Below are 57,408 nucleotides of genomic sequence, written 5' to 3' on the forward strand. Positions count from 1 at the left end.
GGCGACCTGGGTGGTGCCGCCGAAGCCGGTCACCTGGCAGAACAGCTGGTAGAGCGGCACCGAGGCATAGGCGGCGCCGACCATGACGGCGACGAAGGCGAGGCAACCCGCCGCCACCAGGCCGTGCCGGCGGGAAGTGGCGGTGCTCCCGGCGGGAGCGCGGTCCGGACGGGGGGGCTCGCTGGCGCTCATCCTCGCCTCACAGCGGCCGGATCAGCACGGCGGGGCCGAGCTTCACGATGGTGACGACATAGAACAGCACGCACAGCGCGCCCAGCACCACCGCGATGGCGACGGAACGCGAGCGACGGCGCCGCCGCTGCTCCTCGCTCAGCACCACCCCGTCCACCGGCGCCTCGCCGGGCTCGCGCCGGCCCTCAGTGTCCGGCAGCGCATCGCGCCGGCTGCCGTCCGGCGGCGTGCCGTCTCGCTCCGTCATGGTCAGGCTCCCTTGCGCCATCGGCTCAGCCCCCCAGCCCGGAGAGCCAGGACGGCAGATGCAGCGCCTCGACGAGCAGCACCGCGAAGAGCGTGAACAGATAGAGGATGGAGAAGCCGAACAGCTGCTTGCAGGCCTTGATGGCGACCGCGCCCTCGCGGAGGCGGTAGACCTTCACGGCGAGCGCCAGCATCATCGCCCCGGCGACGCCGGAGGCCACGCCATAGGCGAGGCCGGCCATGCCGAGGAAATACGGCGACATCGCCAGCGGCACCAGCAGCAGCGTGTAGAGCAGGATCTGCCGGCGCGTCTCGTCCGGGCCGGAGACCACCGGCAGCATCGGCACGCCGGCACGGGCATAGTCGTCGGCCTTGTAGAGCGACAGCGCCCAGAAATGCGGCGGCGTCCAGAAGAAGATGATCAGGAACAGCAGCACGCTCTCGAGGCCGATGGCCCCCGAGGCGGCGGCCCAGCCCACCATCGGCGGGAAGGCGCCGGCGGCGCCGCCGATCACGATGTTCTGCGGCGTCGAGCGCTTCAGCCACATCGTGTAGATCACCACGTAGAAGAAGATGGTGAAGGCCAGCAGCGCCGCCGCCAGTTCGTTGACCAGCAGGCCGAGCACCAGCACCGAGCCGACCGACAGCGTCATGCCGAAGGCCAGCGCCTCGCCTGGGGTGACGCGGCCGGCGGGGATCGGCCGGCGCTTGGTGCGGCTCATCACCGCGTCGATATCGGCGTCCCACCACATGTTGAGCGCACCGGAGGCGCCGGCGCCGATGGCGATGCACAGCAGCGCGGTGAAGGCGATCACCGGATGCACCTCGCCCGGCGCCCGCAATATGCCGACCAGCGCCGTGAACACCACGAGCGACATCACCCGCGGCTTCAACAGCGCGAGATAATCGGACACCGAGGCATAGGACGGTCCGTCGAGCGGGCGTTCCTCGGCGGTGATGGCATAATCGCGCGATGCGACGTCGGTCATTTCGTCACTCCAGCGCCGCGCGTGGCGGCGCCTGCGGCTTCACTGCGCCGCCACGCGGGCGGCGCTTCCTGCGCGTTTCGGACGGCGCTCCACGGGGCGGGCGCCGTCCGGATCAGTATCCGCTCACTTGATGCGCGGCAAAACGTCAAAGTGATGGAAGGGCGGCGGCGAGGGCAGCGTCCATTCCAGCGTCGTCGCGCCTTCGCCCCACGGATTGGCGCCGGCCGGCACCTTGGCGGCGAACATGCGGTAGATGCCATACAGGAACACCAGCACCGCGAAGCCCGAAATGTAGGAGCCGATCGAGGAGACGAAGTTCCAGCCGGCGAAGGCGTCGGGATAGTCGGCATAGCGGCGCGGCATGCCGGCGAGACCGAGGAAGTGCTGCGGGAAGAAAACCAGGTTCACGCCGACGAAGGTCAGCCAGAAATGCAGCTTGCCGATGGTCTCCGAGTACATGTAGCCGAACATTTTCGGCGCCCAGTAGTACCAGCCGGCGAAGATGGCGAACACCGCGCCCAGCGACAGCACGTAGTGGAAATGGGCCACCACGTAATAGGTGTCGTGCAGCGAACGGTCGACGCCGGCATTGGAGAGCACCACGCCGGTGACGCCGCCGACGGTGAACAGGAAGATGAAGCCGAAGGCCCACAGCATCGGGGTGCGGAACGACAGCGAGCCGCCCCACATGGTGGCGATCCAGGAGAAGATCTTCACCCCCGTCGGCACCGCGATGATCATCGTCGCCGCCACGAAATAGGCCTGTGTCGAGGAGGACAGGCCCACCGTATACATATGGTGCGCCCACACCACGAAGCCGACGACGCCGATCGCCACCATCGCGTAGGCCATGCCGAGATAGCCGAAGACCGGCTTCTTCGAGAAGGTCGCCACGATATGCGAGATGATGCCGAAGCCCGGCAGGATCAGGATGTACACTTCGGGGTGGCCGAAGAACCAGAACAGGTGCTGGAACAGGATCGGGTCGCCGCCGCCGGCCGGGTCGAAGAAGGTGGTGCCGAAATTGCGGTCGGTCAGCAGCATGGTGATGGCGCCGGCCAGCACCGGCAGCGACAGCAGCAGCAGGAAGGCGGTGACCAGCTGCGACCAGGCGAACAGCGGCATCTTGTGCAGCGTCATGCCCGGGGCGCGCATGTTGAGGATGGTGGTGATCAGGTTGATCGCGCCCAGCACCGAGGAGGCGCCGGCGATGTGCAGCGACAGGATCAGCAGGTCCATCGCCGGGCCGGGATGACCGAGCTTGGAGGAGAGCGGCGGGTAGATGGTCCAGCCGCCGCCGAAGCCGGTGGAGCCGGCGGCGCCCTCGACGAACAGCGACAGGATCGCCAGCGCGAAGGCCGGGGGCAGCAGCCAGAAGGCGACGTTGTTGATGCGCGGGAAGGCGGTGTCGGGCGCGCCGATCATCAGCGGCACGAAATAGTTGCCGTAGCCGCCGATCATCGCCGGCATCACCATGAAGAAGATCATGATGAGGCCGTGGCCGGTGGTGAACACGTTGAAGGTCTGCGGATCGGAGAAGATCTGCATCCCCGGCTCCTGCAGCTCCATGCGGATGCCGATGGAGAGGGCGCCGCCCACGATCCCCGCCACGATGGCGAAGATCAGGTACATCAGGCCGATGTCCTTGTTGTTGGTCGAATAGACCCAGCGCTTCCAACCCGTCGGGTCGCCCCCGTGCGCGTGACCGGCTGCATACGTCGCCATAGATCCGTCCCTCACTCGCGCGCTTGCACGCGCTTCTTAAATCCCTCAACCCGACTTGCCGGAGCCCGACTTGCCAGCACCCGGCCCGCCAGGGCCCGGCTTGCGGACCCGGCGTCCGCCACCGGTCAGCGGGCCGCCGGCAGCTGCGCGTTCTCGTTGGCGGCGACGCGGGCCGGAGCCTCGCCCGCCGCGAATTTCTGCTTGGCCTCTTCGATCCAGGTGGCGAAGTCCGCCTCGCTCACCACCCGGATGGCGAGCGGCATGAAGGCGTGGTCCTTGCCGCAGAGCTCGGAGCACTGGCCATAATACACCCCTTCCTTGGTCGCCTGGAACCAGCTCTCGTTCAGGCGGCCCGGCAGGGCGTCGATCTTCACGCCGAAGGACGGCACCGCGAAGGAGTGGATCACGTCGGAGGAAGTGACCTGGATGCGCACGATCTTGTTCACCGGCACCACCACCTCGTTGTCCACCGCGAGCAGGCGCGGCTGGCCGGGCTGGAGGTCGGCCTCCTGCACCATCATGCTGTCGAAGCCGAAGGGGCCGTTGTCGGGATATTCATAGGACCAGTACCACTGGTGGCCGGTCACCTTCACCGTCAGCTCCGCCTTGGGCAGGTCGAGCTGCAGGAACAGCAGGCGGAAGGAGGGAATGGCGATCGCCACCAGGATCAGCACCGGCACCACCGTCCACAGCACCTCGATGAGGGTGTTGTGGGTGGTGCGCGAGGGCACCGGGTTGGCCTTCTCGTTGAACTTGAACGCCACCACCGCCATCAGCACCGCCACCAGCAGCACCACCGCGACGATGATGACGAGCAGGAAGAAGTGGAAGGAGTGGATGCTCTCCATCACCGGGCTCGCCGCGCCCTGCAGATTGATCTGCCAGGGCGAGGGCTGGCCGGTGCCGGCGAAGGCCGTGCCGGCGAGACCCAGTACGCCGGCGGCGGCGCCGACGAAGCCCGCGCCGGCGCGCATGGCGGGGTTGATCCAGTTATGGCTGGTCCAATTACCGATCGTCCGCCCATTCATCGCGATCGTCACTCCCCTCGACGTCCAGTCCTTCCCGGCGACGGCTCCCGCAAGGCAGGGCCCGCCGGTCACATTTGATCTTCATCAAACACAAAATAACCCACCGGGCAACGAAACAACCGCCTCTACCTCTGCGACAAGACGTCGGGTACCTGGAACGGTTCTACCCCCGGCGCGAGGCCGCCACAGGCCGCTGCAAGCAACGTGAACGCGGGAATTCGGGCAAGAGACGGGGAAGCCGGCGCCGCATTCTTGACATCGCGCGGGAGCGCTGTAACCCCCTTTCCCGAGCGGGGGTCCGATCGGGACCCGGGGAGGGTGGCCATCGTCGTCACGGCGATTCGCCCTTTTTTCACCGCTCGTTATTATCGTCGCTCCGGGTTTCGCCCGAACGACCAATCCTGATGGGAGACAAGGCCCATGCGCGGCTTCCCGGCCCTCCACCCTGCCATACTGGCGGTGCTCGTCCTTGTCGGCTTCGCCGGCGGCGCGGCGCATGCCCAGGGCGTCGTGCGCTCGGTGCACGGCGAATGGCAGATCCGCTGCGACACGCCGCCCGGCGCCCAGTCCGAGCAGTGCGTGCTGCTGCAGAGCGTGCAGGCCGACGACCGGCCGAATGTCGGCCTCACCGTCATCGTGCTGAAGACCGCCGACGGGCAAAGCCGCCTGCTGCGCGTGCTCGCCCCCCTCGGCGTGCTGCTGCCCTCCGGCCTCGGGCTGAAGATCGACAGCACCGATGTCGGCCGCGCCGGCTTCGTGCGCTGCGTGCCGAATGGCTGCGTCGCCGAAGTGGTGCTGGACGACAAGCTGACCCAGCAGCTGCGCACCGGCCAGAACGCCACCTTCATCGTGTTCCAGACCCCGGAAGAGGGAATCGGCATCCCGCTCAGCCTCAAGGGGTTCGGCGAGGGATACGACGCCCTGCCGTGACGGGGGCGCAGATGGCTCCCGCGGGATCGACTTCCGGGCTCGCCCCTCCCCGTCTCGTCATCTTCGACATGGACGACGTGCTGCTGCATTACGATGTGGCGGCGCGCCAGCAGGCGATCGCCGAACTGGCGGGGCTCAGCCTCGACGATGTCGCGCGGCTGATCTGGGAGGACGGCATCGAGGACGCGGCCGATGCCGGCCGCCTCGATGCCGACGCCTATCTCGCCGCCATCTCGGCGGCGCTGCGCGTGCCGTTCGGCCGGCCGGAATGGGCGCGCACCCGCGGCCTCGCCATGACGCTGTTCCCGGATTCGGTGGCGCTGGCGCTGCGGGTGAGCCGGCGCACCCCCATCGCGCTGCTCACCAATAACGGGCACATCATGAAGGAGCATTTCGACCTTCTGGTGCCCGGCCTGCGCGCGGTGTTCGGCCCGGCCATGCATGTCGCCGCCGAGTTCAATACCAAGAAGCCGGATCCGGCGATCTACCGCCGCCTCGCCGCGCTCTATGGCGCCGCGCCGCATGAGACGGTGATGATCGACGACAAGCAGGTGAACATAGACGGCGCCCGCGCCGCCGGCCTTCACGCGCATCGCTTCACCGATGCCGCCGGGCTGGAAGGGTTTCTCGCCGGTCTTGCTCTTATATAGAGTGCGTCCCTCGCGAGGAGCGCACCATGCCCGAACTGCCGGAAGTCGAAACCGTCCGCCGTGGCCTTGCCCCGGTGATGGAGGGCGCGCGGCTCGTCGAGGCGGTGGCGCACCGGCCCGATCTGCGCTGGCCGCTGCCGGAGCGCTTCGCCGAGCGGCTGACCGGCCGCCGCGTCGCCGGGCTGGGGCGACGGGCGAAATATCTCGTCGCCGACCTCGAAGCCGAGAACGGCCATCCCGCCGAGGTGCTGGTCATGCATCTCGGCATGTCCGGCTCCTTCCGCATCGAGGCGCCGGCGACCGCCCCCCAGCTTCCCGGCGCCTTCGCCCTCCCCCGCTCCAAGGCGGCAGCCCATGATCATGTCGAATTCGGCTTCGAAGGCGGCACACGCATCGTCTATAACGACCCCCGACGCTTCGGGGCGATGCTGCTGGTGCCGCGCGCCGGGCTGGAGGAGCACCCGCTGTTCCGCTCGCTCGGCCCCGAGCCGCTCGGCAACGCCTTCGACGCCGCGGCGCTGGCGGCCGCCTGCGCCGGCCGCCGCTCGCCGATCAAGGCGGTGCTGCTCGACCAGAGCGTGGTGGCGGGGCTGGGCAACATCTATGTCTGCGAGGCGCTGCACCGGGCGGGAATCGCCCCGGACCGGCCGGCGGCCGGCCTCGTCGGTCCCATCGTCCACCCGGAAGGCGGAATCGATCCCATCATACACCCCACTGCACTGATCGAACGCCTGGTGGCGACCATCCGCGAGGTGCTGGAAGAGGCCATCCACGCCGGTGGCTCGACCCTGCGCGATCACGCGCAAGTCGATGGAACGCTTGGCTATTTCCAGCATTCCTTCCGCGCCTATGGCCGCGCGGGCGAAGCTTGCCTCACCCCCGGCTGCGGCGGCGAGATCGAGCGGCTGGTGCAGTCCGGCCGCTCCACTTTCCACTGCAGGACGTGTCAGAAATAAGGACGCCGTATCAATGGGTTACGAGAATATTCTGGTCCATGTCGACGGGCGCATCGGCGTCGTCACCCTCAACCGCCCCAAGGCGCTCAACGCCCTCAACTCGGCACTCATCGCCGAGCTTAACCGGGCGCTCGACGGCTTCGAGACCGATGACGGCATCAGCACCATCATCCTCACCGGCTCGGACCGTGCCTTTGCCGCCGGCGCAGATATCAAGGAAATGCAAGGACTTAGCTTCCCAGGCACCTATACCGGCGACTTCATCACCTCGTGGGAGAGGCTGTCGCGCTTCCGCAAGCCGGTAATCGCTGCTGTAGCAGGATATGCGCTCGGCGGCGGCTGCGAGCTCGCCATGATGTGCGACATCCTGCTCGCCGCCGACAATGCCCGTTTCGGCCAGCCGGAGATCCAGCTCGGCATCATCCCCGGCGCTGGCGGTTCGCAGCGTCTCACCCGCGCGGTCGGCAAGGCGAAATCGATGGAAATGTGCCTGACAGGACGGACACTTAGCGCCAGCGAAGCCGATATGTACGGCCTGGTTTCCCGCGTCGTCCCGCTGGCCGATTTGATGACCGAGGCGATGAAGGTGGCCGACACCATCGCCAATCTCTCGCTGCCGTCGGTGATGATGGCGAAGGAAAGCGTCAACCGCTCGTTTGAAACCACCCTCGGCGAAGGCATCCGCTTCGAGCGGCGGCTGTTCCAGTCGCTGTTCGCCAGCGACGATCAGAAGGAAGGCATGGCCGCCTTCGTCGAGAAACGCAGCCCGAACTTTAACAACAGGTGAACGCTCCCGGCCGCTATTGACGCCGCGGCGCCTGCCTACTATAAGCCCGCCACTCACGCGGGGCTCCCAACCGGAGCGCCCGCTTCCCTTTTGTCACATGACATTCCTGCTGGTACAGCTTTTGCTGTGCTGGCAACGATCGAAGAGGACGGCCGATGGCCAATACGCCCTCCGCCAAGAAGGCGGCTCGCAAGATTGCGCGTCGTACCGAGGTCAATGCGAGCCGTCGCTCGCGTATGCGCACCTTCGTCCGCAAGGTCGAGGAAGCTTTGGCGGCTGGTGACAGCGCTGCGGCTACCGTTGCCCTCAAGGCGGCCGAGCCGGAAATCATGCGCGCGGCGCAGAAGGGTGTCCTCCACAAGAGCACCGCTTCGCGCAAGGTGTCGCGCCTGACCCTGCGTCTTGCCAAGCTCAGCGCCTGATCACATCGACCGCAAATTGCGACTAAAATAGATGAAAAGCCCGGCTTCATGCCGGGCTTTTTGCATTGCGGCGACCTCCAACTTCCCCGGGGTCCGCCAGCATCGGAAAACCGTCGGCTGGAGGCGTCACATGAACGACACAGAGGCTGCCGGCCGAGCTCCGGCGTCGCATTCCAGCCTTGACTCCGACACGGCCCTAACGCAGCGACAATCCTGTCGCGAGATCCGGAAACCGTTAACGAGCGCACAAATATTCTGATGATAAATCAATAACTTGAATGGCACGCCCCGGACACACCATCGAATCGACCACCCCGAAGCAGTCCGATCGCGGACGATTAAAAAAAACCTGTTTCGGCCCGATTCGCGCCGGTTTCCTGAATCTTCCAGAGGAGTCAGAGATTTGCCGACTAGCAGTTCGGCGTTGCTGGCGCCAAGGCGCCGAATCGGCCGGCGGCAAGCCCGCCGAAGCCGCCAAGAGCGTTGCGCGACGGGGAGGCCCTGTGTATGTTCTCTTCATCCGGCGAGGCCGGATATCTCAGCGAAAAGTTGAGTTTTCGAACTACTCATTGCACGTGAGGAGGAGTGTCGCATGTTGTTTTCAGCATCCACCACCTCCACGTATATAGAGTACGCCGGGAATGACGGAGACCAATGTCAAACGACTTTAACTCTCCGTCGGAACTCTAGTAGCGTTCGTATATAGCGTCACCTGAAACCAATAAACGTCAACAGGGACGGCAATGCACTTGCCGCGAAGGGGCTCTTATGTTCACGCGAATGGGCGCGCTTGATATGACGCGCACAGGATCCGCCGGCCGCAGCTGCGGGCTTCGGGGAATATTCACCGACCGCGATCTGCCGAACGATATCCAGGCATCCTGTTCATCCGCGTTGCCCCCCTGTTCCGGGCCTCCGGCCTGATCCGGTGACGCCGCCGCCCTGACGGCCGCGCATTCCCGATTTGCCATCGTCACCGCCGCGTTTGTCGCGCGCCGCGTATTGCTTGACGCATGCGTGACGTGCCGCCGGCCGGTGCTTCCAATAAACCGCCCAAAAAGCAGCGGAGACTCCATGTTCAAGTCCAGCATCGTCGAGACGACCGTTTCCGATTCCGTCACCGTGCCGCCCCGCGGCAACGGGGACGCAGATGGGTTCGATGGAGATCCCCGCAACTTCTGGGACCGCGTGCGCCGCCGTCTGCGCGCCGAGATCGGGGAAGAGGTCTATCTTAGCTGGTTCGCACGGGTGGAGCTCGACGGCATCTTCGGTGAAACCGTGCGCCTTTCCGTGCCGACACGCTTCCTCAAGAACTGGATCCAGCAGCATTACATAGATCGCCTCAATGCGTTGTGGAACGAGGAGATCGCCGGTTCGCGCGTCGAGCTTTCGGTACGCACCGCGGTACTGCGCAGCCCCGGCCATGTGCCGGTGATCACCCGCGCCGAATCTTCCACGCAGCCGCGTCAGCTCGCCGAGATCAAGACGGTCACCTCCGCCCCCGCCGCCCCGGCTTCCACGCCCGATCTCGGCTCCGGGTCGCCGCTCGACGCCCGGCTCACCTTTGGCACCTATCGACTGGGCAGCTCCAACCGGCTTGCCCACGCCGCAGCGTTGAAAGTGGCGCAGGCGCCCGCCGGCGGCCCGGCGGTGTTCAATCCGCTTTATCTCCACGCCGCCGTTGGCCTCGGCAAGACGCATCTGCTGCAGGCGATCGTCGCCGCCGGCGCCGAGCGCGGCCGCCGCGTTGTCTATCTCACCGCCGAACGTTTCATGTATGGCTTCATCGCCGCGCTCAAGAGCCAATCCGCCCTCGCCTTCAAGGAGCAGGTGCGCGAGATCGACACCCTGGTGATCGACGACCTGCAATTCCTGCAGGGCAAGAGCGTGCAGCAGGAATTCTGTCACACCCTCAATTCCCTGATGGATTCCGGTCGGCAGATCGTCATTGCCGCCGACCGCCCGCCGTCGGAACTCGATGCGCTGGAAGAACGGGTGCGCTCGCGCCTCGCTGGTGGGCTGGTGGTGGAGATCGACGCGCTCGACGAGGATCTGCGGCTGGAAATCCTGGCGAGCCGCGTTGCCGCGCTCGCCCAGCAGCATCCTGGCTTCAGCGTGCCGCAGGACGTGCTGCAGTTCATCGCCCGCAATTGCGGCCAGAACGGCCGCGATCTCGACGGCGCGCTGAACCGGCTGCTCGCGCATAACCAGCTGACATCCCGTGCCATCACGCTGGAAATGGCCGAAGAAGCGGTGCGGGACCTCGTGCGCTCCTCCGAGCCCAAGCGGGTTCGCGTCGATGACATTCTGCGTATCGTCGCCAAGCACTACAACGTCACCCGGGCCGACATCCTCTCGCAGCGCCGCACCGCCAATGTGGTAAAGCCGCGCCAGATCGCGATGTATCTGGCCAAGATGCTCACCCTGCGATCGCTTCCCGAGATCGGCCGGCGCTTCGGCGGCCGCGACCACACGACCGTTCTCCATGCCGTGCGCAAGATCGAGGGGCTGGTAGGCAGCGACAGCGCGCTCGCCAGCGAGGTCGAGACGCTCAAGCGGCTGGTCAGCGAGTAGCCAAGTCAGCAGGGTCGTCGCCTGGCGGCCTTTTATCCCCACGAAATCGCCGCACTGCGGCATAGTGGGCTTGTATTGCTAAGGGTCTGGCGGCAATGTCGTCAGCCCGGCGGCGCGCCCGCGCCGCTCGCCGGGGCGCGATGTGAGGCAGCGCCCGCTTCATTCCGCGCCCTGGGAAGTCCCTCCCCTTTCCGAAAGCCACGGGTGTCGCGGCCATGAAGGTCACCGTCGAGCGGGCCGAGCTCCTCAAGTCTCTCGCCCATGTCCACCGGGTCGTCGAGCGGCGCAATACCATCCCGATCCTGGCGAACGTGCTGATGCGCACCGATGCGCGCGGCCTCGCCCTGCGCGCCACCGATCTCGACATCGAGGTGGTGGAGACAATCCCGGCCGAGGTCGGGCAGGAAGGCGCCACCACGGTGCCGGCCCACACCATCTACGAGATCGTGCGCAAGCTGCCCGAAGGGGCGCAGGTGCAGATCGAGACCTCGGGCGACCGCGGCACGCTCACCGTGCGCGCCGGCCGTTCGCGCTTCCAGCTGCAGACGCTGCCGGAAGCCGAGTTTCCGGACCTTGCCGCCGGCGAGATGAGCCATCGCTTCACCCTGCCGGCCGGCGAGCTGCGCCGCCTCGTCGACAAGACGCAGTTCGCCATCTCGACCGAAGAGACCCGCTACTATCTCAACGGCATCTATTTCCACGTCGCCGATGCCGGCGGACCGGTGCTGCGCGCGGTGGCCACCGATGGACACCGGCTTGCCCAGGCGCAGACCGAGGCCCCCGCAGGAGCAGCCGGCATGCCCGGCGTCATCGTGCCGCGCAAGGCGGTCGCCGAGATCCAGCGTCTCGCCGAGAATGGCGAGGCCGAGGTCACCGTCGAGCTCTCCACTGCCAAGATCCGCGTCTCGCTCGACCGCGTGGTGCTGACCTCGAAGCTGATCGACGGCACCTTCCCCGACTACGGTCGCGTCATTCCGCTCAACAACGACAAGACGCTGGTGGTGGAGAAGGCCGATTTTGCCGCCGCGGTCGACCGCGTCTCGACGGTGGCGAGCGAGCGCGGGAGGGCGGTGAAGCTCTCCATCGCCGATGGCAAGCTCACTCTCTCGGTCACCAATCCGGACTCCGGCAGCGCGACCGAGGAGATCGAGGTCGAATACGCCGCCGAGGCGATCGATATCGGCTTCAACAGCCGCTATCTCCTCGACATTACCGGCCAGATCGAGGGCACGACGGCGGAGCTGAAATTCGCCGATCCCGGTTCGCCGACGCTGGTGCAGGACCCCGAGCGGCGCGGTGCGCTTTATGTACTGATGCCGATGCGCGTGTGAGCCCGCCCGCCACACGCATCACCCGCCTGCGGCTGACGCAGTTCCGCAGTTATGAAGCCGCGGAACTGCGGTCCGAGGCAGACACGGTGGTGCTGCTTGGCCTCAACGGTGCCGGCAAGACCAACGTTCTCGAAGCCATTTCGCTGCTGACTCCCGGCCGTGGCCTGCGCCGCGCCGCACTCGACCAGCTTCCTTATCGCCACGACGGCGTGAAAGCGGATGGCTGGGCGGTGTCGGCGGTGCTCGCCGGCACTTATGGCGACGTGACGCTTGGTACCGGACAGGAACCCGACCCGACGGGCGAGGCACGTGCTCGCCGCTGCCGCATCGATGGCGAGCCGGTCGGCTCGGCGGCGGCCTTTGCCGATTTCGTGCGGGTGATCTGGCTGACGCCGGAGATGGATGGCCTGTTCTCCGGCCCGCCCGCCGAACGGCGGCGCTTCCTGGACCGGCTGGTGCTGGCGGTAGATGCCGAGCATGGAGCACGGGTGAACGCGCTGGAGCGGGCGCTGCGCGCGCGCAATCGCCTTCTGGAAGATACTCGCACCGATCCGCGCTATCTCGACGCCGTCGAACAGGAACTCGCGGCTCTCTCGGTCGCGGTGGCGGCCGCGCGGCTGGAAACGGTACGCCGGCTCGCCTCCGGCATCACTGCCGGACGCGATGACGGATCGGCGTTTCCCTGGGCGACGCTAGCTCTCGACGGCGCGATCGAGCGCGAACTCGCCTATCTGCCGGCGACGCAGGTAGAGGACGGCTACCGCGCCGTGCTGCGGGAAGCCCGCCCGCGCGACCGTGCCGCCGGACGGACGCTCGAGGGAGCGCATCTGTCCGACCTCATGGTCGGTCATGGCCCGAAAGCCATGCCGGCGGCGCAGGGCTCCACCGGCGAACAGAAGGCGCTGTTGATCGGCCTTATTCTCGCACATGCTCGCCTAGTGGCGGAGATGGCCGGCATGAGCCCAGTCATGCTGCTCGACGATGTCGTCGCCTATCTCGATCCGTCCCGCCGGGAAGCGCTTTTCGCGACGCTGCACGCGCTCGGCGGGCAGGTGTGGATGACCGGCGCCGACCCTGCCGCCTTCGCCGCACTGCCCCGGGACGCCGAGCGGTTTTCAGTCAGCCCCGGCCGGATCGCGTCCATTCCGGACTAATCAACTCAACACATTGAGTTGATTTAACTATTTTATCCCTTGACCTTTCGCGCGCCCGCGCGCACGAAGAGGCGATGGATTTGCTGGGATTGTTCGTCTTTGCCGCAGCGCTTGCGTTGGCTGCCGCCTCGCCGGGGCCGAGCGTGATTGCGCTGGTGGCGCGAACATTGGCGCATGGCCGCCAGGGCACGATCCCTCTCGTGGCCGGCATCATCCTCGGCGACATGGTGTGGCTGGCGGCTGCCGCGTTGGGGCTGGCGGCATTGGCGGCCACGCTCGGCTCGCTGTTTGTCGTCGTGCGACTGGCGGCGGCAATCTATCTCATATTTCTTGCCTGGAAGCTGTGGACGGCTCCTGCTCACGCCATTGCCGCCACCATGCCCAAGCCAAACGGCTCGCCTGCCGGACTGTTCCTCACCGGGCTCGGCATGACGTTGGGCAATCCCAAGGCGATGGCCTTCTATCTCGCCCTACTGCCGACAATCATCGACCTCAACCACCTGACGATGCTCGCCTTCGTTGAGATGTGCGCGATTATCGTGATGGTGCTGGCATTGGTCTTCGGGCTCTATGTCGGCCTTGCGCAACGGGCACGCGGCATGATCGGGAGTCGCCGGACGATCCGCCTGATCAATCGCGCCTGCGGCACGGCAATGGCCGGCGCGGCAGTGATGGTGGCCACGAAATAGGCGCGTGATTGCGCTACAAAGAACCTGAACGATCTCAACGATTCGAAGAGTTGATAACCATGTCCGACACCGATTCCGCTCCGTCTCCCGAAGAGTACGGCGCGCAGTCCATCCAGGTCCTCAAGGGGCTGGACGCGGTACGCAAGCGGCCGGGCATGTATATCGGCGATACCGACGACGGGTCGGGCCTCCACCATATGGTTTACGAGGTGGTGGACAACGCCATCGACGAAGCACTAGCTGGCTACGCAACAGAAGTTACCGTCACCTTGAACGCCGAAGGCTCGGTAACGGTGACGGATAACGGACGTGGCATCCCGACGGATATTCATCCCGAAGAAGGCGTTTCGGCGGCTGAAGTCATCATGACCCAGCTGCATGCCGGCGGGAAGTTCAACCAGAATTCCTACAAGGTTTCCGGCGGCTTGCACGGTGTCGGCGTCTCGGTGGTGAACGCGCTCTCGACCACTCTCGATTTGACCATATGGCGCAATGGGTTGGAACACCATATGCGCTTCCGTCATGGCGATGCCGAGGCGCCGCTGGCGGTGAAAGGTCCGGCGCCGACCGGCAAGCGCGGCACTATGGTGACCTTCGTTCCGAGCCCGGGAACCTTCACCCACATTGAATTCGACTATGCGACGCTTGAACATCGCTTGCGTGAGCTGGCGTTCCTGAATTCCGGCGTCCGCATCGTCTTGACCGACGCCCGCCACCCTGAAATCAAGCGCGAAGAGATGATGTATGAGGGCGGCGTCGAAGCCTTCGTGCAGTATCTCGATCGCTCCAAGCAGGCTCTTCTGCCGAAGCCGGTGGTGATCCGCGCCGAGAAAGACGGGATTACCGTCGAATGCGCGTTGTCGTGGAACGACAGCTATCATGAAAACGTGCTGTGCTTCACCAACAACATCCCGCAGCGCGACCGCGGCACGCATTTTACCGGGTTTGCGGCGGCACTGACCCGGCAGATCATCGGCTATTCCGAGCGCTCGGGCATCGCCAAGAAGGAAAAGGTCGATCCGACCGGCGAGGATTGCCGCGAGGGCCTCACCGCCGTGCTGTCGGTGAAGGTGCCGGACCCGAAATTCTCCTCGCAGACCAAGGACAAGCTGGTGTCGTCCGAGGTACGGCCAGTGGTCGAGACGCTGGTCAACGACGCGCTGAACAACTGGCTGGAAGAGCATCCCGCCGAGGCGAAGTCGGTGGTCGGCAAGGTGGTGGAAGCGGCGGCGGCGCGCGAGGCGGCACGCAAGGCGCGCGAGCTGACGCGCCGCAAGAACCCGCTCGACGTCGCGTCCCTTCCAGGTAAACTCGCCGATTGCCAGGAGCGCGACCCGGCAAAGTCCGAGCTGTTCATCGTCGAGGGCGACTCGGCAGGCGGCTCGGCCAAGATGGGGCGCAACAGAGCCTTCCAGGCTATTCTTCCGCTTCGTGGCAAGATCCTGAATGTCGAGCGCGCGCGCTTCGACAAGATGCTTTCGTCCGACCAGGTCGGCACGCTGATTACCGCACTCGGCACCGGCATCGGCCGCGACGACTTCAATGCCGACAAGCTGCGCTATCACAAGATCATCATCATGACGGACGCGGATGTCGACGGCTCGCATATCCGCACGCTGCTGCTGACCTTCTTCTTCCGTCAGATGCCGGAATTGCTGGATCGCGGACACATCTATATCGCCCAGCCACCGCTCTACAAAGTGACGCGCGGCAAGTCCGAGCAGTACCTGAAGGACGAGCGGTCACTGGAAGATTACCTTGTTTCCCAAGGGCTTGATGACGCCAGCCTCTCCATGGCCAGTGGCGAGGTCCGCGCCGGCGCCGACCTGCTCTCGGTGGTGGAGAGCGCCCGCGCCTTCCGCACCACGCTGCAGGGACTGCATCCGCGCTACAACCGTGCGGTGGTGGAGCAGGCGGCACTTGCCGGCGCGCTGGTGTCCGGCCTGCTGACCGACGAGGAGCCGGCAGCGAAAGTGGCGGTCGATGTCGCGCAACGCCTTGATAACATTGCCGAAGATATCGAACGCGGCTGGGTTGGCACGGCCGACGGCGCCGGGTTCCACTTCCAGCGCACGGTGCGTGGGGTGAAGGAGGTCGTCAATCTCGATGCGACCTTCCTCGGCTCGGCCGAAGCCCGCCGGCTCGACCAACTCGTTGCCAATCTCCGCGAGGTGCATGCGCAAGCGGCGACACTGAAGCGCCGGGGCACCGAGACGCTGGTGCACGGCCCGATGGACCTGTTCGACGCCGTCACCGATGCCGGCCGGAAAGGCGTGTCGCTGCAACGCTATAAGGGCCTTGGCGAGATGAATGCCGAACAGCTTTGGGAGACGACGCTCGACGTCAATGCCCGCTCGCTGCTGCAGGTGAAGGTGAAGGAAGTCGCCGATGCCGACGACCTGTTCAATCGGCTGATGGGCGATGTGGTGGAACCGCGCCGCGAGTTCATCCAAGATAACGCGCTGCGCGCCAGCGTAGACACCTAGCGTTCGCGAGCCATCGAAAAGACGTCGCGGATCACCAGACGAGAGACCCAAGTCATTCTGGCGGCACGCACCGGCGGGAGCAGTATTTTCTGCGGTTCAACCAAGATGATCGGCCATCGCCGCCATGACGCCAGCGGTATGGTGCGGTGTACGATCAGGCTGATTTTGTCCCGATGCGACCGGTGCGGTTGAATCCGGCGCGACCGGCTTCGTTCTCCGGCGGGTCTGGCTCGTTGCTGTCAGCGCCAGCGTAAGGCAGGCACGCGTCGCGGCTATTTCCTGCGGGGCGCTGCTCGCTACGGCGAGCCCACCGGCACTCCCCCGCGACACCCTGCCGGCAGCGTCGGCGGTAGTTACCCCGCGCCGCCGTCTTACCCGGATGGCACCGCGCGGGCGTCGCGCTCGCATCCGCGGCGACGGCGTCTAGAGCGGAATCCCATCAGGTTGCGTCGTAGCCGGCGGCGCTGAAGTAGTTGGCGCACTCGGCGGGCGGGAAGAGGTCGAGGATGCGGCTATGGCGTCCCAGAGTCCGTTGACGGTTCGTTCGGCGGCCTTTCTCAGCAGCGCCTTAAGCTTGGCGAAGGCGTTCTCGATTGGGTTGAAGTCGGGGCTGTAGGGCGGGAGGTAGCGCAACTCGGCGCCGACCGCCTCAATCATCTCGCGCACACGCGGCCCTTTGTGGCTGGACAGGTTGTCCATGACGACGACATCGCCGAGCCGCAGTTCCGGGACCAGCAGCTTGGCGACATAGGTCTCGAAGGCATCCCGGTTGATCGGCCCGTCCAGCACCCACGGTGCGATGAAGCCGCGAAGGGTCAGCGCGCCGACGAAGGTCGTGGTCTTCCAGTGCCCGTGCGGCACGCCCACCCGAAGCCGCTCGCCGCGCCGGCAGCGCCCGTGGCGGCGGGCCATATTGGTCGAGGCCCAGGTTTCGTCGATGAAGACCAGTCGGTCGGGATCGAGGTCGAGTTGTCCCTCGAACCATTGCTCGCGCCTTGTCAGGACGTCGGGGCGATCCTGTTCGGTCGCGTGCGCGGTCTTTTTTTGCGCGTGATGGCGTGGCGCGCGAAGAAGCGCTGGATCGTGCCGTAGCCGAAGACGAGACCCTGCTTCGCCAGGCTGGCGCGCACCTCCTCGATGGTGGCGTCTCGGCCGGGCCCAAGCGCCGCCATCACGGCCTCACGATGAGCCTCGATCCGATCCGAACGCCGGTCCCCGCCGAGCCGCCCGGGGCGCGGGTCACCCTGTTCGCGATCCCGCTTGCGCCAACGGCTGACGCTGGCGGCGCTCACGCCAAAACGCTCGGCCGCCTCCCGGTGCGGCGCACCGGCGGCAACAGCTCCAAGAACCCGAACCCGAAGATCGACCGATAGGGCTCTCGACATGCCGGCCGGCCTCCCTCCGGCAGACACTCTGAAGCACTTCGCCCCTGATTTGGGAATCCCTCTCGATTCATTCAGGTCGGGTTCCGCTCTAGCAATGCTAGCGCCTCTGCGAGAGACGGCCTCGGCTTGAGGTGCCGGCATTTCCCCGCTTACGCTGTTTCCATGGCGACGTGCCGCCCGCCCTGCATGCCATCGGCTACCGCGATTGTGAGGAGCGGGACGGTCGCCTTTCGCGGTGCTGGCGACTTAACCTGCGCTCAGGTTCCGCTGCGACAGGAGACACCTCATGTTTCGCCCGTCCACGCTTCGTGCACCCTCGCCTCGCTCGCCGCTTGCGCTCGCCGCGATCCTTGCGGTCGCGCTCGGCGCTGCCGCCGCCCCTGCCCTCGCCCATCACGGCTGGTCCTGGGCGGAGGGCGAGAAGATGACACTGACCGGCACCATCCGCGCCATCTCCATGGCACCGCCGCATCCGACATTACAGGTCGCGGCGCAGGACGGAACCGTCTGGCGGGTCGATCTCGGCAATCCGAGGCAGACCGAGAACTCCGGCTTCACCGCCGACACCGCCAAGCCGGGCGACGCGATCACCGTGCTCGGCAACCGTTCGCGCGACGCGTCGCAGGCGCATATGAAGGCGGTGCGCATCACTATCGCCGGCAAGAATTACGACATGTATCCCGAGCGCATCGGCGACGGCTGAAGCGGCGGGCACACGTGGAATTCCTCGTCGCGCTGGGAGGCTGGCCGGGAGCACGCTGGCTGCAGGGCTCGGCCACCGCCTATCTGCTGGTCAATGCCGGCCATATCCTCGGGATCGGGTTGATCCTCGGTGCCGTGCTGCCGCTCGACGCGCGGCTGCTCGGCCTCGCAGCCACCGTGCCGATGCCGATGCTGGTGCCGTTCCTGTCGCGCACCGCCGCCCTCGGCGTGGCGCTCGCCCTGCTGACCGGCCTGTGGCTGTTCACCGTGCGGCCGGCGGAATATCTCGCCAATACCGCCTTCCTGGTCAAAATCGGCCTGCTGGCGCTCGCGCTGGCCAATGTCGGCTGGCAACATGCGAGCGGCGGTTATCGCCGCGTGCTGGCCGGACTGGAGCCGACCACGGCAGTGAGGCTGCGGGCCTTCGCCTCGATGCTGCTGTGGCTCGGGACCTTGCTGGCCGGCCGCTGGATCGGGTTTCTCTAGCGCCGGCCCGATGCGCCATGCGACGGACTGCTCCGGCAGCCTTCCGGCTGCCGGGTGCTCCGCTACGGAGCGTGCAGGAGACGCGACGGCGGGGGCCTGCCCGGATGCGTCTCCATTCCGCTACGTAAGATAACGGAAAGAGAATTTCGCATCTTCGCCCCCGGCTACGATATCGGCCGGCGGTTCACCTTCTCCAACGATGCCGGCGCGGCCGGTGTCGACGTGCGGCCGGAGGTCTCGACGGGCTGGGCGTTCCTGCTCAGCCTGCTGCTGCCGATCTACGCCATAACCGGCTACGACGCCTCCGCCCACACCTCGGAGGAGACGCCCGACGCGACGCGCGCGGTGCCGCGCGGCATGCTGATGTCGCTCGTGTGGTCCGGGGTGCTCGGCAGTGCGATGCCGCGCGCCACCATCTTCCTGTTCTTCTCCTTCGGGCGGTGTGGCTGGCTTTCGAGCAGCGGCGCTTCAAGGGGCCGCCAATCGGCGAAGGACACGCCCGCCGGCAGGCGGCGATCCGCGCCGCCGAAAAGGCGGTCGGCGAGGCCGGCTGAGCGCTGCCCACCGCGAGGCAAGGGAATCGCGACCGCCCCGGCCAGCGATTTTCGCCGGTGCGGCAGGTGATTTTGGGCCTGCACGGCAGGCATTAGCGGGTTAGATTGCCGCCGGATCGGCCCCTCGCCGGTCCGGCTTCAACCGCGCGCTGTTTGCGCCAATCCGCGTGACCCGATGACGTCGTTCCCGACCCGACCGCTTCCCCCTGCCCGCTCCGGTGCCCGCCTCCTCGTCGACGCGCTCCTCGGCCATGGCGTCATCCGCGCCTTCGGCGTGCCGGGCGAAAGCTATCTCGACGTGCTCGACGCCATGTCCGACACCGAGATCGACTTCGTGGTGTGCCGCCACGAGGGCGGCGCGGCGATGATGGCGGAGGCCTCGGCCAAGCTGACCGGGCGGCCGGGCATCTGCTTCGTCACCCGCGGGCCGGGTGCCACCAATGCCAGCGCCGGCGTGCACGTCGCCCAGCAGGATTCGACGCCGATGATCCTGTTTGTCGGCCAGATCGGCCGGGCGATGCGCGGGCGCGAGGCGTTCCAGGAAGTCGACTACCGCGCGGTGTTCGGCACGCTGGCCAAATGGGCGGTGGAGATCGACGACGCCGCTCGCATTCCCGAGATCCTCGCCCGCGCCTTCCGGGTGGCGACGCAGGGCCGGCCCGGCCCGGTGGTGATCGCGCTGCCGGAGGACATGCTGGCCGACATTGTCGATGTACCGGACGCCCCCGCTTTCGAGCCGGCCGAGACCTGGCCCGGCCTCACCGACATGATGCGGCTGCAAAAGCTGCTGTGGAACGCCGAGCGGCCGCTGCTGATGCTCGGCGGCAGCCGCTGGAACGAGAAGGCGGTGGCGGCGGTGAAGCGCTTCGCCGAGCGCTTCGACCTGCCGGTCTGCGTCAGCTTCCGCCGCCAGATGCTGTTTCCCGCCGACCATGCCTGCTATGCCGGCGATGTCGGGCTCGGCATCAACCCGAAGCTGGTCAAGCGGCTGAAGGCGGCCGACCTCGTCATCCTCGCCGGCGGCCGGCTCGGCGAGGTGCCGTCGCAGGGCTATTCGCTGTTCGGTATCCCCGATCCCGGCGTCGATATCGTGCATGTCCATGCCGACCCGGACGAGATCGGCCGGGTGTTCCAGCCCGCTCTCGCCATCAATGCCTCACCGCAGGCCTTCGCGGCGGCACTGGAGGGCGTGCAGCCGCCGCAGACGCTTCGCTGGAGCGACTGGCGGCAGGAAGCGCGGGCCGACTACCGCGCCTGGAGCGACCAGCCGCCAGCCAATCCCGGCCCGGTGCAGATGGCGACGCTGGTGCACTGGCTCAGGTCGCTGCCGGCCGACACCGCGATCTGCAACGGCGCCGGCAATTTCGCTACCTGGGTGCATCGCTTCCACCATTTCCGCGCCTATGGCAGCCAGTTGGCGCCGACCTCCGGCTCGATGGGCTATGGCTTCCCAGCGGCGATCGCCGCCCGGCGGGTGCATCCCGAGCGACTGGCGGTGGCGGTGTGCGGCGACGGCGACTTCCTGATGACCGGGCAGGAGCTCGCCACCGCCGTGCAGCACAAGATCCCGGTGCTGGTGGTGGTGATCGACAACGGCATGTACGGCACCATCCGCATGCACCAGGAGCGCGAATTCCCGACGCGGGTGTTCGGCACCTCGCTGGTGAACCCGGACTTTGCCGCCTATGCGCACGCCTTCGGCGCGTTCGGCGCGCGGGTGGAGCGCGACGAGGACTTCGTGCCGGCGCTCGACGCCGCGCTTGCCTCGGGCAAGCCGGCGGTGGTGCATGTGCGGCTCGACCCGGAGGCGATCACCCCGACGACGACGCTCAGCGCGCTTCGCGAGAAATCGCTCGGCGACCGTTCGGTGAGTTGAAGCCGTTCTCCCCGCGCCAAGGTCCCGCAGAAGTCGGATGACTTTTGCGCCGGCAATCGATTCCAGCGTTGTGAAATCAGAGCCCGTTCGTGCCGATCCGGCGATTCTGCCGGACCGGCGGGCTCCAGTCCGGTGATGCCATGTCCCGCCTTCGCCTTCTCGGCCTCGTATTGCCGCTCCTCGCCCTCGGATCGGCGTCGGCGCGGGCTGAGCCGGTCTGGTACGGCGCCCAGCAGGGCGAGACCGTGCATCTGGTGCTCGGCGAGCCGGCGACCGGCAAGCGGGTGCTCGACATCGCCTGCCTGCCGGGCAGCGGCACGCTCACGGTGCGCTCATTGATCGGCTCGAACGGGCTGCTGCCCGGCGAGGCCGCCGAGGTGATGCTGGAGAATAATCGCGCCCGCGTCGCCTTCCCCGGCAAGGCGGTGGCCAATGAGGAAAGCGGCGGCATCGATGTCGAGGGGCACGGCCCGCTCGCCGGGCTGGCCGCCATCGTGAAGACCAACCGCCCCTTCGTGATGGCGGTGAAGGGCGCCCGCTTCATCATGAGCCAGGCCGGCATGGCCGAGCCCTATGCGGCGCTGCTCGCCGCCTGCGGCAAGAGCTGACCGCGAACGCGCCTAGAGCAATTTCCGCAAAAGTGCGCCGCGGTTTTGCGGAAAGAATTGCGTAGAAACAAAGAGCTAGAGCTTTTCCGCTGAACCGGATTTCACCGAAAACGCTCTAGCGGCAGGTGAGACGCCCATCGACATTGGCGATGTCGCGGCCGGTGCACCAGCTGGCCGCAGTGGTGGCGTCGACCCAGCGGCCCTTCATGTCCTGACAGGTCGCCTTGAGCCAGCCGGCCGACATGCGCACATCGCGGCAGGTGCCCATATAGGAGCCCTGCGGCGGTCGCTCGCTGCCGAAGCTCGACGCGCCAGCCTTGCAGACGAGGCGGCCATCCTCGTTGGAGATGTCGTTGCCCGGCGCGCACCAGGAGATCGCCATATTGGCCTCGACCCAGCGGCCCGAACGATCGCGGCACGAGGCGCGCAGCCAGCCGGCAACGTTGCGAATGTCCTGACAGGACTGCTGGTAGCTGCCGGGCGGCACCGACTGGGCCATCACCGGAGCGGCGGCAAGTCCGAGAAGCACGCCGGAAAGCGCGGCAGCTTCCAGAAGTCGCGGCATATGTCTCCTCCCAAGCGATCAACACACCAAGCTAGTGCCCCGCATCGACGGGCGGCAAGGCGGGCAAGCGCCGCCGTGGCAGGTTCTCCACGGCGGGATACGATCCGCACGACGTCCTTCGACGCGGCGCAGGCGGCCGACGCAACCCGCGTGAGATACACGCCCGCTGAGCGCCTCACAGCGCCTTGTGGATCGGGTCGACCCAATAGACCGCCTCCGGCTTCTCCACCGGGTCGACATCGGTGATGTTCACCACCACCGCCTCATTGTCCGAGCGCACCAGCACGCATTCCAAAGGCTGGTTCGGGTCGGCGTTGATCTCCTGATGCGGCACATAGGGCGGCACGAAAATGAAGTCGCCCGGCCCGGCCTCTGCGACATATTCCAGCCGCTCGCCCCAGCGCATGCGGGCGCGGCCGCGCACGACATAGATGACGCTCTCCAGCGCACCGTGATGATGCACGCCGGTCTTGGCGTCGGGCTGGATGGTCACCGTGCCGGCCCAGATCTTCTGCGCGCCGACGCGGGCATGGTTGATGGCCGCCTGACGGAACATGCCCGGAGTCTGGGCGGTGTTGGAATCAAGCCGGTCGCCTTTGATGACGCACACGCCATCATGCTTCCAGCGCTCGGCTTCAGAATGTTCGTGATCGTGCGAGTGATCGTGGCCCACGGAGTCCCCCCTGATTTTGCCGGAAGACTAGGACGTGGGCGCCGGGCGCGAAAGCCACGTCGTGGCGGAAACGGCCCGCCGCGACGAAGGTTCAGGAAATCAGGCCGCGTCGTTTACGCCGCACCCTTGGCGAGTTCGCCGGACAGCGCGCGGGCGATCAGCGCCCGCGTCTCCGGGATGCCGTAGGCGGCGACGAAGGTGCCGAAACGCGGCCCTTCCTTCTCGCCGAGCAGCAGTTCGTACAGCGCGCTGAACCAGGCGAAGGAGACGCCCGGCCCGCCATCCGGCCCCTTGCGCTTCGCATCCTGATAGCGCGGCACCGGGCGGGCGACATCGAGCACCGCGTTCTGGATGGCGTCACGGGCATCGGGAGAATCCTGGCCGTCGAGCGGCGCGAGCGCGGCATCGAGACGGGCGAGCGCATCGGCCTCCACCTCGTCCGGCAGGCGGAAGGCACGGCGCGGCTTCACCCGATCGATGAAGTAGCGCACCGCGTAGCCGGCCAGCTGGTCCATATGCGGGTGGGTTTGTGCCGTCACGCCCGGCGCATAGCGGCCGATGAAGCGCCACAGCACGCCCTTGTCCTCGGCGTTGGAGGCCGAGGCGAGCTTCAGCAGCAGGCCGAACGAGACCGGCAGATCGAGAACCGGCGGGTTGCCGGAATGGATGTGCCACACCGGGTTGCCGAGCCGGTTCTTCCAGTCCTGCGACGGGTAGCGGGCGAGGAAGCTGTAATATTCGTCGACCGCCTTGGGGATGACGTCGAAATGCAGCTTCTTCGCCGAGCGCGGCGACTGGAACATATAGAGCGCCAGGCTCTCCGGGCTGGCATAGGTCAGCCACTCGTCGATGGACAGGCCATTGCCCTTGGACTTGGAGATCTTCTGGCCGATTTCGTCGAGGAACAGCTCATAGACAAAATGCTCCGGCGCCACGCCGTCGAGGATCTCGCAGATGCGATCATAGATCGGCGCGTTGGTCTGGTGGTCCTTGCCGAACATTTCGAAATCGACGTCGAGCGCCGCCCAGCGGGCGCCGAAATCCGGCTTCCACTGCAGCTTCACCTGGCCGCCGGTGACCGGAACGGTCTTATCCACCCCGTCCTCGTCGGTGAAGGTGATGGTGCCGGCCTTGGCATCCACCGCCTTCAGCGGCACGTAGAGCACGCGGCCCGAAATCGGCGAGATCGGCAGGAACGGCGAATAGGTCGCCTGCCGCTCCTCGCCCAGCGTCGGCAGCATCACTTCCATGATGGCCTCGTACTTCTCCGCCGCCTTGAGCAGCACGGCGTCGAGCTTGCCGGCCTTGTAGTAGTCGGTGGCGCTGGCGAACTCGTAATCGAAGCCGAAAGTGTCGAGGAAGCGCCGCAGCATGGCGTTGTTATGCGCGCCGAAGCTGGGATAGCCGCCGCCGAACGGGTCCGGCACCACGGTGAGCGGCATTTGCAGATAGGGCTTCAGCGCAGCGGGATCCGGCACATTGTCCGGGATCTTGCGCATGCCGTCCATGTCGTCCGAGAAGCACAGCAGCCGCGTCGGGATCTCGCCGCCGGTCAGCACATGGAAGGCGTGGCGCACCATGGTGGTGCGCGCCACCTCGCCGAAGGTGCCGATATGCGGCAGTCCCGAGGGGCCGTAGCCGGTCTCGAACAGCACCTCGGCTTTCGGTTTCCGCTTCAGACGCTCGACGATCTTGCGGGCTTCCTCGAACGGCCAGGCGCCGGCGGTCTGCGCCAGCTCCCGCAGTTCGGTTGCAACATCCTCGACCTGAGCGGTCGCCGTCATGATGGGTCTCTCCCGACCTTGAAGAATGGGCGCGGACACTAGGCAGTCGCACCCGCAGCGTCAATCGATGCGGCACTGCGAAAACATCGCCCTTGTGCTTATGTTCACTTTATGTTCTCATCATGTCAAGCGATGGGGGCGAAGGTGGCGTTTCTGGTGATGCTGGCATTGTGGGCGATGCGTATCCGGCGAGCCCCGGCGGCCTCAATAGACGCCGATGGGGAACCAGCGCAGATAGAGATCGACATAGGCGCCGTTCTCCCAGATCTGCGCCAGCGCATAATTGAGCGACTGGCGCAGCGCATCGTCGCCGCGCCGGACCGCGATGCCCATGCCCTCGCCGAAATACAGGCTCTCGGTGAACGGCCCGCCGGCAAAGGCGCAGCATCCTTCGGACGACGAGCCGTTGAGCCAGAAGGCCAGCTGCACGCCGTCGCCAAAGACGAGGTCGACCTCGCCCTTGCGCAGCGCGGCGCGGGCGTCCTCCGGCGTCGGGAAGGAGCGGATGGCAACCTCGGCGAAGAAATCGCGCAGATAGGCCTCATGGGCGGTGCCGGCGACGACGCCGACGGTTTCCGACGCCACGAGATCCGGCGTGACCGCCGGCATGACATCCGGCTTGCGGGCGACGAAACGGGCCGGCGAGCGGAAATAGCGGTCGGAGAAATCCACCGCCTCGCGGCTCGCCGACGATATCGCCAGCCCGGCAATGGCGGCATCCGCCTTGCCGGCGGCAAGCGCCTCTGTCAACGCCTCGAACGGTACCACCTCCAGCGAGCAGGTGATGGCGAGCTCCGAGCAAATGGCGCGGGCGATGTCGATGTTGAAACCGGTCGGGCGGCCGTCCTCGCCACGGAAACTGAAGGGCGGGTAGTCCTCGGTGGTGACAAAGCGGATCTGCGCCGGCACGCGGGTGACGTCCGGCTTTTCCGGTCGGCGCTTCGGGTCCCAGAAGCCGGGCACCGCAACCTCGACCGCCGCCCCAGAGGAAGCCGCCCGGCCCGCATCGGATGCGGAAGGCGGGGGCGTGGAGGGTCGGGCCGCGGAGGGCTGCTGCGCTGCCGCGGGCGGCGGTGGAACCATGAGGCCACCGGCGACGAGAAGCGCGGCAGCAAGGCCACAGAAGATGGATTTCGTCGTCGCGTACCGCACCTGGCGCCTCGATCACGCTTCGGCCGATTGCAGGCCGGCCTCGATCTTGTAGCGTCTCCGTGGGGCGAGGGCGAGGGGCGTACGGCGTGAGCGGGGACGCGGCGGCGAGGCAGACGGCGGATCGTGCGGCGAACGCCGCGGTCGATGTCGTTTCATATCCTGCCGCAGGTTTTGGCATGAATGCTGTCGCCGATGGCGTGGATGCCTCCGGAGATGCCGCGGCGACTTTTGCCGCACGGCACGGGGCGTCGTCGCCTGAGGCGGTGCCGCACGAGGCGGCAACGGACTTGCCGGTCGAGATCGCCGGGCTGGCGGGGCGGCTGCCGGACCGTCTTTTGGTCGCGGCCCGCGAACGAGCGGCGCGGCTCGGCATCGGCGCCGACGAGGTGCTGCTCGCCGAATCGGCCGCCACGCCGGATCTTCTCCTCGCCGCCGCCGCGACACGCCTCGACATCACGGTGGAGCCGCTCGACGGGACGGCGCCTGTCGCCGTGCCCCCGCCCGAGGCGCTGCGGGGCCTGATGCGCAGCGGCCTCATGCGCCAGCCGGACGGCAGCATCGTCGCCGCCGCGCGCGGGCTGCGGCTGCGCCGGATCGCCGCGACGCTGGAAGCGACACCGATGCTGCACGCTCGCCTGCGGCTGACAACGCCGGAACGGCTGGCGCAGCATGTGCGACGGCACTTCACCGAGCCGCTCGGCCAGCTCGCCGCCTTCGCCCTGCGCGATGAGAAGCCGGACCAGAGCGCGGCGACGCTCGGCATCTCGCGCTATCTTATGGTGCTTGGCGCGCTCATCTGCGTGGCGCTGGCCGGCCTGGCGCTGGTGTCGCCCGCCCTGCTGCTCATCGGCCCGGTGCTGCTGGTGTCGCTGGTGCTGCTCGGCTGGTCGTGCCTGCGACTCGTCGCCTCGACCATGACGCCGGAACCCGAGCCGCTGCCGCCGCGTGACGATGCCGGCCTGCCGGCCTACAGCCTCCTCGTGCCGCTCTATCGCGAGGCGCGGGTGGTGCCGCAGCTGATCGAGGCGCTCGCCGCGCTCGACTATCCGCGCGAGAAACTGCAGGTGCTGCTCGTCATCGAGCCCAACGACGGCGAGACCGCGGCGGCGCTGGCACGCCACGCCAACCGCCCCGGCTTCGACATCCTCACCGCGCCCGATACCGGCCCGCGCACCAAGCCGAAGGCCCTGAACGCCGCCCTGCCCTTCGCGCGCGGCGCCATTGTCGGCATCTACGACGCCGAGGACATGCCGGACCCGCAGCAGTTGCGCCGCGCCTGCGCCGCCTTCGCCGCGCCGGGCAACCGGCGGGTCGGCTGCGTGCAGGCGCGGCTCGCCATCGACAATGTCGCCGACAGCTGGATCACCCGCCAGTTCGCGGCGGAATATGCCGCGCATTTCGACGTGGTGCTGCCGCTGCTCGCCAGCGCGCGCCTACCGTTGCCGCTCGGCGGCACCTCCAACCATTTCCGCCGCGCCGCGCTCGACCGGGTGGGCGCCTGGGATCCGTTCAACGTCGCCGAGGACGCCGATCTCGGGGTGCGGCTGGCCCGCGGGGGCTGGCGCACGCTGATCATCGCCTCCACCACCGACGAGGAGGCGCCCCGCACCGCCGGCGCCTGGCTGCGCCAGCGCACCCGCTGGTACAAGGGATGGATGCAGACGCTGCTGGTGCACGGGCGGGCGCCGCGGCGGCTGATCGGCGAGATCGGCTGGAGCGGTATGCTGAGTTTCCTGTTCCTGCTCGGCGGCGGCCTGGTCTCGGCGCTGATGCACCCGGTCTTCGCGCTCGCTCTGGCGCTGCGCTGGAGTTTCGGCGGCGATGTCGGCGCCTCGCCCGCCAGCCTGCTGCTCGACGGCCTCGGCATCCTCGTGCTGCTGACCGGCTACGGCGCCACGGTGTTCTGCACCATTATCGGCATGCGCCACCGCCGTCTCACCGGGCTGTGGCGGGTGCTGCCGCTGATCCCGCTCTACTGGCTTATGCTGTCGGCCGCCGGCTGGCGGGCGCTGTTCCAGCTGATCGCCGCCCCGCAGCGCTGGGAGAAGACCGAGCACGGGCTCGCCCGCACCTCGCGCCGGCGGCCGGTGCGCCTGCGGCTTCGGCCGGCGCGAAATGGAGCGGCAAGACGGCGACCGATGATCAAGCCGGGATGAAAAGCGTAGGTCTCCGCTTCGCCTTGCCCCCGAGGCGGCGTGCGTGCGGGGAAGTGCCGGTCCGGGCGCGCAGAACGCACGGCGCAATCGCCCGTACCCGGGGAAACAGCCTGCGCGCCAGCGGATCCGGCGGGCCTGCGGCTCAGGGGCGTGCGGCTCAGGCGAGCGGGCGCCGGATGGCGAGGGTGGCAACCACCTTTTGGGGGATGACGGGCGAACGAGCCGTCTACGCACGGCGGGAACGGGTGGCGAGAGCGGATCGGGGATGAATGCGTCTTCGCTGCCGCGCTCCCGGAAAGCGATGGACGGGCATGCTGTAGATGATTGCCGCGGAACCCCTGCCGGGCTCGCCTACCTGGCGCCGGCAACCCGTGCGCCTGCGGCTCTGGCAGGCGCGGACAGGGCAGCGACGGGCAGCTAGGGAAGGCAATCGACGGGCGGGGTTGCATGAACAAGTCTTCGCCGTTCCTCCCTCCGAGGAAGCAGATTTGCGGACGGCCCGTCTCCGCCTTGGGGAATGCACGCTGGACGTATCCTCATCTCGGAGCGGCAAGCCCGGTGCGTCGGCGATTCACGCCGGCGCGAGCCAGACCAGCGGCCAGGATAGCCACAGCGAATCGGGGCGGGATGACGGGGAAAGGTCTCTCCCGTCTTGTGCTCCCGGCTGGCGGATACGTCGTGTCACTGCTTCCTATCTCGGGGACGACGCAGCCGGTCACGTGTCCCTCGCGCGCCTAGCTATTCGATCCCGGGGTATGATGGAACCAGGAAGACTGATTGCTTACTCCGCAGCTCGTCGCGAAGACGACCGCCCGCGAGGCCGCGGCTTTCCCGAGCCACTAATGGCGGCGGTACCCCATGGGATCCACGCCGCTCTCACCGGCAACGGCATCCAGTTCGCCGACCTGACAAAGAACGGCGAGGGGCTCGACCGCCAGATGGCGTGGCCATCCCTTCGATCGCGCCTGTCGACGCCACGACATCGAGCATCGCCTGACCAAGCCCAATTACCTATGGACCGACGGACTGGTGGAGCGGATGAACCGCCCCCCACGGAAGCCATCGTCCGGCGATATCATGACGACACCCACCGATAGCTCCGGACCATTCTCGCCGCGTTCCTCGACGCCGACTACTTCGCTCGGCACGCCTGAAGACCTGGCGCGGCCTCCCCCTACGAAGCCATCTGCAAGGCATGGGCTGCCGAGCCCGAAGGCTTCAGGTTCGCCCCCTCCACTTCACCTCAGGACTGAAAACCTAGCCGATGCGCCTCTGGTGCAAGCGAGCTGCACCGGCGGGCGGCGACCGACGCGCCTGCAACGGCGGGACGGGACGGATGGATCGCGGCGGCCTCATGCCCTCGGAGAGCGAAGCGCACGGAGAGCGCGTCATTTGCCGCTTCCGCGAAGGCGCTGCCAACCGCGTGCACCTCGCGGTGGCGCACGATGCGTCTGCGGCCTGGGCGGCGGGAGCCAGACCGGCGAGACAACGAGCATCCAGCGAGTGGCGACGGCGGGACGGCGGGAGGGCGGGACGGCGGGACGGCGGGACGGCGGGACGGCACGCAGGGAGCGCCGCCGCGGGCCAAAGACCAGCGCAAAAGGCATTGGACCGTCGCGCCAACAGCATTTCCCTGGCAAAGCTGCGGTGTGAAGCCGCGGGATGGCGGCGCGGTGCCGGCTCAGAAATAGGGGCGCAGCACCTTCGCCGCTTCGGCCGGCGGACGCTTGAGATCGAAGGGGGCGACGAAATTGCCGTCCTTGTCCATGAGATAGACGATGGCGGTATGGTTCATCGTGTAATCGCCATTCTGTCCCGGCACCTTCTGCGCATAGGCGCGATAGGCCTTGATCGTCGCCGCCACCTGCTCGGGCGTCCCGGTGAGCGCCTGAATGCTCGGATGGAAGCTGCCAATATAGGATTTCATCACCTCCGGCGTGTCGCGCTCGGGATCCACCGTGATGAACAAGCCCTGCACCTTGCGGGCATCCTCGCCGAGATATTCGAACAGCTGCGACATTTCGAACAGCGTGGTCGGGCAGATGTCCGGGCAATGGGTGAAGCCGAAGAACACCAGTGTCGGCGCGCCCTTGAAGCTCTCCTGATTGACCGTCTGGCCGTCCTGGTCGACGAGCGTGAAGGGTCCGCCGACGCTCGCCTGGGTGGCGACCGGCCTGGTGGACGGCAACAGCGCGAACACCGACACGGCGACGACCGCCGCACCGACGAGGAAGGCGGAGAGGAGAAGAAGCAGGCGGCGACGGGCGGGCATGCGCGGTCCACATCAAAGCCGGAGCGAGCCACATATGGCCGCCGATCGGCGCGAGCCAGGGCAACCCTATGGGCTGCCGATCCGAAGACGCCGGACAGCCGCGGTCAACGGCCGCTCCGGCGTCAGAAGCAATAGGCGATACCGCCGGCAATCAGGTCGAAGAAAACGGCCGAACCGTGGCGGGCCCACAGGCCGATCGACGCAGCCAGCAGCGCCAGCCCGAGCACCCCCGTCCCGACGCGAAGGACGAACGAAAACGTTGCGCCATGCCGCACCGGACCCGGCGTGGCTGTTGGAAATTTCTCTCTCATTGCCGCGGCTCCCGCCGGAACTTTGCGCTCCAGCCAGCATTCTACCTCATTATCCATGATGCCATTTCGTCACGAGAGGTATTATTCAACAGTCTTTTCCGTATCCATCGGCTATTGACTATAGGCCCGCTACCGTCATCGATGACACTGAGGATTGCGAGGGGGACCGCATCTCATGGCCAAGGCTGGCGTTTCCGACGAACCGGGGTTGCACGGTCGCGCAATCACGGCGCGGCGTCCGTCACGGGGCGGGGATGTGGATGTCCACGCGGCTCTCGACTTTCTGAGCGACGGCTTTGCGCTGTTCGACGCCGATGACCGCCTCGTCGTCCATAATGCCCGCTTCGTCGAGCTGTTCCCTTTCCTCTCGGTGCTCGGCGATCTCGAAGGTTTGAACTTCTTCGCCCTCGCCTCGGTGCCGTGTGGCGAATGGAGCCGGGTGAGCGATCCCGACGCCTATGTCGTCGAGCGCATGCGCCGCCATCACCTCGCCGATGGCGAGCCCTTCGACATCCCGCTGGAGACCGGCGGCTGGGCGCGGGTGCGCGAGCGCCGCACCCCCACAGGCGGCATCGTCTCCACCTGGACCGACATCAGCGAGCTGAAGGAAGTGGAGCAGAAGCTGCGCGACGCCATCAACGGCATCGGCGAAGGCTTCGTGCTGCTCGCCCCCGACGGGCGGATCATCCTCACCAATGCCAGCATGGGCCGGCTGTTCGCCTCGGCAGGGATCGCGCTGAAGGCCGGCGAACGCTTCAAGGACGCCATCGAGGCGGCGCAGCAGGCCGGGCTATTCGCTCCCGGCACCACCGACGACTTGCTGGCGCTGCTCGCCGGCCGCGCCGGCCCCGATGCCGAGCCCCGGGTCGAGATCGCGCTCGGTAACGGGGTCTGGCTGCTGGCCGGACACCGGCGCATGGAGGATGGCTGCCTCGTCGCCATCTGGACCGACGTCACCGCGCAGAAGCGCCGCGAGCAGGAGCTCATCGACGCGCGTTCGCAGGTGGAGGAGCAGGCGGCGGCGCTCACCGAATTCGCGCGGCTGGTGTCGCGGCAGGCCCGCAGCGACGCGCTGACCGGGCTACCCAACCGCTTCGCGCTGGAAGAGCGCATCGACCAGTTGCTGGCCGAGGAGAAGGACCAGCCGGAGATCTGGCTCGGCTTCATCGACATCGATCACTTCAAGACCGTCAACGACCTCGTCGGCCACGCCGCCGGCGACCGACTGCTGATCGACTTCGCGCTGTTCCTGCGCAGCCAGCTGCGCACCGACGACGTGATCGCCCGCATCGGCGGCGACAGCTTCGCGGTGCTGCTGGTCGGGGTCGACGAGACCGAGGCGCAGCGCATCTTCACCCGCCTCGCCGGCGCCACCCGCAGCAATCCCTTCCTGATCAACGGACACAACTTCGCGCTCAACCTGAGCATCGGCCTTGCCCGGACCGGCGGCCCGACCTCCTCGGCAAGTTCGCTGCTGGTGTGCGCCGATACTGCCTGCTGCGTGGCGAAGGAATCCGGCCGCGACCGGGTACAGCTCTATGATGCCGGCGACCCCAAGGTCACCGACACCCATGAGCGGGTGAACTGGGCCGAGCGCATCCGCAGCGCGCTCGAACTCGACCGGCTCATCCTTGAGCTGCAGGCGATCGTCAACGTCGCCGGCGAGCCGGTCGGCTACGAGGCGCTGATCCGCCTCGGCGACGATGACGGCGGGGTGCACGGCCCGGCGCATTTCCTGCCTGCCGCCCGCCGGCTCGGTCTGATGCGGCGGATCGACAGCTGGGTGTGCCGACGCGCCGTCTCCTACGCCGCCCGGCTGGTGCGGCGCGGCGTGGCGCGCTACATCTCCGTCAATATCGGCGCGCCCACCCTGGCCGACACCGGCTTCCAGAAGGAGTTCGTCCAGCTCCTCGACCTGCACCCCGGCTGCGAGCCGGCGCTGCGGATCGAGATCACCGAAACCGAGGCCATCCACAGCCTCAACGAGATCACCCCCTTGCTTTCGCAGCTGCGCCGGCGCGGCGTCAGGGTCTATCTCGACGATTTCGGCAATGGCTACAATTCCTTTGACACGCTGAAGCAGCTGCCCGTCGACGGCATCAAGATCGACTGGCGGGTGACGCGCGACCTGCTCGACGACCCGATCGACGAGGCCTTGATGAAGGCGGCGATCTCCATCGCCTATTCGCTCGACCTCGAACTGGTCGCCGAGGGCGTGGAGACCGATGCCCAGCTGAACAAGCTGCGCCAGCTCGGCGTCACCAAGTATCAGGGATTCTACTTCCACCGCCCGCAGACCGCGGAAGCGGCGCTGGGCTGACATCGGCGCCGTCATAGCCGGGCGGTGTCGAGGCGCGGCCACGCTTCGTCCGTTCACCGCGCAGCACCGACGCGCCTCAGTCGGCGGTGTCGAGCAGCACCGCCTCGCTGAGGTCGAAGGCTAGCCCCAGCGACGCACCGACCGGGGCGCTGGCCACGATCTCGGCGCCGGTCACCCGCGTCTCGACCAGGCCGATGCCCTCCACCACCACGCGGGTGATGGTGTGCGAGCCCTGATAGATGTGCGCCTCCACCTTGCCGGTGACGACGTTCGGCCCGGCCTCGCCGGCCAGTACCGGCCGCACATGCTCGGGCCGCAGGAAGGCGCGCACCTGCCGGCCCGGCGCGAAGCCGGTGGCGGGCGCGGTGGGGAAGACGAGCGGGCCGACGCCGGGCAGCACCAGCGAGGCGGTGCCGTCCTTCAGCTCGCAGCGCCCCGGCGGCAGGGCGTTGATCTCACCGATGAAGGAGGCGACGAAGCCGTTGGCCGGCTGGCGGTACAGCTCGATCGGCGCCGCCACCTGCTGCACCGCGCCCTTGTTCATCACCACGATACGGTCGGAAAGCGACAGCGCCTCGCCCTGATCATGGGTGACGAAGATGGTGGTCAGCCCGGTCTTGCGGTGCAGCTCGGAAAGCTCGACCTGCATCTGCGCACGCAGGTTCTTGTCGAGCGCCGAGAGCGGCTCGTCGAGCAGCAGCACTTTCGGCCGGATGACGATGGCACGGGCCAGCGCCACGCGCTGCTGCTGGCCGCCGGAGAGCTGGCGCACCCGGCGGGCCTCGAAGCCTTCCAGCTTCATCATGGCGATGGCGCGGGCGACCTCCTTCTCCACCTGGGCGGCGGGAAGCTTGCGCATCCTCAGGCCGAAGGCGATGTTGTCGTGGACGTTCATATGCGGAAACAGCGCATAGGACTGGAACACCATGCCGATATCGCGCCGGTAGGGCTCCAGATCGGTGATGTCGGCGCCGTCCACGACGATCTTGCCGGCGGTGGGGGTGACGAAACCGGCGATCATGCCGAGCAGGGTCGACTTGCCGCAGCCCGAGGGGCCGAGCAGGGTGACGAACTCGCCATTGCGAATCGTGAGCGACACGTCGGCGACGCCGACCGCCGAGCCGAAGTCCTTGCGCACCCGCACGATGTCGACGGCGCTGCCGGCCTCCTTCGACGGATGGATGATGGCGGTCTCGGTCATGGTCTCAGGCATCTCCGGCAAGGTCAGTTCACGGCGTTCAATGCGTGTCGATGGCAAGGACACGGCGCAGTCCGATGGTGCGGTCGGCCACCAGCATGATGAGCGTGGTGGCGATGATGAGCAGCGCGGAGATCGCCGACACGGTGGGATCGGCATATTCGCGGATGTAGTTGTACATGGCGACCGGCAGTGTCTGGGTGCGCGAGCCGGTGACATAGAGCGAGGCGGTGAACTCGGTGAGCGAGAGCACCGCGGCGATCAGCCAGCCGCCCGCCATGCCGGGCACCACCAGCGGCAGGGTGATCCGCGTCAGCACCTGGAAGGGCGAAGCGCCGAGATTGGCGGCGGCGCGGGCCAGCGCCGGATCGATATTGGCGAGGCTGACATGCACCGCGCGGGTCACGAACGGCATGACCAGCACCATGTGGGCCAGCACGATCATCACATAGCCCTGCTGCACACCGAAGGCGCCGCCGAGCAGCAGGAAGCCGAAGCCGAGGGTGAAGTGCGGGATGATCAGCGGCGACCACAGCACGCCTTCAAGCAGGCCGCGGCCGCGGAAATCATAGTGATGGATCAGCCAGGCAAAGGCGGAGCCGACGATCAGGGCCAGCGTCGAGGCGCAGGCCGTGACGATCAGCCCGTTCTTGAAGGCGATGCGGAAATCCGGATAGGTCACCGCCTTGACGTACCAGTCGAAGGACACGCCCTGCGGCGGGAAGGCCAGGATCTCGGTGGGATTCACCGAGGTCATCAGCACCACGATGGTCGGCAGCGTCATATAGGTCAGCAGCGCGACCACTAGGCTCCAGAAAGCGACAGTGCCGATCTTTTGCGATCGCATGGGCGTGGCTCCTCAGTTGACCGCGAGGCGCCGCTCGATGCGGCCGGTGATGGTCTTCATCAACGCGAGGCTGCCGAGGGCACAGACGAGGGCGATCAGGCTCAGCGTCGCGGCAAAGGGCAGGTTGAGCACCGAGAAGCCCTGGAGATAGGCGAGATTGGAAATCATCAGGATCTTGCCGCCGCCGATGAGCTGCGGGGTGGAGAAGGCGCTCATGGTCCAGGCGAACACCACGACGATGCCCGACAGGATGCCCGGCAGGGTCAGCGGCAGGGTGACCCGCCAGAACACCGCCGAGGGCGAGGCGCCGAGATTGGCGGCGGCGCGCTCGCAATCGCGGTCGACATGGGCGATGGCGGTGGCGAGCAGGATGATCATCACCGGCATGGAGAACTGCACCAGCGCCACCACCACGCCGAAGCGGGTGTACATGAGCTGGATCGGCATATCGATGAGGCCGAGCTTGCGTAACATCGAGTTGATGAAGCCGTCGGTGCCCAGCGTGAGCATCCAGGAGAAGGTGCGCACGATCTCGCCGGTGAACAGCGGGGTGATGGAGAGCGAGACCAGCGCCGAGCGCACCCAATCCTTCTTCGCCCGAACCAGCGCATAGGCGACCGGATAGGAGGCCAGCAGCGAGAAGACGGCGGTGAGCAGGCTAATGAAGAAGGTGTCGGCCAGCACCCACCAATAGATCGGACGGTTGATCCGCGCGAAATTCTCCAGTGTCAGCCCGCCGACATTGAGCGAGCCGGGGACGAACTCGCGCACGCTGTATTGCAGCACCTCGAAGATGGCGGCGGCCAGGATCACCGCGGTCAGCACCGCCGGCGCCAGAAAGGTGATGAAGAAGGGGCGCTTCTGGATCATCGGTTCTCGGGTCTCAGGACAGAGGTCCGGCCGGCGACACGGGGCCGCCGGCCGGAAAGCGGGCGCAGAGGCGGATCAGTGCATCATGTTCTCGGTGAACCACGCCTTCCACTGCGGCAGCAGGGTGGCATAGGTCTTGTCGTCGAGCACGATGGCACCCTTCTCGATCTCTTCCTGGCTGGTGAAGATACCCGGCAGCTTGGCGACTTCCGGATCCAGCTTGGCTTCACCGCTCATCGGCGAGCACTTGTGGAAGTTGCACAGCTTGGCCAGCATTTCCGGCTCGAGCGCGATGTTGAGGAACTGCTCGGCGAGCGCCTTCTTCTTGGAGTTGGCGTTGATGCCCCACACGTCGGTGCCGGCGACCGCGCCTTCCTTCGGCACGTCGATCTCGACCGGGATACCCAGCTTCTGGATGTGGTAGCCGTTGATGTTGAGCAGTACCTGCACCGGGGTCTCGCCGGTGCGGATCAGGTTCTGGCTGGTGGCGTCCGACTGGTAGAAGGCCTTGATGCTCTTCTTCAGCTCGAGCAGCTTCGGCTTCACCTTGTCCCACTCCTCCGGCTTCACGCCGGCGAGCTTGGTGGCGGCGATGATGACGTGGCTGGGGTCGAAGTCCGGCAGGCCGAGCTTGCCGGCAACCTCGGCGCCCCACAGGGTTTCCCAGCTGTCGATCTTGAAGTCCTTCGGCATCAGGTCGGTGCGGAAGGCGGGGGTGTAGACATAAACGTAGTCGGCGACGGTGTAATCCGAGCGCTTCGCCATCGGGTAGAGCTTGGCGGCGTTCGGGATCTTCGACCAGTCCAGCTTCTCCATCAGCCCGTCGGAATGATAGAGATAGCCGACATGGGCGGTGGTGTTGATGAGGTCCGACTCGGGGTTGTCGCGGGCGACCTTGGCCTTGGCCAGGCGGTCCAGCGTGCCGCCGGTGATGTATTCCACCTCGACGCCGGTGCGCTTGGTGAATTCCTTGCCGACGATGGCGACGCCTTCCTTCCAGTTGCCGCCCCAGGTGCTGATCACCAGCTTTTCCTGGGCCGAGGCGACGGTCGCCGAGGCCATGACGGCAAATGTGCCGGCAACGACGGCACCAAGTGCGAATGCAAACTTCTTCATAGTTCCACCTCTCTTCATTGGGCGGCTTGAGCCACCGGTTTTTCCGGTCGCGGCATCGTTGGTCGCGGACCTTCGTGCACGCGGCCTAGTAGCCGCGGGCGGGATCGATTTCGTGCAGCGGCGGCCGGCCGGCGCGCACGCGACGGATGCTCTCGGCGACGTCGCGGGCGGCGAGCGCCGGCACGGTGATGCTGGCCATGTGCGGCGTGATGAACACGTTGTCGAGCGCCCAGAACGGGTGCCCGGGCGGCAGCGGCTCGACGTTGAAGACGTCGAGCGTCGCCTCGGCGATGGCGCCGGAGGTAAGCGCGGCGATCAACGCCACCTCGTCGACCACCGGCCCGCGCGAAGCATTGATGAACTTGGCGCCCTTCGGCATCAGCGCCAGTTCGGCGGCGCCGAGCAGGCCGTGCGATTGCCGGGTGAGCGGGATGAGGCTGACCAGGATCTCACTCTCGGACAGGATGGTCTCCAGCCCCTCGCGCCCGGTGAGCGAGCGCACGCCGGGGATGGCCTTGCTCGAACGCGACCAGCCGGACACGGCATAGCCCATCTGCGCCAGCATGGCCGCCGCCGGGGCGCCGAGCTCGCCGAGGCCGAGCACGCCGACCTTGATGTCGGCGAGCGGGCGCGGATGCACGTATTCCCATTCGCCGCGGCGCTTGGCGCGCTCGAAGACGTGCATGTCGCGGGCGTAGCGGGTGACGGCGAAGACGACATAGCTCGTCATCATCGCCACCATGCCGGGATCGTTGAGGCGGGAGAAATGCACCGGCACGAGGTCGTCGCGATTGACCAGCCGATCGACGCCGGCGCCGAGATTGGTCACCAGCTTGAGATTCGGAAACCGGGAGAAGAACCCGTCGGGCGGGGTCCAGGCGAGGACGTAGTGCACCTCGGACGGATCGCCAACCTCGGGATCTAAGCGAAAATCGAGATCCGGCAACTCGTTGGCGAGCGCCTGGCGCCATTCCTCGGCGCTATCGACAGAGCTGTAGAAAACCAGCGCATCGCGTCCCATCACAGAGCGTCCCAATCTGTTGCCTCGACCATGAGGCGCGCAGGGTCGGCGAAGCACTGCATCGGGGGCAACTCCTATCGGCATTTTTCCTGACAGGAAATGTTGCGGCTGCGAGCTAAATAGAAAAATACTTTTTATTGTTACCCAAGATTGGAAAATTAAATCTAGCCGTCGTAACGGCGCGTCGGCGACAAAAAGGCGACGATCGCCTCGCCATCGCGCTGTGAAGAGGCCCGCAGCGTCGATTCCTCGCGCGAGATCAGCGTCTCGCCCGGCCGGACGATCACCGAGCCGACACGGTCGCCGACCTGCCAGGTGCCGGTGACGGCATGAAGCACGACCAGGCCGCCATCCGGCACCGCCAGCAACGGCTCATTGCCCCCCACCACCGGCATCACCTGCGCATTCCAGCGCCCGCGCCGTGTCATCACGTTGAGCACCTGCGCCGGGCCCTCCGGCAACACCGAGCGCGGCTGCAGCACGCTGTCGAAATAAAGCGGTTCGAGGCGCTTCAGTTCGCGTATTTCGCCGCCGAAGACCAGCCCGAGCGGGGTGGCGCTGAGGCGGGTGATGTGGCGATCAATGCCGGGGAAAGAAGAGAATGCTCCCTCGGTGACGATGGGCGCCAAGCTGAGGCGGATGTCGAAATTCTCCTGAGTCGCGCCGTCGGGGAACAGGAACACGTCGCTGGTGACGCCGCCGCCGTTCTTCCACGGCGTGACGACATAGTCGGACATGGTCAGGACTTTCAGCGACATAATGCACTCCCGCGCCGCCGGACCGGCCGGCAACGCACCCCTCGGCCAAAGAGGCGGGAGACTAGCGAGCGTCGTCGCCCCCCGGCAATCGGAAGAAGTAGGCGACGTGACAACAGTTTGCCGATGGATTGCATAGGGCGCGGTTATGGAGCCCATGCCGATGTCGCGCCCTCTCCCATAGGGAGAGCCGGCCGAAAGGACGGGTACCGGGGACGCTGCCGCTATTCGCAGTCGCCCCCTACCGTATCGTCACCCGCGGCGACAGGGTGCCGGGGGCGAAGACGCCGCTGGCGGAGAACGATTCCTTCAAATGCCGGGCGAACACCTCCACCGCCGGGCGCGGCGCCTGACGTCGCAGCCGCAGACTGACCAGATGCACCGGCTCCAACCGCTCCACCAGCGGCACCGCCGCCACCCGGCAGCCATCATGCGTGGTCTGGGTGCGCGGCATCACGTTCTGGATGGTGTAGCCGCGCCCGTGGCCGACCAGGCCGCGGGTAAGCTCGTAGGCCTTGGAACGGAAGGCGATCTTCGGCTCGATGCCGACCGAGCGAAACAGGCCGAGGAAATAGTCGCGCGAATGCGGCAGATCGAGCAGGATGAAGGGCTCGTCCTTGAGGTCGACGAGCCGGACATTGTCGCGCTGGGCGAGCGGGTGATCGGGATGCAGCACCACATAGGGCGGCAGTTCCGCCAGCGGCTCGGCCACCACCTCCTCCGGCACCGCGAATTCATAGGAGAAGGCCAGCTCGGTGCGGCCGGAGATGATGGCGTCGAGAATCTGCGCCTGGTCGCCCTCGTCGAGGCTGACCGAGATGCCGGGATGGTTCTCGGCGAAATCCGAGAGCAGGCTCGGCATGAAGTGGGTGGCGAGCGTCCAGAAGCAGCCGACGGTGATCTCGCCGCGCACCTCGTCCGCCATCGCCCGGGCGTTCTGGCCGAAATCGCGGGCGTGATTGAGCAGCAGCCGCGCCTCGTTGATGATGCGGGTGCCGGCAATGGTGGTGGTGACGCCCTTGGCATGATGGCGCACGAAGATCTGCACGCCGCATTCGGCCTCGAACTGGGCCACCGCCGCGGAAATCGAGGGCTGCGAAACGTTCAGGAACTTCGCCGCCTCGGTCAGATTGCCAAAATCGGCGGTCGCCACGACGTAGCGCAGGGCCCGGAGCGAGACATTCATGAATTCACTCGCATCGACATTTCCGCATCGGTTTTTTTGATCCCAAAAAATGAATGATAATATTTTACCGATCTATCGTCGCGACGCAATATTTCCTCACAGGAATAAGGATGGAATCATGATCCGTACCGGCGACCAGTATCGTGAGGGACTTCAGGACGGCCGTGAGGTCTGGATGGACGGCGAGCGGGTGAAGGACGTCACCCAGCACCCGGCCTTCAAGCCGATCGTCGACGTTCGGGCCCGCATGTACGACATGGCCCATGAGGCGAAGTACCAGGACCGCCTGACCTACGTCGAAGACAACAAGCGCAACACCATCTTCTACAAGCCGCCGCGCGAGACCAAGGACTGGACCGACAAGGTCGAGGCCGTCGACGCGGTGATGCAGGACATTGGCGGCGTGGTCACCCGCGTCGGCGACGAGACCATCGGCGAAGTGTGGTCGCTGATCGACGGGCGCGACGTGCTGGCCGAGTTCGACCCGCGCTTCGCCGACAATGTCGACAGGCACGTGCAGAACATCTTCGACAACGACATCTTCCACATCTCGGCCAACACCGATCCGAAGGGCGACCGCTCGCTGCCGCCGCAGGAGCAGGACCCCGACATGATGGTGCATGTGGTCAAGGAGACCGATGCCGGCATCGTCATCCGCGGCGCCAAATACGAGACCGCCGCCGCCTATGCCGACCAGGCCTTCCTGAAGCCGACCGTCGGCGCCTGGACCAACGAGACGCTGTCCGACTACGCGGTCGGCGGCATCATCGACATGGGCGCGCCGGGGGTGAAGCAGATCTGCCGCTCCTCCTTCGCCGGCCGCAACAACCCGAAGGACTATCCGCTCGCCAACCGCTTCGACGAGGTCGAATCGCTGGTGATCTTCGACAACGTGCTGATCCCCTGGGAGAACGTGTTCTTCTACCGGCACACCAAGGCGGCGCAGTACATCCGCGCCACCCTGCACCGCTATTCGGCCTTCCCCTATGTGCACCGCCTGCTCTATGTCGCCGACATGATGATCGGCGCGGCGATGTTCAACGCCAAGCAGACCGGCCTCGACAAGCTGCAGTCGGTGCGCGAGAAGCTGGCCGACCTCGTGGTCTATCGCGAGGGCATCAACGCCCATCTTACCGCCTCGATCGCCCTGGCGGAGAAGAGCCCCGGCGGGCTGCTGATGCCCAACCAGTCGATGCTCTATGCCGGTCGCGTCCATGCCTGCAGCGGCCTGCCGGCGATGATGCACATCGCCCGCGAGCTCTGCGGCGGCCAGATCTGCGTCACTCCGAATGCGGCGGCGTTCGAATCCGACGGCTCCGGCCCGTGGCTGCAGAAGTTCTACTCGTTGAACAAGCAGTGGGAGAGCGAGGACCGGCGCAAGCTGCTGGCGTTTGCCCGCGACCTGCTCAATTCCGACTATGCCGGCCACCGGCTGACCTTCGTGCAGTTCGCGCAGGCGCCGCACTTCAACCACCTGAACGCCGTGTACAACAGCTTCGACTTCTCCGGCCCGCTCGACTTCGTGCGCAAGGCGGCCGGCCTGTCGGACAAGGTGATGGGAACCGGAAAATGAGTGAAACGGGACACGGGCAAGGCTCCGGCATCGATGCCGCCCTCTTCCGTCAGGCCATGGGGCGCACCGCCTCGGGCGTGACGGTGGTGACGACTGACGGCGATGCCGGACGTGGCGGCGTCACCGTGTCCTCGCTCTGCTCGCTGTCGATGGAGCCACCCTCGGTGCTGTTCTGCCTGCACAAGGGCAGCCGGATCCTCTCGACGCTGATGAGCAACGGCGTGTTCGCCGCCAACATCCTCGCGCATGACCAGCACCGGGTGGCCGACAGCTTCGCCGGCCTGATCCCCGAGCTGCGCGAGGACCGCTTCGCGGTCGCGGACTGGGATGCGCTGCATACCGGCGCCCCGGTGCTGCGCGATGCGCTGTGCCGCTTCGACTGCAAGATCGCCAGCGTGTTCGAGTTCGGCACTCACCACATCATCGCCGGCGAGGTGGTGGCGCTGGAAAGCTTCGAGACCAAGCCGCTGGTCTATTCCAACCGCGCCTATCACAAGCTCGAGGTCGCGTAGGGCATGGCGGCAGGGGCGTTGCGTACCGGGACGGAGACTTCGAGCGTCGAGCCCTCCGCCGGGCTTCTGCGGCTTCTGACCGATCTGATCGGGTTCCAGTCGGTCAGCGCCGTCTCCAACCTGCCGGTCATCGACTACATCGCCGCCTATCTTGCCCAGCATGGCATCGACAGCCGGCGGATCCCCAATGCCGCCGGCGACAAGGCCTCGCTGCTCGCCACCATCGGCCCGGCGGATCGGCCCGGCCTCGCGCTCTCCGCCCATACCGATGTCGTCCCGGTGGAAGGGCAGGACTGGTCGAGCCCGCCCTTTACCGCAACCATTCGCGACGGCCGGCTCTATGGGCGCGGCTCAAGCGACATGAAGGGCTTCCTCGCCACCGTGCTGGCGGCGGTGCCGGACTTCGTGCGCCACGCCACCGCCCGGCCGGTGCATCTGTGCTTTTCCTATGACGAGGAGATCGGCTGCGCCGGCGCGCCGGATCTCGTCGCCGCCACCGCTACGCTGCCCGTACCGCCGGCGTTGTGCCTGGTGGGCGAGCCGAGCTCGCTCAAGGTGGCGCGGGCGCATAAGGGCAAGTTTGCCAACCGCCTCGTGATCACCGGCAAGGGCGGGCATTCCGCCCTGCCCCATCGCGCCGCCAATGCGGTGGCCGCCGCCGCAAAGATCGTCGTCGGGCTGGAAGCGATCGGCGCGTCGCTCACCGCGATCACCGACGCCGCCTTCGAGCCGCCCTACACGACGGTGCATGTCGGCTCGCTGCGTGGCGGCGGGGCGCTGAACCTCGTACCGGACCGCGCGGTGCTGGAATATGAGGTGCGCACCATTCCCGGCGCCGATGCCGCCGGCATCCGGGCGCGGATCGATGCGCTGGTCGCCGAGGTCCGCGCGGGGCTGAAGGCGCAGGCGGCGGAGGCCGACATCACCGTCGAGCCGATCAGCGCCTATCCCGGCCTCGACACGCCGGCCGGCCTGCCCGCCGCCGCCAAGCTCGCACGGCTCACCGACTGCAACGAGGCACCGATCACCCTCGCCTACGGCACCGAGGCCGGGCTCTATGACGAGGCCGGCATTGCGACGCTGGTGTGCGGGCCGGGCGACATCGCCCGCGCGCACAAGGCCGATGAATGGATCGGCCTCGACGAACTCGCCAGCGCCGAGCGCCTGATGCGCCGCCTCGCGCTGACGCTCAGTGACGCCCCTACCGACCCGCTTTTCTGACCCCCCGTCCTTCTATTCTCCAACGAGGCCCTTCCCATGGTCGTGCACACCCGCATCCGCCCGTTCAATACCAAGGAAACCTATCCCGAGCAGAAGCTGAACAACGACCTCAGCCAGGGCGTGGTGGCCAAGGGCACCATGGTGTTCCTGCGTGGCCAGGTGGCGCAGGATCTCGACACGCGCGAGAGCCTCTATGTCGGCGATGCCGGCAAGCAGACCGAAAAGGCGATGCAGAACATCAAGATGCTGCTGGAGGAAGCCGGCAGCGACATGAGCCATATCTGCCGCATCGTCGTCTATGTCACCGACATCCGCTATCGCGAGGCGGTCTATCTGGAGATGGGCAAGTGGCTGGCCGGCGTGTTCCCCTGCTCCACCGGCCTCGTGGTGCCGGCGCTGGCGCGGCCGGAATGGGTGGTCGAGATCGAAGTGACCGCCGTCATCCCTGACGCCGCCTGAGCGGGAGACGCCAAGTGACCTTCTCGATCTCCGCCCGCTGCGCCCGCACCGGGCGCTTCGGCATCGCGGTCTCCTCTTCCTCGCCGGCGGTGGCGGCGCGCTGCGCTCATGCCCGCGCCGGCGTCGGCGTGGTGGCGACCCAGAACATCACCGACCCGACGCTCGGCCCCAAGGGGCTGGACCTGATGGCGCAGGGGCTTTCCGCCGACGAGGTGATGGCGCGCTTCAAGGAAGAGGCACCGCATTTCGACTACCGGCAGGTGGTAGTGCTGGACAAGACCGGCCATTCCGCCGGCCATTCCGGCGTGAAGACGCTCGGCACCCACACTATCGCCCATGCACCGGACGTGGCGGCGGCAGGCAATCTGCTGTCGTCCAAGGCGGTGCCGCAGGCGATGGTCGACAGCTTCCTGTCGATGCCCGACGCCGATCTCGGCGACCGGCTGGTGGCGGCGATGCAGGCGGCGGTGGCGGCCGGCGGCGAGGAAGGCCCGGTGCATTCGGTCGGCCTGCTGATCGTCGACAAGGTGGCATGGCCGGTGGCCGATCTGCGCATCGACTGGTCGGAAGGCGACGTCATGGCCGAGTTCGCGGCGCTGTGGCAGCTGTGGAAGCCGCAGCTGGAGGCCTATGTCACCCGCGCGCTCGATCCTTCCACCGCGCCGTCCTACGGCGTGCCGGGCGACGAATGACGCGCGATGAGTGAGGTTGCCATGTCCATCACCCGCCCTGCCCTCAAGCTGACACATGAGGGAGCGCTGAAGGCGCTAACTGGCGCGCTCGCCAAGGCCACCGAGCTCGGCGTGCCGCAGAACATCACCATCGTCGACGACGGCGGCAACCTGCTCGCCTATGTCCGCATGGACGGCGCCAAGCTGCTCTCCCGCGAGACCTCGATGTCCAAGGCAGTGACCGCCGCCTCGCATCGCCAGCCTTCCTCGCGGCTGAACCCGAAGGACGAGGTGAAGCTGTCGCTCGCCGCCGGCCAGCGGCTGACCAATCTCGAAGGCGGGCTGCCGATCATCATCGACGGCCAGTGTCTTGGTGCCATCGGCGTCGGCTCCGGCAAGGGCGCCGAGGATGTGGAAGTGGCACGGGCCGGACTCGCGGCCATCGGTGCGGAGGACCAGATCCCGTGAAGCTCATCTATGCCCCGACCTCGCCCTATGTCCGCAAGGTGATGGCCGTCGCGCTCGAAGTCGGCCTCGCCGGCAGGCTCGAGATCGAGTTCAACCCGGCGAGCCCGCTGCAGCGCGACCCGGCGCTGGTCGATTTCAATCCGCTCGGCAAGATCCCGGCGCTGATCCTCGACGATGGCAGCGTGCTGTTCGACAGCCCGGTGATCTGCGAGTACCTCGCCGCCACCGCCGGCGACACGACGCTGTTCCCCGCGAGCGGACCGGCGCGATGGGCGGCGCTGACGCAGCAGGCGCTCGGCGACGGCCTGCTCGACGCCGCCATCGCCAACCGCTACGAGACCGTGCCGCGCCCCGTCGAACTGCGCTGGCCGGACTGGACGCGGGCGCAGCTCGCCAAGATCGCCGGTGCGCTCGACCGCATCGAGGCACTGGCGCCGGAACTGCGCGGGGATGCGCAGCCGACCATCGGCTCCATTGCCCTCGCCTGCGCGCTCGGCTACCTCGACTTCCGCTATGCCGATCTCGGCTGGCGCGAGGGACGGCCGCAGGCGGCCGCCTGGTTCGCCGCCTTCGACGAACGGCCGGCCATGGTGGCGACCCGCCCACGCGAGCATGTCGCCTGAGCCTTTCCGCGCAAGCGGCCGGTCCAGCTTGCCTCATCGAAACAGCCGCGCGGGCACTCTGCCCGCGCCTTTCCCTTTCCCAGCGGAGCCTGCTCGTGACCGCCCTGCGCATCGACGTCGTCAACGGACCCAACGCCAATCTCTACGGGCTCGACCCGAGCGGCCCCTATGGCAGCCTGACGCTGGCCGATATCGGCGCGCGCTGCGAGGCGAAGGCGGCCGGCTTCGGCGCCACGCTGCGCTTTCGCCAATCGAACCACGAAGGCGTGCTGATCGACTGGATCCAGGCGGCGCGCACTGAGGCGGACGGCGTGATCATCAACGCCGCCAGCCTGTCCTATGGCTCGATCGGCCTGCTCGACGCGCTGTCGGCGCTGGGCAAGCCGGCGTTCCAGGTGCATGTGAGCAACGTGTTCAAGCGGGAAAAGCTGCGGCATTTCTCGCCGCTCTCCGCCGCCGTGACCGGCTGCATCATCGGCGCCGGACCGATGGGCTACGAACTCGCCATCGAGGCACTGGTGGCGCAGCTTCGCGGTGAGGTGTGACAGCTGAATCTTCCGAGGGGTCGCCGCCCACGCGAGAGAGAAATGCCTCGGCCGCTCGTCCCTCCCCGTCAGACGACAGGAGGAGTACCCATGAGTGGCAATCAGCTGGAAAGGGAAGGCTGGAGCGGGCGAAGGGAATCGAACCCTCGTATGCAGCTTGGGAAGCTGCCGTTCTACCATTGAACTACGCCCGCGCTCGAGCCGGCGCACATTAGGGGGGCGGCGCGCACCGTTCAAGGGGATTGCGCCATCCTTTTCAGGTCACGCACAGGGTCTGTGCGCCGCTCTGCCGACCGCCGGGACGCCGTCGACGTCGGAGAGCGAGGAAATGATCATTCCGCCGAGGCTGCGGCCCGGCCACGAGACTTCCGGAACTTCCCTGAGCACGTCGCTCGATGCCGACCGGACACCCATTCGCCGATTCCTGAACGCACCGTCATCGAAAGCCCTCTGCGAGGCCGGCGGGCCTTCAGCTAATGCCGCGCAGCCGCTGGCTGCGACGGCGCAGCATCTCCGCCGTGAGCAGCAGCCCAACCGCGAGCACGATCAGCAGCGTCGCCGCGGCGAGGATGGTCGGGCTGATGTTCTCGCGGATACCGTCGAACATCTGTCGCGGCAGGGTGCGTTGCAGCGGTCCGGTGAGGAACAGCGCCACCACCACCTCGTCGAAGGAGGTCACGAAGGCGAACAGGGCGCCGGAAATGACGCCGGGCGCGATGATCGGCAGGGTCACGCGGCGGAACACCGTCAGTGGCGGGGCCCCGAGACTGGCGGCCGCGCGGGCGAAATTGGCATCGAAGCCGGTCAGCGTGGCGCTCACCGTGATCAGCACGAACGGCGCCCCAAGCGCGGCATGGGCCAAGCCGAGGCCGAGCAGAGAACTCGACAGGCCGAGCGGCGCATAGAAGAAATAGCTGCCCAGTGCCACGATCACGATCGGCACGATCATCGGCGAGATCAGCACGCCCATGAGCAGCGCCTTGCCGCGAAACTCGTTGCGATGCAGCCCGACCGCCGCCAGCGTGCCGAGCCCCACCGCAATGACGGTCGCGATGACACCGACGATGAGGCTGTTGAGGATGGCCCGCCCCCAGACCGGGCTGGTCAGCAGCGCCTCATACCAGCGCAGCGAGAAGCCGGGGATCGGCAGGCTGAGGAAGCTGGCCGAGGAGAAGGAGATCGGCACGATCACCAGCAGCGGCAGGACGAGGAAGGCGATCACCAGGATGCTCACGCTCCACAGGAGGATGCCGCGGATTCGCGCTCCCATCGGCATCACCCGAGCTTCACGCCGTCGGTGCCGACGACGCGCGTGTAGATGAAATAGAGGGCGATGGTAATCACCAGCAGCACCGCCCCGAGCGCCGCCGCCAGCCCCCAATTCAGCGTCTGCAGCGTGAGGAAGGCGATCAGCGCGCTGACCATCTGGTCATTGGCACCGCCGATCAGCAGCGGCGTGATGTAGTAGCCGATTGCCAGGATGAAGACGAGCAGGCAGCCCGCCGTGACCCCGGGCAGCGACAGCGGGAAATAGACCCGCCGGAACGCGGTGAAGAACGGCGCGCCGAGCGAGGTCGCCGCGCGCATGTAGTTGGACGGAATGCCCTTCATCACCGAATAGATCGGCAGCACCATGAAGGGCAGCAGCACATGCGTCATGGCGATGATCACGCCCGGCCGGTTGAATGCCAGTTCCAGCGGCTGGTCGATGAGCCCCAGCCATTGCAGGGCCTGGTTGAGCGGGCCCTCGCGCTGGAGGATCACCAGCCAGCTCGCCGTCCGCACCAGAAGCGAGGTCCAGAACGGCAGCAGCACCAGGATCATCAGCAGATTGGCCGTCGATTCCGGCAAGGTGGCCAGCCGATAGGCGAGCGGATAGGCCAGCACCAGGCAGAGCAACGTAACGATGGCGCTGATCTCGAGCGTACGCAGCAGCGACGTCACATAGACCGCCCGGCTCGCATCGGTCGCCTGTATGTGGTCGTTGTCGTCGCGCCGATGATCCAGCGCGGCGAGAAGATAGCCCTCGGTCAGGCGGGGAGACGCACGCCCCATCGCCGCCCATATCGCCACCTCGCCCCATTGCGGGTTCAGCCCGACGAGCGTGTCCCGCCAACTCCCGACGGGCGCGTCGGGCAGACGGCGGGCCGTCGCCATCAGCAGCGACCGATAGCCGGCATTCTCGAAGTTCAGCCGCGTGGCGAGCTCGGGCAAGGTGCGGTTCTGCGAAGCGGTGCGCAACTCCCCGGCGAAGGCGGCGAAAACCGCCTCGTCGGGAACGCCGCGCGGCTCGCTGCTGCGCCACGCCTGCAGCAGCGCCGACGTCTCCGGCATGATGTCCGGCATCGGGCCGTTCTGCACGCTCTTGACCAGCATGCCGGCGATGGGCAGCACGAAGAAGACCAGCGTGAACAGGATGAGCGGCAAGGCAAGGCCGAGCCCGCGCAGCGTGCGCGCGCGCTCGGCCCGCCGCAGCGAGGCACGCAGATCCCCGGTCTCGCCCGCCGCCATCATGTCCATCGTGAGGCCGCTGCGATCACTGCGCCGCCCAGGCATTGAAGCGCTCGTTCAGCGCCTCGATGTTGTCGACCCAGAAAGCGGTGTCGAACGAGAGGCCATGCTCGATCACCCCCGGCGCCGTCGGCAGATAGGGCAGCACATTCGGCGCGATGTTGCCGGTGGCATCCTTCAGCGTCGGACCGTAGGCCAGCACATTGGCGACGTCCTGCTGGCGTGCCGAGGTCTGGATGAACTTCAGGAAGCTCTCGGCCTGATCCTTGTTCGGCGAATTGGCCAGGATCACCCAGCTGTCGACCTGGTAGATGAAGCCCGCCGGCCAGGCGAGGGCGAAGTTGGTCTTGTCGGCGTTGTTCACGGCGAAGATACGCCCGTTATAGACGCTGGTCATCGCCACTTCGCCGGATTGCAGCAGCTGGACCGGCTGCGAGCCGGCTTCCCACCAGACGATGTCCTTCTTGATGGTGTCGAGCTTCTTGAAGGCCCGATCGACACCCTCCTTGGTCGCCAGCAGCTTGTAAACGTCGTCCTGCGGCACGCCATCCGCCAGCAGCGCGAATTCCAGCGACTGGCGCGGGCCGCGGCGCAGCGAGCGCTTGCCGGGGAATTTCTTGGTGTCGAAGAAATCCGCCCAGCTCTTCGGGCCGTTATCGCCGAGCTTGGCCTTGTCATAGGCAAGCGCGGTGGACCAGACGAAGGTGCCGGTGCCGCATTCATTGGTCATGCCCGGCAGATACTGCTCCTGCCCGCCGAGCTTCGACCAGTCGAGCCAGGCATAGATGCCCTCCTCGCAGCCCAGCACGAGCTCGTCCGCCTCGACCTGCACCACGTCCCAGGTGGATTCGCCCTGCGCCTTGGTGCGCAGCACGCCGATGCCGCCGTTCCAGCTGTCATGCACGAGCTTGTTGCCGGTATCCTTTACGTAAGGCTGGAACATCGCCTTGTCCTGCGCCGCCTGGGCGGTGCCGCCCCATCCCACCACCGTCAGGTCGCGCGCCATCGCCGCGCCGGCCGCGATGGAAAGGCCGGCGGTGAGGCCGGCGGCGAGCATCAGTCGTCCGATTGTGTTCTTCATGATCGTTCCCTCCCTGTTGTCGGCACGTGAAATCGGCCCCGACCCTCAGCGCGCGGGCGCGTCGAGGGCGAGGCAATCGGAGATACTGCAGCCGATCCGCAGATCCTGGCCGGCGATGAAGTTCCGGCTGCTCTCGGCATTGGGCACCTTGGCGATGAACTCGGTGCTGTTCATGGTCGACAGCCGCAGCCTGAGATGATCGCCATGATAGATCACCTCCTCGACCCGCGCGGGCATCACATTCGCAAAGGCCGCGCCCTCGGCGAGGATACGCACGCGCTCGGGGCGTATCGAGACGAGCTTGCGCACGCCGATGGTGCGGTCGCCGAGAAGGTCGCAGCGCAGCAGGCCGCCCGGGATTTCCACCTCTCCGGTATTGCCCGCCACGTTCCGCAGCGTGCCGTGCACGGCGTTGTTTTCGCCGATGAAGCCGGCCACGAAGGCGTTTTGCGGGTGCTCGTAGAGCTCCTTCGGCGTGGAAAGCTGCTGGATGCGGCCCTCATTGAACACCGCCACCCGATTGGACATGGTCAGCGCCTCGCCCTGATCGTGAGTGACATAGACGATGGTCACGCCGAGCCGCTCGTGAAGATGCTTGATCTCGTACTGCATCGCCTCGCGCAGCTGCTTGTCGAGGGCGCCGAGCGGCTCGTCCATCAGGATCAGCACCGGCTCGAACACCAGGGCACGCGCCAGCGCCACGCGCTGCTGCTGGCCGCCGGAGAGCTGGCCGGGCTTGCGATCCGCCAGATGCTGCAAATGCACCATGCCGAGCGCCGTGCGGGCACGCCGCTCCGTCTCAGCCGCCGACAGCTTCCGAACGCTGAGCGGAAAGCCGATATTCTCCAGCACGGTCATATGCGGAAACAGGGCGTAGTTCTGAAACACCACGCCGATGTCGCGCTTATGCGGCGGCACGCCATCGATCGGCCGGCCGGCCAGCGTGATCCGCCCCGCGGTCGGACGCTCGAAGCCGGCAAGCATCATCAGGCAGGTGGTCTTTCCGGACCCCGAAGGGCCGAGCATCGTCAGAAACTCGCCCTTGGCGATTTCGAGATCGAGATCGGACACGACGAGCGAGCGCCCGTCATAGGTCTTGCGGACTTTCTCGAAGGTGACGAAAGCGTCGGTCATGGGATCATGCACTGCCAAGGCCCGGGAAGATATCGAGCGAAGTGGGACACCCTAGCGGAGTCGTGGGGCAGTGGACCAGTCCCCTCTCATGCGGCAGGGTGGATCGCCGGTGCACAACAGCCTGCCCGCCGCGGATGCGCGGGGGCGGCGCAGGAGCCGGCCCGCCGACCGAGCCATTGCGATCGGCTCGCGGTCACACGCTGATGCGCCCCGTCGCCAGGCCATAGAGCGCCAGCACCGCGCCCGCGGCAACGATGCCGAACAGCACCAGCTCCGCCGGCGTGAAGATTCGTTGGCCCCGCTCCTTCTGGGTGACCAGGAAGAGCACCGTTCCCGGCGCGTAGATGACCAGCGACAACAGCAGGAACTTCAGTCCGCCGGCATAGATCAATCCCAGCGCGTAGACCGTCGCCAGCGCGGCCCGCACGATGTCGCCGCGCGGCCCCCGTGCCTGTGGCTCGTAGCCCTCGCCGCTCCAGGCCAGCTTGAGCGCGTAAGCCGCGGTGAGGAGATACGGCAGGAGGATCATCGAGGAGGTGAGCTTGAGCGCCAGCAGGAAGGCCTGCTCGGCGAACAAGGTGAGGACCAGGAAGAGCTGGATGAGGATATTGGTCAGCCAGAGCGCGGCGAACGGCACCTTGTTGCGGTTCTCCGCCGCCAGGAAGGCCGGCATGCTCTCCATCTTCGCCGCCGAGAACAGCACCTCCGCCGCCAGCAGCGACCAGGAAAGATACGCCCCCAGCACCGAGACGATGAGCCCGACGCTGATGAACACCGCCCCCCACGGCCCGACCACGGCCCGCAGCACGCCGGCCATCGAAGGGTTGCGCAGCTCGGCAAGTTCCGGGCGCAGCAGCACGCCATAGGACAGCATCGTCACCAGCACCAGGAGACAGAGCACGCCGAGGAAGCCCAGCAAGGTGGCGAGGCCGACATCGGAACGCTTGCGGGCATAGCGCGAATAGACGCTGGCACCTTCAATGCCGACGAAGACGAACACCGTCACCAGCATGGTGCCGCGCACCTGCGCGAACAGCCCCTCGGCCTCCAGCCCCGGCCCGCCGTGGAAGTTCAGGGCGAAGATGTCCGCCTTGAAGCCGAAGCCGACGAAGACGAGGAAGATCAGGATCGGAATGATCTTCGCCACGGTGACGACGGTGTTGATGAAGGCGGCCTGCCGAACCCCGCGCAGGATAAGGAAATGGACGATCCACACGCCGATCGAGGAGACGGCCACCGCCGCCACGGTGTTGCCATCGCCGAAGACGGGGAAAAGGGCACCGAGCGTCGATTTGATCAGCACCCAGTAGGAGACGTTGCCGAGGCAGCAGACCGTCCAATAGCCCAATGCCGAGAGGAAGCCGGGATAATTGCCGAAGCCCGCCTTGGCATAGGCGAAGACGCCGGCATCGAGCTCCGGCTTGCGGCGCGCCAGGGTCTGGAAGACGAAGGCCAGCATCAGCATGCCGCCGCCGGCAATGGCCCAGGCGATGAGCGCGCCGAGCCCGCCGGTGACACGCCCGAAGGTCTGCGGCAGCGAGAAGATGCCCGCGCCGACCATCGAGCCCACCACCATGGCAGTGAGGGTCGGCAGCGCAAACTTCTGTTCCGTCGGCTGGTTCATGCTGGGCACCACTTGCGGGCGAGGAACAGGGGTGGAGGCGGCAAGCCGCCCCTCACCCATGCCTAACCGCCGTTTCGTCAGAAAGCCATCGCGTCGCCGACCTTCACATGTCAGCCGGCACCTGCTGGGGAGCTGCGCTCCAGGCAAGCTTCAACGTCATGCCGCCTGGCGCGTGGGTTTCGACTGCCGCCCACCACTTCAGTGGCGACGCTGGCATCCGCGATGGGCGAATCGCCGCGCACGGCGCCACACTGTCGGCTCGGGCACGGCCGCTGGACCGCCTTCACGACTTGCACGACCTTTGCAGAGCGGCGGCGGGCCATCCGGAAGAGGACAGACGAGAATGGTGGCGCGCGATTGATGGCACGAGAGCGTCATTCGCTGCCGAACAGGGAATCCGTTGCGGTTATCAGCCCGATCTGCGGATTGATCGCGCAATATGCACCCAGCTTTTCCGCGTTCTGGACAAACTTGTCCGTATCGATGACCGGCGGAGCGTCCTCATCCTTGTAATAGGCATCGAGCCACGAAAGTATGATTCCGATAGTCGACTTGTCGCTATCGATGAACTGCTTGCATGTCATGGTGGACAAATCCCATTTGTCCGCCATCACCGGGCTAGCGCTAAGGACAAACGCAACAACGGCGACTGCATATTTCATGGGCGAGATCCTCCTGCGGCGATGCTTGTTATGGGCTCGCAACGTGCCGCGGCCGAACGCCCCCCGCGCGGGTCCTGACGGTTGCCCGACCGTTGACGCGAATGTCGTTACCGCAACCTGACGCCTGGCCCGTTGCCGCTCCGGTTGATGAATACCACACCCGCACGCTGGTGCATGCGGGATCGCTCCGACGGCGGGCGGCTTTTGTCCGGCATTCAGAGGCAGCGCGGCGCGCAGAGGCGACGGTGGGACCGGAATGGCGCCGGCCGAAAACGCCCGGACAGAGGAAGAAGGCCAGAAAGGCGCGATGGAGACCGGCAAAATCAAAGCCGATGCACGCGACGGATCGCGCATGCTTTATCGCTGGAAACGACCTCGTGCGCTTAAATCCTCGCGACGAGAAAATAATAGGGACGGATATCTTCCAGCCCACGAAACATGGCGATGGATGGCACGCGGCAGCGCGCCATCCAACTTCAGCCGTGTTCAGTAAGCCTCCGGCACATACATCTCCGGCGGCACCGGGTGGCGCTCATAATCTGCATGACGCACGCGCTCGGGCAGCACGATCTCCGGCCGCGGCACCGTCTCATAGGGGATCTGGTCGAGCAGATGGGCGATGCAGTTGAGTCGCGCCTTCTTCTTGTCCACCGCCTGCACCACCCACCAGGGCGCGTCGGACGTGTGGGTGCGCGCGAGCATCTCTTCCTTGGCGTGCGTGTAGTCCTCCCAATGCACCCGGCTCTGCAGGTCCATCGGCGACAGCTTCCACTGCTTCAGCGGATCCTGAATGCGCATCTGGAAGCGAAATTCCTGCTCTTCATCGGTGATGGAGAACCAGTACTTGATCAGGATGATGCCGGAGCGCACCAGCATCCGCTCGAAATCCGGAACCGAGCGGAAGAACTCCTCCAACTCGTCCGGCGTGCAGAACCCCATGACCCGCTCGACACCGGCGCGGTTGTACCAGCTGCGGTCGAACAGCACGATTTCGCCGCCGGCGGGCAAATGCGGGATATAGCGCTGGAAGTACCACTGGCTGCGTTCGCGCTCGGTCGGCGCCGGCAGGGCCACCACGCGGCAGACACGTGGATTCAGGCGTTGGGTGACGCGCTTGATCGCACCGCCCTTGCCGGCGGAATCGCGTCCCTCGAACAGCACCGCCACCTTGAGCTTCTTGTGCTGCACCCAGTCCTGCAGGCGGATGAGCTCGTGCTGGAGCCGGAACAGCTCGCGGAAATAGAGCTTGCGCTCGATCGTCGGCGCCCCGCCCTCGCCCATGCCTTCCGCGACGAGTTCGTCGAGCCGGTCCTCGTCGAGCTGCGTTTCCAGCTCCTCGTCGAAGCTGTCGGCAATCTCCTCGCGGATGCGATCAAGTTGGGTTTTGGGATCGTCGGTCATTGGGCTTTCCTGGTCTGTCTTGGCGATGACGCGGGCGGAGAGTGCACCCTATCGGGCTGTCCAGCCGTCCGCGGCCGAGCCGGTGACGAGCGCATTCGCCGAAATCAGTGACGTCATGAGGCGGCTTCCACGAGACGTGCCACGAGGCGCGCACCTCGGGACAATGATCCGCCGCACACTGTCATTGTCATGTGTAGGCTTTACAACAGAGCGGAGCGGCCTCGAGCCGAGCCTGGGGTCATGCAGTATGACCCGCGAGGCGCCGAGCGCCGAATGGCCTGATGCCGCCATTGTCCAGCAGCGGCGCCGCAGCGTTTTCGACCGCGACGATCCCGGCCGGCGAATCTTCCATGGGTCCGGAAGCTTATGCGCGTCGGGTACTTGCAGATCGACGGGAAATGCCCCGCCGCCGCCCTCCCCCGACCGTTTTCGACCCGGAAGCTGCGAGGCCGTGAAGGAGCGCCAAGAGCCTGTCCGCCCCTTCCCCCGTGAACGGAGGCTGCCGCCCGCCGATACGTCACGCCGTTATTGCGGGCAAAGAAAAGGGACGGTGCGACTGGCCGCACCGTCCCTCATCCAACTGACGTTTCGTCAGAAATCCACCGCGTCGCGGATGATCGGACAGGTCATGCAATGGCCGCCACCGCGCCCACGCCCGAGTTCGGAGCCGTCGATGGTGATGACCTCGATGCCGGCCTTGCGCAGCAGCGTGTTGGCATAGGTGTTGCGGTCATAGGCGAACACCACGCCGGGCGAGGCGCAGACGAGGTTGGCACCTGAATCCCACTGGGTCCGCTCGCGCATGTAGTCGTTGCCGCCGGTCTCGACGACGCGGATCTCCTTCAGGCCGAGCGCCTCGCGCACCGTCTCGACAAGGCCCTTGTCCTTCGAAAGCTCGAGGCCGCCCTTGCCGTCCGGGCGATAGGAGAAGCACTCGATCTTGTCGACGATGTCGGGATAGAGCAGCACGCAATCGCGGTCGGCGAAGGTGAAGACGGTGTCGAGATGCATCGCCGCGCGCAGCTTCGGCATGGCGGCGATGATGACACGCTCCGCCGCGCCCTTGGCGAACAGTGCCTGTGCCACCTGGCTGATCGCCTGGCGCGAGGTGCGCTCGCTCATGCCGATGAGCACGTTGCCCTTGCCGATCGGCATCACGTCGCCGCCTTCGAGCGTCGCGAGACCCCAATCTTGCGTCGGGTCGCCCCACCACACATTCACCTTGCCGGCGAAATCCGGATGGAACTTGTAGATGGAGGAGGTGAGGATGGTCTCCTCGTGCCGCGCCGGCCAATAGAGCGGGTTCTGCGTCACGCCGCCATAGATCCAGCAGGTGGTGTCGCGGGTGTAGAGCGTGTTGGGCAATGGCGGCAGCAGATACTCGTTGACGCCGGCGGCGTCGCGGATCAGCGCCAGCGTCTCGCCGCCGATGGTCTCGGGGAACTCATAGGTGGAGAGGCCACCGATCAGCGTCTCGGCGAGCTGGCGGTTTGGCAGGCCATCAAGATAGGAGCGCACTTCCTCGACGAAGCCGACGCCAATCTGGTTCGGCACCACCTGATGGTCGAGGATCCATTTCCTCGCCTCGGGGATCGCGACCGTTTCGGTGAGGAGGTTGTGCATCTCCACCACCTCGATGCCGCGATCGCGCATCTTGGTCATGAAGTCGAAATGGTCGCGCTTGGCGACGTCGACCCACAGCACGTCGTCAAACAAGAGCTGGTCGCAATTGCTGGGGGTCAGGCGCTGATGCGCACGGCCCGGCGCGCAGACCATGACCTTGCGCAGCTGGCCGACCTCGGAATGCACGCCGAAGGGGGTTTCCATATTGGGCTCCCAATGCTTGTTCTTGTCAGGGGGTGATGATGCCGGTCGCGAGGCCATAGGCCCCGATCAGGCCGGCGATGACGGTCACGGCGAAGACGATGAGTTCAACGGGGGTGAACAGGCGCGCCTTCTGCTCGCGCCGCGCCCAGAAATAGAGCACGGTGCCCGGCACGAAGAGCACGGCGACCAGCAGCACGTATTTCAGGCCTGCGGCGACGAACATGAACAGGGTATAGATGACGGCGATCCAGCCGAAGATCTGGTCGCGGCCGCGCTTGTCCGGCGTCTTCTCGTAGCCGACGCCGCTGCGGGCCAGCAGCACGCCATAGCCGGCAACCAGTAGATAAGGCAGAAGCGCGGTGACGCTGGTCATGTCGAGCATGAAGTTGAAGGCGTCGCGCGACCAGTAGGTCGAGATCACGAACAGCGAGACGACGATGTTGGTCAGCCACAACGCATTGGCCGGCACGCGATTGCCGTTCTGCGCCGCGAACATCTTCGGCATGTCGTTGGACTTTGCCGCCGCGAACAGCACTTCGGCGCAGATCAGCGACCAGGCAAGATAGGCACCGAGCACCGAGACCAGCACACCGATGGAGATGAACACCGCGCCCCAGTGCCCGACCACCAGTTCGAGTGCGCCGGCAAGCGAGGGATTCTGCACCCCGGCGATCGCCGCGCGCGGCGCCGTGGCGAAGGGCAGCAGCGTGATCGCGACCATAAGCCCAGTGACGGCGACGAAGCCCAGGATGGTGGCGGAACCGACATCCGAGCGCTTCTTGGCGAAGCGGGAATAGACGCTGGCGCCCTCGATGCCGAGGAACACGAAGACGGTGATGAGCATGGTGTCGCGCACCTGCGCCAGCAAGGTCTTTTCCGGCATGCCCACGCCGCCGAAGAAATTTTCGGAAAACTGCGAGTAGTTGAAGAAGAAGATGAAGGCGAGGATCGCTACGATCAGCGGCACGATCTTGGCGATGGTGACGACCGTGTTGATGAAGGTCGCTTGCTCGACGCCGCGCAGGATCATGAAATGGAACGACCAGATGCCGATCAGCGACACGATGATGGCGATGGCCGTGCTTCCATCCCCGAAGGCA

The 57,408-nt window shown here is 66.6% G+C and carries 52 protein-coding genes, 1 tRNA gene and 1 pseudogene (2 of these 54 running past the window's edge); 25 read left to right on the top strand and 29 right to left on the bottom strand.

Going from position 1 to position 57,408, the window contains the following annotated elements; all coding sequences use genetic code 11:
* From KHC24_RS18895 to coxB, 5 genes are all read right to left on the bottom strand, one after another.
* A protein-coding gene (locus KHC24_RS18895) for a cytochrome c oxidase assembly protein (protein ID WP_213364852.1) crosses the window boundary here: on the bottom strand, nt 1-192 show its 5' end (the start). It extends 447 nt beyond the left edge of the window; only the first 192 of its 639 coding nucleotides appear in the window; its start codon is at nt 190-192; the stop codon falls past the left edge of the window.
* A 7-nt stretch (nt 193-199) separates the two neighbouring features.
* Nucleotides 200-439 (bottom strand): hypothetical protein, encoded by a 240-nt coding sequence (locus KHC24_RS18900; protein WP_271180632.1) that lies wholly within the window; start codon nt 437-439, stop codon nt 200-202.
* A gap of 25 nt (nt 440-464) precedes the next feature.
* Nucleotides 465-1,427 carry a heme o synthase gene (locus KHC24_RS18905; protein ID WP_213364853.1) on the bottom strand — a complete coding sequence of 321 codons (963 nt, stop codon included), beginning with the start codon at nt 1,425-1,427 and terminating at the stop codon, nt 465-467.
* Between the two features lie 123 nt (nt 1,428-1,550).
* Nucleotides 1,551-3,152, bottom strand: a complete 1,602-nt coding sequence (gene ctaD, locus KHC24_RS18910; protein ID WP_213364854.1) for a cytochrome c oxidase subunit I — start codon at nt 3,150-3,152, stop codon at nt 1,551-1,553.
* A 125-nt stretch (nt 3,153-3,277) separates the two neighbouring features.
* On the bottom strand, nt 3,278-4,126 hold the full coding sequence (coxB, locus tag KHC24_RS18915; RefSeq protein ID WP_213365196.1) for a cytochrome c oxidase subunit II: 849 nt from the start codon (nt 4,124-4,126) through the stop codon (nt 3,278-3,280).
* Between the two features lie 474 nt (nt 4,127-4,600).
* Between coxB and KHC24_RS18920 the strand changes: the two genes are divergently transcribed.
* The 10 genes from KHC24_RS18920 to gyrB all read left to right on the top strand — a co-directional run bounded on the left by KHC24_RS18920 (nt 4,601) and on the right by gyrB (nt 16,159).
* Entirely contained in the window at nt 4,601-5,110 is a 510-nt protein-coding gene (locus tag KHC24_RS18920; protein ID WP_213364855.1) for an invasion associated locus B family protein, read from the top strand.
* Between the two features lie 11 nt (nt 5,111-5,121).
* Nucleotides 5,122-5,760: an HAD family hydrolase gene (locus tag KHC24_RS18925; RefSeq protein ID WP_213364856.1), complete on the top strand. Its 639-nt coding sequence runs from the start codon at nt 5,122-5,124 to the stop codon at nt 5,758-5,760.
* 26 nt (nt 5,761-5,786) lie between these two features.
* On the top strand, nt 5,787-6,716 hold the full coding sequence (mutM, locus tag KHC24_RS18930; RefSeq protein WP_213364857.1) for a bifunctional DNA-formamidopyrimidine glycosylase/DNA-(apurinic or apyrimidinic site) lyase: 930 nt from the start codon (nt 5,787-5,789) through the stop codon (nt 6,714-6,716).
* Nucleotides 6,717-6,729: 13 nt separating this feature from the next.
* On the top strand, nt 6,730-7,503 hold the full coding sequence (locus KHC24_RS18935) for an enoyl-CoA hydratase (RefSeq protein ID WP_213364858.1): 774 nt from the start codon (nt 6,730-6,732) through the stop codon (nt 7,501-7,503).
* A 155-nt stretch (nt 7,504-7,658) separates the two neighbouring features.
* Complete coding sequence (gene rpsT / locus KHC24_RS18940; protein ID WP_213364859.1) at nt 7,659-7,925, top strand: 30S ribosomal protein S20; 267 nt, start codon at nt 7,659-7,661, stop codon at nt 7,923-7,925.
* 1,074 nt (nt 7,926-8,999) lie between these two features.
* A complete protein-coding gene (gene dnaA, locus KHC24_RS18945) occupies nt 9,000-10,499 on the top strand; it encodes a chromosomal replication initiator protein DnaA (protein WP_213364860.1) in 1,500 nt (499 codons plus the stop codon).
* A 215-nt stretch (nt 10,500-10,714) separates the two neighbouring features.
* Nucleotides 10,715-11,830 (top strand): DNA polymerase III subunit beta, encoded by a 1,116-nt coding sequence (gene dnaN, locus KHC24_RS18950; protein WP_213364861.1) that lies wholly within the window; start codon nt 10,715-10,717, stop codon nt 11,828-11,830.
* Entirely contained in the window at nt 11,827-12,984 is a 1,158-nt protein-coding gene (gene recF, locus KHC24_RS18955) for a DNA replication/repair protein RecF (RefSeq protein WP_213364862.1), read from the top strand. The genes dnaN and recF overlap by 4 nt, the downstream gene beginning before the upstream one ends.
* A gap of 74 nt (nt 12,985-13,058) precedes the next feature.
* The gene (locus tag KHC24_RS18960; protein WP_213364863.1) at nt 13,059-13,673 is read left to right on the top strand and encodes a LysE family translocator; all 615 of its coding nucleotides are present in this window, start codon (nt 13,059-13,061) and stop codon (nt 13,671-13,673) included.
* A gap of 59 nt (nt 13,674-13,732) precedes the next feature.
* Nucleotides 13,733-16,159, top strand: a complete 2,427-nt coding sequence (gene gyrB / locus KHC24_RS18965) for a DNA topoisomerase (ATP-hydrolyzing) subunit B (RefSeq protein ID WP_213364864.1) — start codon at nt 13,733-13,735, stop codon at nt 16,157-16,159.
* Between the two features lie 439 nt (nt 16,160-16,598).
* Here the strand turns inward: gyrB and KHC24_RS18970 are convergent.
* A pseudogene (locus KHC24_RS18970) lies at nt 16,599-17,544 on the bottom strand (IS630 family transposase).
* A gap of 286 nt (nt 17,545-17,830) precedes the next feature.
* Here KHC24_RS18970 and KHC24_RS18975 point away from each other — a divergent pair.
* From KHC24_RS18975 to KHC24_RS18995, 5 genes are all read left to right on the top strand, one after another.
* A complete protein-coding gene (locus KHC24_RS18975; protein WP_213364865.1) occupies nt 17,831-18,247 on the top strand; it encodes a DUF6152 family protein in 417 nt (138 codons plus the stop codon).
* A gap of 14 nt (nt 18,248-18,261) precedes the next feature.
* Nucleotides 18,262-18,732: a DUF2214 domain-containing protein gene (locus KHC24_RS18980; protein ID WP_213364866.1), complete on the top strand. Its 471-nt coding sequence runs from the start codon at nt 18,262-18,264 to the stop codon at nt 18,730-18,732.
* A gap of 54 nt (nt 18,733-18,786) precedes the next feature.
* On the top strand, nt 18,787-19,356 hold the full coding sequence (locus KHC24_RS25650) for an amino acid permease (protein ID WP_213364867.1): 570 nt from the start codon (nt 18,787-18,789) through the stop codon (nt 19,354-19,356).
* A gap of 105 nt (nt 19,357-19,461) precedes the next feature.
* A complete protein-coding gene (locus KHC24_RS18990; RefSeq protein ID WP_213364868.1) occupies nt 19,462-21,162 on the top strand; it encodes a thiamine pyrophosphate-binding protein in 1,701 nt (566 codons plus the stop codon).
* A gap of 140 nt (nt 21,163-21,302) precedes the next feature.
* Nucleotides 21,303-21,770 (top strand): hypothetical protein, encoded by a 468-nt coding sequence (locus KHC24_RS18995; protein ID WP_213364869.1) that lies wholly within the window; start codon nt 21,303-21,305, stop codon nt 21,768-21,770.
* 115 nt (nt 21,771-21,885) lie between these two features.
* Here KHC24_RS18995 and KHC24_RS19000 read toward each other — a convergent pair whose 3' ends face one another.
* From KHC24_RS19000 to KHC24_RS19015, 4 genes are all read right to left on the bottom strand, one after another.
* Nucleotides 21,886-22,335 (bottom strand): CVNH domain-containing protein, encoded by a 450-nt coding sequence (locus tag KHC24_RS19000; RefSeq protein ID WP_213364870.1) that lies wholly within the window; start codon nt 22,333-22,335, stop codon nt 21,886-21,888.
* A 175-nt stretch (nt 22,336-22,510) separates the two neighbouring features.
* The gene (locus tag KHC24_RS19005) at nt 22,511-23,008 is read right to left on the bottom strand and encodes a cupin domain-containing protein (RefSeq protein ID WP_213364871.1); all 498 of its coding nucleotides are present in this window, start codon (nt 23,006-23,008) and stop codon (nt 22,511-22,513) included.
* A gap of 113 nt (nt 23,009-23,121) precedes the next feature.
* Nucleotides 23,122-24,792: a lysine--tRNA ligase gene (locus KHC24_RS19010; protein ID WP_213364872.1), complete on the bottom strand. Its 1,671-nt coding sequence runs from the start codon at nt 24,790-24,792 to the stop codon at nt 23,122-23,124.
* Nucleotides 24,793-24,996: 204 nt separating this feature from the next.
* Nucleotides 24,997-25,755 carry a transporter substrate-binding domain-containing protein gene (locus KHC24_RS19015; RefSeq protein ID WP_271180612.1) on the bottom strand — a complete coding sequence of 253 codons (759 nt, stop codon included), beginning with the start codon at nt 25,753-25,755 and terminating at the stop codon, nt 24,997-24,999.
* Between the two features lie 365 nt (nt 25,756-26,120).
* Here KHC24_RS19015 and KHC24_RS19020 point away from each other — a divergent pair, with 365 nt between their 5' ends.
* The gene (locus KHC24_RS19020; protein WP_213364874.1) at nt 26,121-28,100 is read left to right on the top strand and encodes a glycosyltransferase; all 1,980 of its coding nucleotides are present in this window, start codon (nt 26,121-26,123) and stop codon (nt 28,098-28,100) included.
* Nucleotides 28,101-29,781: 1,681 nt separating this feature from the next.
* Here KHC24_RS19020 and KHC24_RS19025 read toward each other — a convergent pair.
* Nucleotides 29,782-30,372 carry an SCO family protein gene (locus KHC24_RS19025; RefSeq protein WP_213364875.1) on the bottom strand — a complete coding sequence of 197 codons (591 nt, stop codon included), beginning with the start codon at nt 30,370-30,372 and terminating at the stop codon, nt 29,782-29,784.
* 122 nt (nt 30,373-30,494) lie between these two features.
* Entirely contained in the window at nt 30,495-30,740 is a 246-nt protein-coding gene (locus KHC24_RS19030) for a hypothetical protein (protein ID WP_213365230.1), read from the bottom strand.
* Between the two features lie 199 nt (nt 30,741-30,939).
* Between KHC24_RS19030 and KHC24_RS19035 the strand changes: the two genes are divergently transcribed.
* Nucleotides 30,940-33,003, top strand: coding sequence for a putative bifunctional diguanylate cyclase/phosphodiesterase (locus KHC24_RS19035; RefSeq protein ID WP_213364876.1), 2,064 nt, complete (start codon nt 30,940-30,942; stop codon nt 33,001-33,003).
* Nucleotides 33,004-33,079: 76 nt separating this feature from the next.
* Here the strand turns inward: KHC24_RS19035 and KHC24_RS19040 are convergent, their stop codons facing one another.
* The 7 genes from KHC24_RS19040 to KHC24_RS19070 form a co-directional block, all read right to left on the bottom strand.
* Entirely contained in the window at nt 33,080-34,204 is a 1,125-nt protein-coding gene (locus KHC24_RS19040; protein ID WP_246547151.1) for an ABC transporter ATP-binding protein, read from the bottom strand.
* A 37-nt stretch (nt 34,205-34,241) separates the two neighbouring features.
* Complete coding sequence (locus tag KHC24_RS19045) at nt 34,242-35,048, bottom strand: ABC transporter permease (protein ID WP_213364877.1); 807 nt, start codon at nt 35,046-35,048, stop codon at nt 34,242-34,244.
* A 12-nt stretch (nt 35,049-35,060) separates the two neighbouring features.
* Complete coding sequence (locus KHC24_RS19050; RefSeq protein WP_213364878.1) at nt 35,061-35,918, bottom strand: ABC transporter permease; 858 nt, start codon at nt 35,916-35,918, stop codon at nt 35,061-35,063.
* 75 nt (nt 35,919-35,993) lie between these two features.
* Nucleotides 35,994-37,034 (bottom strand): ABC transporter substrate-binding protein, encoded by a 1,041-nt coding sequence (locus KHC24_RS19055; RefSeq protein ID WP_213364879.1) that lies wholly within the window; start codon nt 37,032-37,034, stop codon nt 35,994-35,996.
* Nucleotides 37,035-37,119: 85 nt separating this feature from the next.
* Nucleotides 37,120-38,055: a 2-hydroxyacid dehydrogenase gene (locus KHC24_RS19060; protein ID WP_213364880.1), complete on the bottom strand. Its 936-nt coding sequence runs from the start codon at nt 38,053-38,055 to the stop codon at nt 37,120-37,122.
* Nucleotides 38,056-38,219: 164 nt separating this feature from the next.
* Nucleotides 38,220-38,813 (bottom strand): HutD/Ves family protein, encoded by a 594-nt coding sequence (locus tag KHC24_RS19065; RefSeq protein ID WP_246547153.1) that lies wholly within the window; start codon nt 38,811-38,813, stop codon nt 38,220-38,222.
* A 238-nt stretch (nt 38,814-39,051) separates the two neighbouring features.
* The gene (locus tag KHC24_RS19070) at nt 39,052-39,996 is read right to left on the bottom strand and encodes a LysR family transcriptional regulator (protein ID WP_213364881.1); all 945 of its coding nucleotides are present in this window, start codon (nt 39,994-39,996) and stop codon (nt 39,052-39,054) included.
* A gap of 118 nt (nt 39,997-40,114) precedes the next feature.
* Between KHC24_RS19070 and KHC24_RS19075 the strand changes: the two genes are divergently transcribed.
* From KHC24_RS19075 to KHC24_RS19110, 8 genes are all read left to right on the top strand, one after another.
* Nucleotides 40,115-41,569 (top strand): 4-hydroxyphenylacetate 3-hydroxylase family protein, encoded by a 1,455-nt coding sequence (locus KHC24_RS19075; RefSeq protein ID WP_213364882.1) that lies wholly within the window; start codon nt 40,115-40,117, stop codon nt 41,567-41,569.
* Nucleotides 41,566-42,081, top strand: coding sequence for a flavin reductase family protein (locus tag KHC24_RS19080; protein WP_213364883.1), 516 nt, complete (start codon nt 41,566-41,568; stop codon nt 42,079-42,081). Before KHC24_RS19075 ends, KHC24_RS19080 begins: the two co-directional genes overlap by 4 nt.
* 18 nt (nt 42,082-42,099) lie before the next feature.
* Nucleotides 42,100-43,302 (top strand): acetylornithine deacetylase, encoded by a 1,203-nt coding sequence (gene argE, locus KHC24_RS19085; protein ID WP_213364884.1) that lies wholly within the window; start codon nt 42,100-42,102, stop codon nt 43,300-43,302.
* Nucleotides 43,303-43,338: 36 nt separating this feature from the next.
* Entirely contained in the window at nt 43,339-43,761 is a 423-nt protein-coding gene (locus KHC24_RS19090; RefSeq protein ID WP_213364885.1) for a RidA family protein, read from the top strand.
* A 14-nt stretch (nt 43,762-43,775) separates the two neighbouring features.
* The gene (locus KHC24_RS19095) at nt 43,776-44,453 is read left to right on the top strand and encodes a DUF1028 domain-containing protein (RefSeq protein WP_213364886.1); all 678 of its coding nucleotides are present in this window, start codon (nt 43,776-43,778) and stop codon (nt 44,451-44,453) included.
* A gap of 21 nt (nt 44,454-44,474) precedes the next feature.
* Complete coding sequence (locus KHC24_RS19100) at nt 44,475-44,900, top strand: GlcG/HbpS family heme-binding protein (protein WP_213364887.1); 426 nt, start codon at nt 44,475-44,477, stop codon at nt 44,898-44,900.
* Nucleotides 44,897-45,523, top strand: a complete 627-nt coding sequence (locus tag KHC24_RS19105) for a glutathione S-transferase (protein ID WP_213364888.1) — start codon at nt 44,897-44,899, stop codon at nt 45,521-45,523. Before KHC24_RS19100 ends, KHC24_RS19105 begins: the two co-directional genes overlap by 4 nt.
* 95 nt (nt 45,524-45,618) lie before the next feature.
* Nucleotides 45,619-46,068 carry a type II 3-dehydroquinate dehydratase gene (locus tag KHC24_RS19110; protein WP_271180613.1) on the top strand — a complete coding sequence of 150 codons (450 nt, stop codon included), beginning with the start codon at nt 45,619-45,621 and terminating at the stop codon, nt 46,066-46,068.
* Between the two features lie 120 nt (nt 46,069-46,188).
* Here the strand turns inward: KHC24_RS19110 and KHC24_RS19115 are convergent.
* The 10 genes from KHC24_RS19115 to KHC24_RS19160 form a co-directional block, all read right to left on the bottom strand.
* Nucleotides 46,189-46,262 (bottom strand) — tRNA-Gly (locus KHC24_RS19115).
* A 275-nt stretch (nt 46,263-46,537) separates the two neighbouring features.
* Nucleotides 46,538-47,338, bottom strand: coding sequence for an ABC transporter permease (locus KHC24_RS19120; protein ID WP_246547155.1), 801 nt, complete (start codon nt 47,336-47,338; stop codon nt 46,538-46,540).
* Between the two features lie 5 nt (nt 47,339-47,343).
* Nucleotides 47,344-48,588 carry an ABC transporter permease gene (locus tag KHC24_RS19125; RefSeq protein ID WP_213365201.1) on the bottom strand — a complete coding sequence of 415 codons (1,245 nt, stop codon included), beginning with the start codon at nt 48,586-48,588 and terminating at the stop codon, nt 47,344-47,346.
* Nucleotides 48,589-48,604: 16 nt separating this feature from the next.
* Nucleotides 48,605-49,660 (bottom strand): ABC transporter substrate-binding protein, encoded by a 1,056-nt coding sequence (locus KHC24_RS19130; RefSeq protein ID WP_213364889.1) that lies wholly within the window; start codon nt 49,658-49,660, stop codon nt 48,605-48,607.
* Between the two features lie 45 nt (nt 49,661-49,705).
* Nucleotides 49,706-50,794, bottom strand: coding sequence for an ABC transporter ATP-binding protein (locus KHC24_RS19135; protein ID WP_213364890.1), 1,089 nt, complete (start codon nt 50,792-50,794; stop codon nt 49,706-49,708).
* A 193-nt stretch (nt 50,795-50,987) separates the two neighbouring features.
* Nucleotides 50,988-52,418 (bottom strand): basic amino acid/polyamine antiporter, encoded by a 1,431-nt coding sequence (locus KHC24_RS19140; protein ID WP_213364891.1) that lies wholly within the window; start codon nt 52,416-52,418, stop codon nt 50,988-50,990.
* Between the two features lie 374 nt (nt 52,419-52,792).
* On the bottom strand, nt 52,793-53,434 hold the full coding sequence (locus tag KHC24_RS25165; RefSeq protein ID WP_246547156.1) for an HdeA/HdeB family chaperone: 642 nt from the start codon (nt 53,432-53,434) through the stop codon (nt 52,793-52,795).
* A 132-nt stretch (nt 53,435-53,566) separates the two neighbouring features.
* A complete protein-coding gene (gene ppk2 / locus KHC24_RS19150) occupies nt 53,567-54,481 on the bottom strand; it encodes a polyphosphate kinase 2 (protein WP_213364892.1) in 915 nt (304 codons plus the stop codon).
* Nucleotides 54,482-55,072: 591 nt separating this feature from the next.
* On the bottom strand, nt 55,073-56,308 hold the full coding sequence (locus KHC24_RS19155) for an arginine deiminase (RefSeq protein ID WP_213364893.1): 1,236 nt from the start codon (nt 56,306-56,308) through the stop codon (nt 55,073-55,075).
* 25 nt (nt 56,309-56,333) lie between these two features.
* A protein-coding gene (locus KHC24_RS19160; protein WP_213364894.1) for a basic amino acid/polyamine antiporter crosses the window boundary here: on the bottom strand, nt 56,334-57,408 show its 3' portion. Its footprint extends 359 nt past the window's final position; 1,075 of the gene's 1,434 nt are visible here — the last part of the coding sequence; its start codon lies off the right edge, out of view; the stop codon is at nt 56,334-56,336.

The organism is Ancylobacter defluvii, assembly GCF_018390605.1.
Taxonomy (GTDB): domain Bacteria; phylum Pseudomonadota; class Alphaproteobacteria; order Rhizobiales; family Xanthobacteraceae; genus Ancylobacter; species Ancylobacter defluvii.

Coding starts and splice junctions, on each gene's coding strand:
- KHC24_RS18900 (WP_271180632.1), bottom strand. CDS start 439: ATGACGGAGCGAGACGGCACGCCGCCGGACGGCAGCCGGCGCGATGCG.
- KHC24_RS18905 (WP_213364853.1), bottom strand. CDS start 1,427: ATGACCGACGTCGCATCGCGCGATTATGCCATCACCGCCGAGGAACGC.
- ctaD (WP_213364854.1), bottom strand. CDS start 3,152: ATGGCGACGTATGCAGCCGGTCACGCGCACGGGGGCGACCCGACGGGT.
- coxB (WP_213365196.1), bottom strand. CDS start 4,126: ATGCGCGCCGGCGCGGGCTTCGTCGGCGCCGCCGCCGGCGTACTGGGT.
- KHC24_RS18920 (WP_213364855.1), top strand. CDS start 4,601: ATGCGCGGCTTCCCGGCCCTCCACCCTGCCATACTGGCGGTGCTCGTC.
- KHC24_RS18925 (WP_213364856.1), top strand. CDS start 5,122: ATGGCTCCCGCGGGATCGACTTCCGGGCTCGCCCCTCCCCGTCTCGTC.
- mutM (WP_213364857.1), top strand. CDS start 5,787: ATGCCCGAACTGCCGGAAGTCGAAACCGTCCGCCGTGGCCTTGCCCCG.
- KHC24_RS18935 (WP_213364858.1), top strand. CDS start 6,730: ATGGGTTACGAGAATATTCTGGTCCATGTCGACGGGCGCATCGGCGTC.
- rpsT (WP_213364859.1), top strand. CDS start 7,659: ATGGCCAATACGCCCTCCGCCAAGAAGGCGGCTCGCAAGATTGCGCGT.
- dnaA (WP_213364860.1), top strand. CDS start 9,000: ATGTTCAAGTCCAGCATCGTCGAGACGACCGTTTCCGATTCCGTCACC.
- dnaN (WP_213364861.1), top strand. CDS start 10,715: ATGAAGGTCACCGTCGAGCGGGCCGAGCTCCTCAAGTCTCTCGCCCAT.
- KHC24_RS18960 (WP_213364863.1), top strand. CDS start 13,059: ATGGATTTGCTGGGATTGTTCGTCTTTGCCGCAGCGCTTGCGTTGGCT.
- gyrB (WP_213364864.1), top strand. CDS start 13,733: ATGTCCGACACCGATTCCGCTCCGTCTCCCGAAGAGTACGGCGCGCAG.
- KHC24_RS18975 (WP_213364865.1), top strand. CDS start 17,831: ATGTTTCGCCCGTCCACGCTTCGTGCACCCTCGCCTCGCTCGCCGCTT.
- KHC24_RS18990 (WP_213364868.1), top strand. CDS start 19,462: ATGACGTCGTTCCCGACCCGACCGCTTCCCCCTGCCCGCTCCGGTGCC.
- KHC24_RS18995 (WP_213364869.1), top strand. CDS start 21,303: ATGTCCCGCCTTCGCCTTCTCGGCCTCGTATTGCCGCTCCTCGCCCTC.
- KHC24_RS19000 (WP_213364870.1), bottom strand. CDS start 22,335: ATGCCGCGACTTCTGGAAGCTGCCGCGCTTTCCGGCGTGCTTCTCGGA.
- KHC24_RS19010 (WP_213364872.1), bottom strand. CDS start 24,792: ATGACGGCGACCGCTCAGGTCGAGGATGTTGCAACCGAACTGCGGGAG.
- KHC24_RS19020 (WP_213364874.1), top strand. CDS start 26,121: ATGAATGCTGTCGCCGATGGCGTGGATGCCTCCGGAGATGCCGCGGCG.
- KHC24_RS19025 (WP_213364875.1), bottom strand. CDS start 30,372: ATGCCCGCCCGTCGCCGCCTGCTTCTTCTCCTCTCCGCCTTCCTCGTC.
- KHC24_RS19030 (WP_213365230.1), bottom strand. CDS start 30,740: ATGGATAATGAGGTAGAATGCTGGCTGGAGCGCAAAGTTCCGGCGGGA.
- KHC24_RS19040 (WP_246547151.1), bottom strand. CDS start 34,204: ATGACCGAGACCGCCATCATCCATCCGTCGAAGGAGGCCGGCAGCGCC.
- KHC24_RS19045 (WP_213364877.1), bottom strand. CDS start 35,048: ATGCGATCGCAAAAGATCGGCACTGTCGCTTTCTGGAGCCTAGTGGTC.
- KHC24_RS19050 (WP_213364878.1), bottom strand. CDS start 35,918: ATGATCCAGAAGCGCCCCTTCTTCATCACCTTTCTGGCGCCGGCGGTG.
- KHC24_RS19055 (WP_213364879.1), bottom strand. CDS start 37,034: ATGAAGAAGTTTGCATTCGCACTTGGTGCCGTCGTTGCCGGCACATTT.
- KHC24_RS19060 (WP_213364880.1), bottom strand. CDS start 38,055: ATGGGACGCGATGCGCTGGTTTTCTACAGCTCTGTCGATAGCGCCGAG.
- KHC24_RS19065 (WP_246547153.1), bottom strand. CDS start 38,813: ATGTCGCTGAAAGTCCTGACCATGTCCGACTATGTCGTCACGCCGTGG.
- KHC24_RS19070 (WP_213364881.1), bottom strand. CDS start 39,996: ATGAATGTCTCGCTCCGGGCCCTGCGCTACGTCGTGGCGACCGCCGAT.
- KHC24_RS19075 (WP_213364882.1), top strand. CDS start 40,115: ATGATCCGTACCGGCGACCAGTATCGTGAGGGACTTCAGGACGGCCGT.
- KHC24_RS19080 (WP_213364883.1), top strand. CDS start 41,566: ATGAGTGAAACGGGACACGGGCAAGGCTCCGGCATCGATGCCGCCCTC.
- KHC24_RS19090 (WP_213364885.1), top strand. CDS start 43,339: ATGGTCGTGCACACCCGCATCCGCCCGTTCAATACCAAGGAAACCTAT.
- KHC24_RS19100 (WP_213364887.1), top strand. CDS start 44,475: ATGTCCATCACCCGCCCTGCCCTCAAGCTGACACATGAGGGAGCGCTG.
- KHC24_RS19120 (WP_246547155.1), bottom strand. CDS start 47,338: ATGGGAGCGCGAATCCGCGGCATCCTCCTGTGGAGCGTGAGCATCCTG.
- KHC24_RS19125 (WP_213365201.1), bottom strand. CDS start 48,588: ATGGACATGATGGCGGCGGGCGAGACCGGGGATCTGCGTGCCTCGCTG.
- KHC24_RS19130 (WP_213364889.1), bottom strand. CDS start 49,660: ATGAAGAACACAATCGGACGACTGATGCTCGCCGCCGGCCTCACCGCC.
- KHC24_RS19135 (WP_213364890.1), bottom strand. CDS start 50,794: ATGACCGACGCTTTCGTCACCTTCGAGAAAGTCCGCAAGACCTATGAC.
- KHC24_RS19140 (WP_213364891.1), bottom strand. CDS start 52,418: ATGAACCAGCCGACGGAACAGAAGTTTGCGCTGCCGACCCTCACTGCC.
- KHC24_RS25165 (WP_246547156.1), bottom strand. CDS start 53,434: ATGCGCGATCCGTCGCGTGCATCGGCTTTGATTTTGCCGGTCTCCATC.
- ppk2 (WP_213364892.1), bottom strand. CDS start 54,481: ATGACCGACGATCCCAAAACCCAACTTGATCGCATCCGCGAGGAGATT.
- KHC24_RS19155 (WP_213364893.1), bottom strand. CDS start 56,308: ATGGAAACCCCCTTCGGCGTGCATTCCGAGGTCGGCCAGCTGCGCAAG.